General features: G+C 61.3%; 50 protein-coding genes, 1 tRNA gene and 3 pseudogenes (1 of these 54 cut by a window edge). 32 read left to right on the top strand and 22 right to left on the bottom strand.

The annotated features are described in order from the left end of the window. Positions 1 to 197 precede the first annotated feature (197 nt). On the top strand, positions 198 to 1,709 hold the full coding sequence (gene glpK / locus QZ613_RS06150) for a glycerol kinase GlpK (protein ID WP_291864591.1): 1,512 nt from the start codon (positions 198 to 200) through the stop codon (positions 1,707 to 1,709). On the opposite strand, the gene QZ613_RS06145 is transcribed toward glpK, so the two are convergent. Next, positions 1,688 to 2,986, bottom strand: coding sequence for an HD domain-containing phosphohydrolase (locus tag QZ613_RS06145; protein WP_291864594.1), 1,299 nt, complete (start codon positions 2,984 to 2,986; stop codon positions 1,688 to 1,690). The genes glpK and QZ613_RS06145 overlap by 22 nt on opposite strands. Before the next feature lie 266 nt (positions 2,987 to 3,252). Here QZ613_RS06145 and QZ613_RS06140 point away from each other — a divergent pair, with 266 nt between their 5' ends. After that, a complete protein-coding gene (locus QZ613_RS06140; RefSeq protein ID WP_043564311.1) occupies positions 3,253 to 3,585 on the top strand; it encodes a thioredoxin family protein in 333 nt (110 codons plus the stop codon). A gap of 51 nt (positions 3,586 to 3,636) precedes the next feature. Here the strand turns inward: QZ613_RS06140 and QZ613_RS06135 are convergent, their stop codons facing one another. Further along, positions 3,637 to 4,344, bottom strand: a complete 708-nt coding sequence (locus tag QZ613_RS06135) for a hypothetical protein (RefSeq protein ID WP_291864599.1) — start codon at positions 4,342 to 4,344, stop codon at positions 3,637 to 3,639. Between the two features lie 645 nt (positions 4,345 to 4,989). Between QZ613_RS06135 and QZ613_RS21100 the strand changes: the two genes are divergently transcribed. Both QZ613_RS21100 and QZ613_RS21095 read left to right on the top strand, forming a co-directional pair. Further along, positions 4,990 to 5,496, top strand: coding sequence for a hypothetical protein (locus QZ613_RS21100; RefSeq protein WP_363319501.1), 507 nt, complete (start codon positions 4,990 to 4,992; stop codon positions 5,494 to 5,496). Beyond that, positions 5,493 to 5,771 carry a hypothetical protein gene (locus QZ613_RS21095; RefSeq protein ID WP_363319502.1) on the top strand — a complete coding sequence of 93 codons (279 nt, stop codon included), beginning with the start codon at positions 5,493 to 5,495 and terminating at the stop codon, positions 5,769 to 5,771. The genes QZ613_RS21100 and QZ613_RS21095 overlap by 4 nt, the downstream gene beginning before the upstream one ends. 144 nt (positions 5,772 to 5,915) lie before the next feature. Here the strand turns inward: QZ613_RS21095 and QZ613_RS06125 are convergent. Next, a pseudogene (locus QZ613_RS06125) lies at positions 5,916 to 6,179 on the bottom strand (recombinase family protein); the annotation flags it as partial. 204 nt (positions 6,180 to 6,383) lie between these two features. On the opposite strand from QZ613_RS06125, the gene QZ613_RS06120 reads away from it, so the two are divergent. The 3 genes and pseudogenes from QZ613_RS06120 to QZ613_RS06110 form a co-directional block, all read left to right on the top strand. Further along, positions 6,384 to 6,623, top strand: coding sequence for a ribbon-helix-helix domain-containing protein (locus QZ613_RS06120; RefSeq protein ID WP_043564303.1), 240 nt, complete (start codon positions 6,384 to 6,386; stop codon positions 6,621 to 6,623). Further along, positions 6,623 to 7,018 carry a putative toxin-antitoxin system toxin component, PIN family gene (locus tag QZ613_RS06115; protein WP_043564301.1) on the top strand — a complete coding sequence of 132 codons (396 nt, stop codon included), beginning with the start codon at positions 6,623 to 6,625 and terminating at the stop codon, positions 7,016 to 7,018. Before QZ613_RS06120 ends, QZ613_RS06115 begins: the two co-directional genes overlap by 1 nt. Before the next feature lie 4 nt (positions 7,019 to 7,022). Continuing rightward, a pseudogene (locus QZ613_RS06110) lies at positions 7,023 to 7,217 on the top strand (DUF4158 domain-containing protein); the annotation flags it as partial. Positions 7,218 to 7,396: 179 nt separating this feature from the next. Here QZ613_RS06110 and QZ613_RS06105 read toward each other — a convergent pair. Together QZ613_RS06105 and QZ613_RS06100 are read right to left on the bottom strand one after the other, a co-directional pair. Continuing rightward, positions 7,397 to 10,389, bottom strand: a pseudogene (locus tag QZ613_RS06105) (Tn3 family transposase). A gap of 30 nt (positions 10,390 to 10,419) precedes the next feature. Beyond that, positions 10,420 to 11,037: a recombinase family protein gene (locus tag QZ613_RS06100; RefSeq protein ID WP_043564299.1), complete on the bottom strand. Its 618-nt coding sequence runs from the start codon at positions 11,035 to 11,037 to the stop codon at positions 10,420 to 10,422. A 171-nt stretch (positions 11,038 to 11,208) separates the two neighbouring features. On the opposite strand from QZ613_RS06100, the gene QZ613_RS06095 reads away from it, so the two are divergent. The 12 genes from QZ613_RS06095 (at position 11,209) to QZ613_RS06040 (ending at position 21,801) form a co-directional block, all read left to right on the top strand. Continuing rightward, positions 11,209 to 11,589: a type II toxin-antitoxin system RelE/ParE family toxin gene (locus QZ613_RS06095; RefSeq protein ID WP_043564298.1), complete on the top strand. Its 381-nt coding sequence runs from the start codon at positions 11,209 to 11,211 to the stop codon at positions 11,587 to 11,589. Then, entirely contained in the window at positions 11,573 to 11,872 is a 300-nt protein-coding gene (locus QZ613_RS06090) for a DNA-binding transcriptional regulator (protein ID WP_043564296.1), read from the top strand. Before QZ613_RS06095 ends, QZ613_RS06090 begins: the two co-directional genes overlap by 17 nt. Positions 11,873 to 12,136: 264 nt before the next feature. Continuing rightward, entirely contained in the window at positions 12,137 to 12,550 is a 414-nt protein-coding gene (locus tag QZ613_RS06085) for a hypothetical protein (RefSeq protein ID WP_291903916.1), read from the top strand. A 778-nt stretch (positions 12,551 to 13,328) separates the two neighbouring features. After that, positions 13,329 to 14,696 carry a site-specific integrase gene (locus tag QZ613_RS06080; protein WP_291981816.1) on the top strand — a complete coding sequence of 456 codons (1,368 nt, stop codon included), beginning with the start codon at positions 13,329 to 13,331 and terminating at the stop codon, positions 14,694 to 14,696. A gap of 18 nt (positions 14,697 to 14,714) precedes the next feature. Continuing rightward, on the top strand, positions 14,715 to 14,993 hold the full coding sequence (locus QZ613_RS06075) for a type II toxin-antitoxin system RelE/ParE family toxin (protein ID WP_291981814.1): 279 nt from the start codon (positions 14,715 to 14,717) through the stop codon (positions 14,991 to 14,993). Beyond that, a complete protein-coding gene (locus QZ613_RS06070; RefSeq protein WP_366144429.1) occupies positions 14,980 to 15,288 on the top strand; it encodes a HigA family addiction module antitoxin in 309 nt (102 codons plus the stop codon). Before QZ613_RS06075 ends, QZ613_RS06070 begins: the two co-directional genes overlap by 14 nt. A gap of 97 nt (positions 15,289 to 15,385) precedes the next feature. Continuing rightward, on the top strand, positions 15,386 to 17,224 hold the full coding sequence (locus QZ613_RS06065) for a hypothetical protein (protein ID WP_291981812.1): 1,839 nt from the start codon (positions 15,386 to 15,388) through the stop codon (positions 17,222 to 17,224). Between the two features lie 118 nt (positions 17,225 to 17,342). Further along, positions 17,343 to 17,729: a hypothetical protein gene (locus QZ613_RS06060; protein WP_291981810.1), complete on the top strand. Its 387-nt coding sequence runs from the start codon at positions 17,343 to 17,345 to the stop codon at positions 17,727 to 17,729. A 142-nt stretch (positions 17,730 to 17,871) separates the two neighbouring features. Then, the gene (locus QZ613_RS06055; protein ID WP_291981808.1) at positions 17,872 to 20,400 is read left to right on the top strand and encodes a DUF3987 domain-containing protein; all 2,529 of its coding nucleotides are present in this window, start codon (positions 17,872 to 17,874) and stop codon (positions 20,398 to 20,400) included. Then, positions 20,397 to 21,008, top strand: a complete 612-nt coding sequence (locus QZ613_RS06050) for a hypothetical protein (protein WP_291981806.1) — start codon at positions 20,397 to 20,399, stop codon at positions 21,006 to 21,008. The genes QZ613_RS06055 and QZ613_RS06050 overlap by 4 nt, the downstream gene beginning before the upstream one ends. A gap of 23 nt (positions 21,009 to 21,031) precedes the next feature. Next, positions 21,032 to 21,595, top strand: coding sequence for a hypothetical protein (locus QZ613_RS06045; protein ID WP_291981804.1), 564 nt, complete (start codon positions 21,032 to 21,034; stop codon positions 21,593 to 21,595). Continuing rightward, positions 21,592 to 21,801, top strand: coding sequence for a hypothetical protein (locus QZ613_RS06040; RefSeq protein WP_291981802.1), 210 nt, complete (start codon positions 21,592 to 21,594; stop codon positions 21,799 to 21,801). Before QZ613_RS06045 ends, QZ613_RS06040 begins: the two co-directional genes overlap by 4 nt. A gap of 825 nt (positions 21,802 to 22,626) precedes the next feature. Here QZ613_RS06040 and QZ613_RS06035 read toward each other — a convergent pair. From QZ613_RS06035 to QZ613_RS06010, 6 genes are read right to left on the bottom strand one after another with little or no spacing between them, the layout of a single operon-like run. Next, complete coding sequence (locus QZ613_RS06035) at positions 22,627 to 25,440, bottom strand: DUF499 domain-containing protein (RefSeq protein WP_291981800.1); 2,814 nt, start codon at positions 25,438 to 25,440, stop codon at positions 22,627 to 22,629. A 19-nt stretch (positions 25,441 to 25,459) separates the two neighbouring features. Beyond that, positions 25,460 to 26,470 (bottom strand): DUF932 domain-containing protein, encoded by a 1,011-nt coding sequence (locus QZ613_RS06030; protein ID WP_291981798.1) that lies wholly within the window; start codon positions 26,468 to 26,470, stop codon positions 25,460 to 25,462. A gap of 12 nt (positions 26,471 to 26,482) precedes the next feature. Then, a complete protein-coding gene (locus QZ613_RS06025; protein WP_291981796.1) occupies positions 26,483 to 29,392 on the bottom strand; it encodes a DUF1156 domain-containing protein in 2,910 nt (969 codons plus the stop codon). Between the two features lie 12 nt (positions 29,393 to 29,404). Continuing rightward, the gene (locus tag QZ613_RS06020; RefSeq protein ID WP_291981794.1) at positions 29,405 to 30,256 is read right to left on the bottom strand and encodes a hypothetical protein; all 852 of its coding nucleotides are present in this window, start codon (positions 30,254 to 30,256) and stop codon (positions 29,405 to 29,407) included. Then, the gene (locus tag QZ613_RS06015; RefSeq protein WP_291981792.1) at positions 30,253 to 31,638 is read right to left on the bottom strand and encodes an AAA family ATPase; all 1,386 of its coding nucleotides are present in this window, start codon (positions 31,636 to 31,638) and stop codon (positions 30,253 to 30,255) included. The genes QZ613_RS06020 and QZ613_RS06015 overlap by 4 nt, the downstream gene beginning before the upstream one ends. Further along, positions 31,635 to 35,132 carry a helicase-related protein gene (locus tag QZ613_RS06010; protein ID WP_291981790.1) on the bottom strand — a complete coding sequence of 1,166 codons (3,498 nt, stop codon included), beginning with the start codon at positions 35,130 to 35,132 and terminating at the stop codon, positions 31,635 to 31,637. Before QZ613_RS06010 ends, QZ613_RS06015 begins: the two co-directional genes overlap by 4 nt. A gap of 89 nt (positions 35,133 to 35,221) precedes the next feature. On the opposite strand from QZ613_RS06010, the gene QZ613_RS06005 reads away from it, so the two are divergent. Beyond that, positions 35,222 to 35,710, top strand: coding sequence for a hypothetical protein (locus QZ613_RS06005; RefSeq protein ID WP_291981788.1), 489 nt, complete (start codon positions 35,222 to 35,224; stop codon positions 35,708 to 35,710). 69 nt (positions 35,711 to 35,779) lie between these two features. Here the strand turns inward: QZ613_RS06005 and QZ613_RS06000 are convergent, their stop codons facing one another. Then, positions 35,780 to 36,286: a helix-turn-helix transcriptional regulator gene (locus tag QZ613_RS06000; protein ID WP_291981786.1), complete on the bottom strand. Its 507-nt coding sequence runs from the start codon at positions 36,284 to 36,286 to the stop codon at positions 35,780 to 35,782. An 80-nt stretch (positions 36,287 to 36,366) separates the two neighbouring features. Here QZ613_RS06000 and QZ613_RS05995 point away from each other — a divergent pair, with 80 nt between their 5' ends. After that, positions 36,367 to 36,579, top strand: a complete 213-nt coding sequence (locus QZ613_RS05995; protein ID WP_291981784.1) for a hypothetical protein — start codon at positions 36,367 to 36,369, stop codon at positions 36,577 to 36,579. Positions 36,580 to 36,583: 4 nt separating this feature from the next. Here the strand turns inward: QZ613_RS05995 and QZ613_RS05990 are convergent, their stop codons facing one another. The 3 genes from QZ613_RS05990 to QZ613_RS05980 all read right to left on the bottom strand — a co-directional run bounded on the left by QZ613_RS05990 (position 36,584) and on the right by QZ613_RS05980 (position 38,585). After that, entirely contained in the window at positions 36,584 to 37,168 is a 585-nt protein-coding gene (locus QZ613_RS05990; RefSeq protein ID WP_291981782.1) for a thermonuclease family protein, read from the bottom strand. 206 nt (positions 37,169 to 37,374) lie between these two features. Beyond that, positions 37,375 to 37,779 carry a hypothetical protein gene (locus tag QZ613_RS05985; RefSeq protein WP_291981780.1) on the bottom strand — a complete coding sequence of 135 codons (405 nt, stop codon included), beginning with the start codon at positions 37,777 to 37,779 and terminating at the stop codon, positions 37,375 to 37,377. Then, entirely contained in the window at positions 37,776 to 38,585 is an 810-nt protein-coding gene (locus QZ613_RS05980) for an AbiJ-NTD4 domain-containing protein (protein WP_291981778.1), read from the bottom strand. Before QZ613_RS05980 ends, QZ613_RS05985 begins: the two co-directional genes overlap by 4 nt. Before the next feature lie 779 nt (positions 38,586 to 39,364). Between QZ613_RS05980 and QZ613_RS05975 the strand changes: the two genes are divergently transcribed. The 5 genes from QZ613_RS05975 to QZ613_RS05955 are packed head-to-tail and all read left to right on the top strand — an operon-like array spanning position 39,365 to position 40,964. Further along, positions 39,365 to 39,799: a DUF5681 domain-containing protein gene (locus QZ613_RS05975; protein ID WP_291981776.1), complete on the top strand. Its 435-nt coding sequence runs from the start codon at positions 39,365 to 39,367 to the stop codon at positions 39,797 to 39,799. Beyond that, positions 39,796 to 40,002 carry a hypothetical protein gene (locus QZ613_RS05970; protein ID WP_291981774.1) on the top strand — a complete coding sequence of 69 codons (207 nt, stop codon included), beginning with the start codon at positions 39,796 to 39,798 and terminating at the stop codon, positions 40,000 to 40,002. Before QZ613_RS05975 ends, QZ613_RS05970 begins: the two co-directional genes overlap by 4 nt. Continuing rightward, on the top strand, positions 39,999 to 40,265 hold the full coding sequence (locus QZ613_RS05965) for a hypothetical protein (RefSeq protein ID WP_042334844.1): 267 nt from the start codon (positions 39,999 to 40,001) through the stop codon (positions 40,263 to 40,265). Before QZ613_RS05970 ends, QZ613_RS05965 begins: the two co-directional genes overlap by 4 nt. Positions 40,266 to 40,282: 17 nt before the next feature. Next, the gene (locus tag QZ613_RS05960; RefSeq protein WP_042334842.1) at positions 40,283 to 40,471 is read left to right on the top strand and encodes a hypothetical protein; all 189 of its coding nucleotides are present in this window, start codon (positions 40,283 to 40,285) and stop codon (positions 40,469 to 40,471) included. A gap of 13 nt (positions 40,472 to 40,484) precedes the next feature. Further along, positions 40,485 to 40,964, top strand: a complete 480-nt coding sequence (locus tag QZ613_RS05955; RefSeq protein ID WP_291981770.1) for a terminase small subunit — start codon at positions 40,485 to 40,487, stop codon at positions 40,962 to 40,964. A 43-nt stretch (positions 40,965 to 41,007) separates the two neighbouring features. On the opposite strand, the gene QZ613_RS05950 is transcribed toward QZ613_RS05955, so the two are convergent. Both QZ613_RS05950 and QZ613_RS05945 read right to left on the bottom strand, forming a co-directional pair. Then, positions 41,008 to 41,262: a hypothetical protein gene (locus QZ613_RS05950; RefSeq protein WP_291981768.1), complete on the bottom strand. Its 255-nt coding sequence runs from the start codon at positions 41,260 to 41,262 to the stop codon at positions 41,008 to 41,010. Positions 41,263 to 41,500: 238 nt separating this feature from the next. Then, positions 41,501 to 41,576 (bottom strand) — tRNA-Asn (locus QZ613_RS05945). Positions 41,577 to 41,886: 310 nt separating this feature from the next. Here QZ613_RS05945 and QZ613_RS05940 point away from each other — a divergent pair. Beyond that, complete coding sequence (locus tag QZ613_RS05940) at positions 41,887 to 43,818, top strand: hypothetical protein (RefSeq protein ID WP_043568868.1); 1,932 nt, start codon at positions 41,887 to 41,889, stop codon at positions 43,816 to 43,818. A 794-nt stretch (positions 43,819 to 44,612) separates the two neighbouring features. Next, entirely contained in the window at positions 44,613 to 44,777 is a 165-nt protein-coding gene (locus QZ613_RS05935; protein WP_291902461.1) for a hypothetical protein, read from the top strand. Here QZ613_RS05935 and QZ613_RS05930 read toward each other — a convergent pair. Next, the gene (locus QZ613_RS05930; RefSeq protein WP_043568866.1) at positions 44,744 to 45,946 is read right to left on the bottom strand and encodes an amino acid aminotransferase; all 1,203 of its coding nucleotides are present in this window, start codon (positions 45,944 to 45,946) and stop codon (positions 44,744 to 44,746) included. The two genes, QZ613_RS05935 and QZ613_RS05930, sit on opposite strands and share 34 nt — an antisense overlap. A gap of 184 nt (positions 45,947 to 46,130) precedes the next feature. Here QZ613_RS05930 and uvrB point away from each other — a divergent pair, with 184 nt between their 5' ends. After that, a complete protein-coding gene (gene uvrB / locus QZ613_RS05925; protein ID WP_043568864.1) occupies positions 46,131 to 48,212 on the top strand; it encodes an excinuclease ABC subunit UvrB in 2,082 nt (693 codons plus the stop codon). Positions 48,213 to 48,342: 130 nt separating this feature from the next. After that, positions 48,343 to 49,389, top strand: a complete 1,047-nt coding sequence (locus QZ613_RS05920; protein ID WP_043568861.1) for an NADP-dependent oxidoreductase — start codon at positions 48,343 to 48,345, stop codon at positions 49,387 to 49,389. Here the strand turns inward: QZ613_RS05920 and msrA are convergent. Both msrA and msrB read right to left on the bottom strand, forming a co-directional pair. Further along, positions 49,363 to 49,908 carry a peptide-methionine (S)-S-oxide reductase MsrA gene (gene msrA / locus QZ613_RS05915; RefSeq protein ID WP_043568860.1) on the bottom strand — a complete coding sequence of 182 codons (546 nt, stop codon included), beginning with the start codon at positions 49,906 to 49,908 and terminating at the stop codon, positions 49,363 to 49,365. The two genes, QZ613_RS05920 and msrA, sit on opposite strands and share 27 nt — an antisense overlap. Beyond that, positions 49,908 to 50,354 (bottom strand): peptide-methionine (R)-S-oxide reductase MsrB, encoded by a 447-nt coding sequence (msrB, locus tag QZ613_RS05910; RefSeq protein ID WP_043568859.1) that lies wholly within the window; start codon positions 50,352 to 50,354, stop codon positions 49,908 to 49,910. The genes msrA and msrB overlap by 1 nt, the downstream gene beginning before the upstream one ends. 444 nt (positions 50,355 to 50,798) lie before the next feature. On the opposite strand from msrB, the gene QZ613_RS05905 reads away from it, so the two are divergent. Continuing rightward, a complete protein-coding gene (locus QZ613_RS05905) occupies positions 50,799 to 52,538 on the top strand; it encodes a PAS domain-containing protein (protein ID WP_291902469.1) in 1,740 nt (579 codons plus the stop codon). Between the two features lie 69 nt (positions 52,539 to 52,607). Next, positions 52,608 to 53,408: a sulfite exporter TauE/SafE family protein gene (locus QZ613_RS05900; protein WP_043568857.1), complete on the top strand. Its 801-nt coding sequence runs from the start codon at positions 52,608 to 52,610 to the stop codon at positions 53,406 to 53,408. Positions 53,409 to 53,522: 114 nt separating this feature from the next. Here the strand turns inward: QZ613_RS05900 and QZ613_RS05895 are convergent, their stop codons facing one another. Further along, a complete protein-coding gene (locus QZ613_RS05895) occupies positions 53,523 to 55,739 on the bottom strand; it encodes an HlyD family efflux transporter periplasmic adaptor subunit (protein ID WP_291902473.1) in 2,217 nt (738 codons plus the stop codon). Between the two features lie 4 nt (positions 55,740 to 55,743). Then, a protein-coding gene (locus tag QZ613_RS05890) for an HlyD family efflux transporter periplasmic adaptor subunit (protein ID WP_291902475.1) crosses the window boundary here: on the bottom strand, positions 55,744 to 56,581 show its 3' portion. 575 nt of this gene lie beyond the right edge of the window; only the last 838 of its 1,413 coding nucleotides appear in the window; the start codon falls outside the window, past its right edge — the gene reads right to left on this strand; its stop codon occupies positions 55,744 to 55,746.

Genomic DNA, 56,581 nt, shown 5'->3' with positions numbered 1-56,581 from the left:
ACCAAACCTCTGGATCGCCACGTCGGCTACGCCTCTTCGCAATGACGTGCAGCTTGTTGTGGCGCGGCGGTGCCAAGATCGGCGGAGGCACGTTCAGGCCCCTACGGCCTATGCAAACGGATTAACGTGTTTTATTGTCCGTCTTCTGAAGCGACTCCGGCGTGACTCCGCCGCCCTGATCGACGAGGGATTACCCGATGAAACCGACCGCCCGCCAACAATACATTCTCGCACTCGACCAGGGGACAACCAGTTCCCGCGCCATCGTCTTCGCCCGCGATGGCGGCATCGTCGCCGCCGCGCAGCAGGAATTCACCCAGCACTACCCGCAAGCGGGCTGGGTCGAACACGACGCCAGGGAGATCTGGCAGACGCAGCTCGCCGTCGCCCAGGCGGTACTGCGCGACAACGCCATCGGCGCCAGCCAGATTGCCGCCATCGGCATCACCAACCAGCGCGAGACGACGCTGCTCTGGGACCGTCTCAGCGGCGAACCGCTGCAGCGGGCGATCGTCTGGCAGGATCGGCGCACGGCAGGAACCTGCGACGCCCTCCTGCGCGCCGGCCATGCCGAACTGTTTCGGCAACGAACCGGACTGGTCATCGACGCCTACTTCTCGGGCACCAAGTTGAAATGGCTGCTCGACCACACCCCTGGCGCGCGTCAGCGCGCCGAACGCGGCGAGCTGGCTTTCGGCACCATCGACAGCTGGCTGTCCTGGCAGCTGTCGGGCGGTCGAGTCCATGTCACCGACGCGTCGAACGCCTCGCGCACCCTCCTCTTCGATATCCGGCGACAGTGCTGGGACGAGCAACTGCTGGCCCTGCTCGACATTCCGCCCGCCGTGCTTCCCCAGGTCGTCGACAGTAGTGGCGTCATCACGCAGATAGACAGCGCACTGCTCGGCGCGCCGATTGCGCTCGCCGGCATCGCCGGCGACCAGCAGGCGGCGACCTTCGGCCAGGCGTGCCTGGCCCCCGGGATGGCCAAGAACACCTACGGAACAGGCTGTTTCGTGTTGCTGAACACCGGCCAGCAGGCGATGGACTCGGGCCAGCGCATGCTGGCGACGATCGGCTGGCGGCAACTCGGGCAGACCACCTACCTGCTCGAAGGCAGCATCTTCATGGCCGGCGCCACCGTGCAGTGGTTGCGCGATGGCCTCGGGCTGATTTCAAGCTCCGACGAAATCGAGGCCCTGGCCGCTTCGGTTCCCGACAGCGGCGGCGTCTACCTGGTCCCCGCCCATGCCGGCCTCGGCGCGCCGTACTGGGACCCTTATGCCCGCGCCGCCCTGCTCGGCATGACCCGCGGCAGCACGCGCGCACATGTCGCCCGCGCGGCGCTCGAGGCGATCGCCTTCCAGAGCGCCGACGTGCTGCAGGCCATGGAGACGGACGCCGGCAATCGCCTGCGCGAATTGCGCGTCGACGGCGGCGCTGCACGCAACAATCTCCTGCTCCAGTTCCAGGCCGACCTGCTCGGAGTACCGGTCGTCCGTCCGCAGATCACCGAGACCACGGCGCTGGGCGCCGCTTACCTGGCAGGGCTGGCGGTGGATTTCTGGCACGACGAAGACGAGCTGACTTCGCTCTGGCGTGCCGAACGCTGCTTTGAACCGGGCATGTCCGACGACCAGCGCGCGACGCTGCTCCATGGCTGGCGCCGGGCGGTCGGACGCTGTCGTCACTGGGTCGAGGCGGACTGAGAGCGCTGCAGCGCGGCCAGCCCTTCGCCGCCGTCGGGGGCTGCACAGGGACTCGCCATTGGCGACGGCGTCGCCGCCCGCCAGCTGCTGTCCAGATCGTCGCAGGCCAGCGCCACGAGGTCGCCGTCGAGAACCCCTTTGGCGACGAAATCGCCCAGCAAGCGCGAAATCTCGGCGGCTGGTTGGGCGCCGCGGTAAGGACGCTCCTGCGCGAGCGCCTGAAAGACATCGGCGACGGCCACGATACGCGCCTCGATCGACAATTGGTCAGCGCCGCGGCGGAACGGATAACCCTGACCGTTAAGCGCCTCGTGATGAAAAGCCGCCCACTCGGCGACCTCTTCGAGGCCGGGAATGTGGCGCAGGATCTGGTAGGTTTCGAAGCTGTGCCGCTCCATCACCGAAAACTCCAGCGGCGTCAGCTGGGCGGGCTTTTCGACGATCTCGTCGGGAACGCAGAGCTTGCCGACGTCGTGCATCAGCCCGGCCACCTCGACCTCGGCCAGGGAATCGCCCGCCAGGCCGACGCGCTCGCCGAGATAGCGGGCAAGCTGGGCAACGCCCAGCGAATGCGCCGCCGTAAAGTGGCTCTTGGCGTCAACAATGCTCGAAATCAGGCGCGCCACGTGACCAAACTGGGGGAAGTCGATGGTCAGCCGCCAGTCGCTCAGCGGCACATCGAGCAGATAACGCTGCACATGACGCGGCACCAGTGCGATCCAGAACGCCTCGCGGCCAGCCGCGGCGAGAAACGCCTCGACCACCGCCGGCGACAGTTCGCGGCCGGCGAGCGCGGCAATTTCCTCGCTGATCCCCGCACGCCTGAAGAGCGGATTGTCCAGCCCGCGGCTGAGGACCATCGCGTCGACCCGATCGGCGAGCAGGATCAGATTGGCGTCCAGCGCGTCGGCCTCGTCGAGGTCGCCGGGCAGATCGACCCAGCGCGTATGGTGGTAGCGGATGGCTGGCGCCAGCTGCGCCAGATGCGCAAACGGCTGCAACAGGCGATAGCCGGTTTCGCAGTGCGCATGCCGGTGGTCCCAGTCGGCTTCACGCAGCAGGCGCCGGTGTTCGGCGGTCGACGAGACGCCGATATCGTGCAGCAGGCAGGCACAGACCAGCCGGTCCAGGCGTCGTTCCGGAAGGCCGAGCAGCAGCGCCGTCTCGCGAGCGATCATCGCCACCCGTTTCCCGTGCTGGAAGTCGTTGACGCCGACCAGATCGAGGGCGTCGGAGAGCGCCAGAATCGCGCTTCTTAGGTCGATTCTCAGAGTCATCTCTTGTCGAGCTGCCTTCCTGATAAGACTTCCGGCGACGCCTCCTCGCAACGACGTGCGGGCTGCTGCGGCGCCGCGTTTCCAGCGCGATTTTCAGCAAACCGGACAGCCGCTTGAAACCACGTCGTCGGTGGAATTCTTCGGTTCCCTGCGACGTGCAACACTACACCACCTGCGACCGCCACCGCCAGCGTCTTGCCGCGACCAGGGCGCCCGGCAATGCTAAGCTTGCGGGCAGATTTGCAACCGCTGGCCCAGGAGAGTCCATGAACGCTTCAGCATTCCCGTCGGGGGGCGAACCCTCACGCATCGAGATCGACGCCCTCGAAGAACCCACGATCATCGAGTTCGGCGCCGCGTGGTGCGGCTACTGCCGTGCCGCCCAGCCCCTGATCGCCCAGGTCCTGGCCGGTCATCCACAGCTCGGCCACATCAGGATCGAAGACGGCCCCGGCCTTCCCCTGGGACGTTCGTTCCGCGTCAAGCTCTGGCCTACTCTTGTCTTCCTGCACCGTGGCAGGGAAGTCGCGCGTCTCGTCCGGCCTGCCGACGTCGGCGAGATCGAACACGCGCTCGCCCGGTTTTCCGAGACTGCGTGAAGGATTGCCGCACGCGCCCTTGTGCGGAGCAGCCCTGTCGAGTTCCCTGATCTAGAGTGGTCCGGAGCGGACGCGGCGACGCCTCGCGAGAGCGGCCAGGCCGATGGCAAGCAAGCCCAGGGTGCTGCCTTCGGCGACCGTCGCGACTGCCGGCGTGCCGACTCGCACGTCCGCAAAACAGACCGGGCTGCTCGTCACTTCGCCAAACTCAAGCGTATTGCTGGTGCCGTCGACGATGCGTCCGACGCTGACCTGGCGGAAACAGACATCGAAGCGCGAGTTCTCGCCGAATTCGATCGTGTTGCTGGTCCCGTCGACGACGGCGTTACCGACGTCGATGATCGCGGTTTCGCCCGAAAAACATCTCCTGCCAGGCTCGTTCTCGCCGATGAAGATCGTGTTCGACGTGCCGTCCTGGATGTTGCCGATCGGCTGATAGGCGAGCGACTGCCCGACCTGCAGGCTCAGGAACATCGAAGGTCCAAAGATGATCGTGTTGCTGCTGCCGTCGACAATCGAGCCGAGCGGCGCATCCCTGCCGATGACGCCGTCCAGGCAGGTGGCGACGCGCGTCTGTTCGCCAAAGCGGATGGTGTTGGAAGTACCATCCGTGACGAAGGTGGCGGTACCACTGCCGAACCCAGTCAAGTAGGTAGTGCCCGACGGAATAACGTCCGCGTGAACCACCGGCAGCGCTAGAACCAGCAGACCGCAGGCCAGCATGAGCCGGCGACTTGCCCGATCGACGATGGATTTCAAGGTGCTTCTCCTGCGAGTTCGAAATGAAGAAATGACTCCAGACTGGAGAGATTCGGCCCATCAAATCCGGGCCAGGTCTTGCGGAAAGGACGCGGCTTTGACCCTCGCAGCGGTGGCCACTTGTCAATCGCAAGGCGCATTCGCATGGACGGCGCCTTCTTCCGTCTGGCGAGCAATAAGCAAAACTTGGGCCATGTCGCTGGCGGAGTCAAAGTATTCAATTGAAACAGAAGCATGACGCGCGTCACGTTGACGCGCGCCGGACCGAGTTCAGCGCCGTGTAAGATATTCCGACACCACGATACCGAAGGGATGATCGCGTTGGTTTGGACCGCACACCCGGCTTGCCCAGTGGCGCCCTGCAGCTTACGGTCGGCTGACCGATTTCTCGTGCGCTGCTGATTTTGCGGGATTTTTCTCCAGAACGGATGGCGCCCGCTGGGCTCGTACGCCACGAACTGAGCGCAGGCGGGTGCTTGCTGCGGCGACGCTGTCGCTGCCTTGGAACACACCAATTCGTGACCGACGCCTCTCCCCAGTCCTTCGACGAAGAAGTTGTCGCCACAGCAGCCACCGATTGCGCTATAAGGGGTTGCCGATTGTCGACGACAATGGCGAGGAATCGCCGGCCAGAAGGAGAACTCCGTGAGCTACACCGCCTTCGCTTCGCTGATCAGCCTTGTCCTGTTCTTCGGCATGGTCGCGCTGCTCGAAATTGGTCGACGGATTGGCGTTCGCCGCCGCTCCATCGATCCGGACGGCGCACAAGCCGGTACCGGCGCGGTCGATGGCGCGGTGTTCGCCCTCCTCGGCTTGCTCATCGCCTTCACTTTCTCGGGCGCGGCGACGCGCTTTGACGAGCGTCGGAACCTGGTCGTCCAGGAGGCCAACGACATTGGCACCGCCTACCTGCGGCTCGACCTTCTGCCTCCCGGCGCGCAACCGGCGTTGCGCGCTCTCTTCCGGCGCTACGTCGGTTCCCGGTTGGAGGCCTATCGGAAACTGCCCGACATCGCAGCGGCCAAGGCCGAACTGGCGCATTCAATCAAGCTGCAGGGAGAAATCTGGAACCAGGCGCTTGCCGCCAGCCAGATGAACGACGCGCCACCCGCCGCCACGATGCTGCTATTGCCGGCGCTGAACCAGATATGATCGACATCACCACCACCCGTACCACGGCGACGGCGATGCACCCCCCCGTGGTCATCTTCGTGCTGCTCTACGGACTGGCGCTGATTGCCGCACTGCTCGCCGGCTACGGCATGTCCGCCGCCAAGGCGCGCAGCTGGCTCCACATGATCGGCTTTGCCGCGAGCATGGCCCTGGCGGTGCACGTCGTCATCGACATCGAGTACCCACGCCTGGGACTCATCCGCGTCGACACCTTCGACCAGGTGCTGGTCGACGTGCTCGAAAGCATGAAGTAATTCCGGCGCAGTAACGGCGATTGCCGTTGGCTGAGCGGATCGCCGCACGGCTGATCCTGGCGAACTGGACGTGGCTGACCCGCGTCTCGCGCGGTATGGGTAATCATTGCGACCTTGAATATCCACAAGTAGCCGGAACAGACCGAGCAGCCCGACCTTGCGCGCCATCAGGTTGCCGAGCAGTTCGACCAGATGCTTGAGCGAGCGGCCCATACGATCGAGTTTCCAGATCACCAGCACGTCGCCGGCTCGTAGCTGATCCAACAATTTGTCGAGCGCCGGGCGTACGGTCTTCGCGCCACTCGCCACCTCCTGGTAGATGCGTTTGCACGCGGCGTGCTTGAGTGAATCCGCCTGCAAGTCCAGGTGCTGGTCGCGCGTGCTCACCCGCGCATAGCCAATTATCATGGGAATGTTCCGTTTAACTCCTTGTGTTGCCTACTATTTCACTTTGATAAAACGTACCGCTAGTTCGGACCGCTTATCCGTCCATTCCTGGCGTGCCATGGAAGATCCATTAAAGCGCTGAAAAACGATCGTTTTACTGCACCGACTTGCATGGCCTATCGACAAGCGTACAAACATCTATACACACAAACACCGGAGAGCATCATGAATTCAGTCCGCTGGAACATCGCCGTGTCGCCGGACACGGATCAGTCCGTGCGTATGTTCATCGCGGCACAAGGCGGTGGCCGCAAGGGAGACCTGTCGCGCTTCATCGAGGAAGCCGTGCGTGCCTACCTCCTGGAGAGGGCCGTCGAACAAGCCAAGACAGCGACCGGCAAGATGAGCGAAGCTGAGTTGGCCGACCTCGTCGATGAGGCGGTGCAATGGGCGCGTGAGCACTGATGCGCGTCATCCTGGACACCAATGTCCTACTCGGTGCACTGATTTCGCCGCACGGCCCGCCTGACACGATCTATCGCGCCTGGCGCGCGGCCAGGTTCGATCTGGTGACATCGACGGCGCAGCTTGACGAACTGCGACGCGTAAGCCGTTACCCAAAACTCAAGACCATACTGCCTGCCCACCGCATCGGCACAATGGTGAACAACATGCAGCGCGCGGTCGTGCTGGGAGTCCTGCCACCTCTCCCGGAGGGTGTCGATGTGAGCGATCCGAATGACGCGTTCCTGCTCGCGATGGCTTTGACCGGCGATCGCCGCGCCGGGCTGCTGCAACTGGGCAACCTTGGTCGCGCGCGCATCGTCACCCCCACCGTCTTCTGCGCCGAAACACTTTGATGCAATGCCGGTCAGCTTCCTGTCCGCCACACAACGGGAACGCTACGGCCGGTATCCAGCAACCCCCTCCGCCGAGCAACTGGCGCGCTACTTCTACCTGGACGACGATGACCGGGCGGGGATCGCCCGCAAGCGGCGCGACAGGAGTCGCCTGGGTTACGCGCTTCAACTGGCGACGGCGCGCTTTCTGGGTACCTTCCAGGGGTTGTAAGCCGGAACCGCCGAAAATTCCGTCATCCCGGGGTTTGAGGTGCAGTGGAACGGAAAACCGAGTTAGGTGTTTGTCATCGTCAGACCAGCCATGGCTACAGCAGCCGCACGCTTCCGCTACTTCTTCCCCAAGGTATCCGTGGTCCCAGTTCCGGGCAAGCGCGCCGCCTATTCGTCGTCTGCGGGATTGCGCAAAGGTCGCAATTCGCCTTTGGTCACAGCTTCCGGAACCGAGAACGAATAGCGCCCCAGCATGTTGATGTGTTCGTACAGCAGCGGAGACAGGCGCACCACGTCTTCGTCTGCCACCGGGTAGCCCTCCGAGCGCAGTTGCTTCACGGTTGCCGCGATGTAGATGGTGTTCCACAACACGATCATGTTCAGCACCAAGCCGAGCGCGCCCAACTGGTCTTCCTGTCCTTCGCGTAACGTTGGTGCAGCTCGCCGCGCTTGCCATGGAACACGGCTCGAGCAACGCTGTGTCGGCCCTCGCCTCTGTTGAGCTGCGTCAACGTAGCGCGCCGCTTGGCTTCGTCATCGATGTAGGTCAGCGTGTGGATGGCCTTGTCGATCCGGCCGAATTCAGCGATAGCCAGTGCCAGCCTTGCTGGCCGGTCGCCAACCTGGAGTGTGCGCATGATTCCGGCGGCCGGCACGCGACCGAGTTTGAGTGAACCGGCCAGGCGCAACGTGTCGTCCCAATACGGTACGATCTTCTGCAGACTGAGATGGTGGGCCGAAACGGTGTTGAGCAGGCCGTAGTCAGCCTGCGGGTCGATTCGCCAGAAGCGTGTGCCGCCGACATCCGCCAATCGCGGGCTGAAGCGATAGCCAAGCAGCCAGAAAAGACCGAACACCACGTCGCTATAAGCGCCGGTGTCGGTCATGATCTGCGTCGGCTGAAGGTCGGTCTGTTGTTCGAGCACCACGGCCAGGAGGATCAGGCTGTCACGCAAGGTACCGGGCACGGTGATGTCGTTCAAGCCTGAGAACTGGTCAGAGATCAGCTTGTACCAGGTGACACCGCGACCAACCCCGAAATATTTGGGATTGGGGCCGGCATGCACCGTGCGCACCGGCACCACGAAACGTATGCCGTCGGCCGATGCGACCTCGCCGCCACCCCAAAAGGTTGCCAGAACCAGACACGATTGCGCATTGACCAGCATCGCGTTGGCCGCTGTCAGCGTGTCATCGCCGACATAACTCTGGTCTACCCAGGATAAGCGCTCGCGCTTGAGTGCCGGGACGTCGCCGCGAATCAACGGCTCCGGTCCGGTATTGCACGCTTCGGCCATAAGTACCGCGCACAGGCTGATCGGGAGATCGGCGGCGCGGGCCGTTCGCTCCGAGATATGGGTGAAGGCGTCGGTGAAACCCGTCCGTGCGGCAATTTCCAGAATCAGTTCGGGCAGGTCGACACGAGGCAGCAACCCGGCGACCTTTTCGCGCAACGCGACCAACGAGGCTGGCTCATCCAGCTTGTCGAAGGGACTGAGCACCAGGTCGTGCTTGTCGCCAGTCGTTTCGAATCGCACCGCCGGGTTGTCGGGCAACCGGTCGACCACCGCACGATAGGTGCGATCCAGCTCGCTAGCCAAGGCGGTCAGCGTCGGCTCGGGATCGGCCGATAGTCCCAAGGTCCGGCAGATGATCGGCCGGGTGGCTTCCCACTCGGCGCCATCGAGTAGGCCGGTGCGCGGATCGGCATAACGCCAGCTTGGCGCCACAAACACGTCACGTCGGCGCAGGGCCGTGTGCAATTCATCCAGCACGCAAAAGATATAGGCGTGGAAATCGACGCTGTCATCACCTCGCAGAACATGCCGCTGCCAGGATTTGCCGACTACTTCGCGCGGTGCATCGTTGCCTGGCCTCTTCCGCCTCATGTTGGCCCGCAGCCAATCGAAGGCAGCGACGACCGGCTCGCCGGCGGCGTTCGCGCCGAAGCGAATGTTCTCGACCAGAGCCGGCAGAAAGCAACGCACCGTTCGATACTTGGCATCCAACTCCCGGTAGTACACGTTGTCGGCGGGTCGGATCAGGGATTGGACGCCTTCCAGCGCCTGCGTGAGCGTGGTGCGTGGAATCTTCTCCAACAATCTGGTGCGCAGCTCGCCATCTGGCAAACCGGTATCCAGCAGTATCTGGCAGGCGCCGGCCAGGGTCGCGGCCGCTTGATCCAGATCCCTCAGCGAGCGCAGGCGCGCTTTCCTGTCGGCCTTGATGGCGTCGCCGAATAATTCGCGCAGGATCGTCTCCAGCACTTTCAGTACGTCATGCTGCGCGCTAGCTTCCAGGCAATGCGCGAAGGCGACCAGCGTCGCCAAGCGGCGCGGATGCGGCAAGCGCAGGATGGCACCGACCTTGGCAGTGCCCGCATACCGCGCCAAGGCCGCCACACGGGTGGCCGGGATGCGAGCCGCGGCTGGCAGCCTGATGCCCAGTTCGCGTACCGAGCTCAGCCGCACCAGGGCCAAGACCAGTGATCGGCTGTTGACCATCACCGGTCCGGCGCGCAGGCGATCCAGTGGTGAGGTTCGGCTGCCGGTTGGGACGAGCAGCAGGTTTTCCAGCTTTTTCTGCTGTTCGCCGCTGATACCGCGGCCGAGAGAGCGCCACAGCCGCTCCTCGACCCGACTGGGCAGGCGGGCGATATAGCGTTCGAGGGTGCTGCAGCCGGGCAGCAACACCTTGTGCGTCACCAGCCAGGTGACGGCTCGCTCGAACAGGACACTTGGGCGATCGGTGCCGGTCCAGCACAGCGCGTATAGCCAGCGGGTCAGGCGAAAGCCGACCTGGCGCTCGGTGATCTCGACATAGCCATAGGAGCGGCGGATTTCCGTCCTGTGCTGCCAACGCTGCTCGCCCGCACGATAAGCCAACACACGGCTGCCCACCTCGATGCGCAATTGCCTGGCCAGCGACTGCAGCACCGGCACCGGCACAGCCAGATGGTCTTCAAGGAACGTGCCGAGATAACGCACCGTACCGAGCTGAACGGCGAAACCGAGCCGGTTGTGCTTGCCGCGCTTCTGCGCGATCAGCGCGTGGTCGGGATCGTCGAGATGGAAGTAACGGGCGAGGTCGTGGGGTGACGGTGCCCCTGTGTAGTGACCATAGTTCTCGCACTGTTTGTTGGACAGAAAGCTGACCGGCATGCGTGCTTCCGTAGAACGGCGGCTACACCCTTACGGCTTGCCTTGGTGCATGGCCCAAATTCGTTTGACCTGGCTTTCGCTACACCCGGCCAGCTTGGCGGTTTTCTGGATCGTATGGCCCGCCTGGCGCAGGGCAACAATGCGCTGGTGTGTGGTGGCATCCGGCTTCCGACCGGTGTATTTGCCGGACGCCTTGGCCAGTTGCACACCTTGGCGCTGCCGCTCGCGGCGTGTCTCGTAGTCGTCGCGAGCCATTTGCAGGGCCAGCCTGAGCAGAAGTTCCTGCACCGACTCCAGCACGATCTTGGCGACGCCGTCGGCGTCAGCCGCCAAGTCGGAGAGATCGACCAAACCCGGTACGGCCAGCCGCGCCCCTTTGGCCCGGATCGAGCCAACCAGTTGCTCGGCCTCGGCCAATGGGAGTCGGCTGATGCGGTCGATCTTCTCGGCGACCACCACTTCGCCCGGTTGCAGATCGGCGATCATCCGCAGTAGTTCAGGCCGGTCGGCGCGGGCACCGGATGCTTTCTCACGGTAGACACCGGCGACGTAGTAATCGGCCGCCCGGGTACTGTGCTCGATCTCGGCTTGGCGGGTGAGGTCCTGTTCATCGGTGCTGACGCGGAGATAGATGCGGGCGACTTTCATGGAGCCTGGCCAAGATGGGTATACGGAACTTGGCCAACTATAGATGATATGGCCAATAAAGCGAAACACGATGTAAATTGTCCACTAACCATTTGGCTATTCAAGTTGGCCAGATTCGCCCCGGAGTTGCGCCGGTCATTGACCGTGTTGCACTAAGTGATACAATGAGCCATGAGAGTTTTCAAGACACGGGTATTTGATCGTTGGGCTGGGAAAGCTGGCGTCACCAACACCGCCTTGTTTAAGGCCATCGCCGATATGGAACGTGGGCTGATCGATGCGGATCTGGGGAGCAACCTGTTCAAGCAGAGAGTAGGGCTCCCTGGGCGAGGCAAAAGCGGTAGCACACGCACTCTGCTGGCCACCCGGTTCGCTGGCACGCTGTACTTTCTTTTTGGGTTTGAGAAGAAGGACCGCGACAACATTACCCAGCGCGAGCTGGGGATTTACCAGAGCCTCGCGAGCAATTTAGTCATGCTCAGTAACGAGCAGATTGAAGCTGCGTTGAAAGCTAACGAATTGATGGAGGTGCAACATGAGCCGAATGATTAACGAAGCACTGGAAACGATGCGTGGTTTGCATGACGTTGGCGCTGTGAACAAGCAAACATTGCGTGACTTTGAAACGCAATGCCTGCCACCTCCGGCCTACACGGCGGAAATGATCCGGCGCTTGCGAGAGAACCTGCACATCAGCCAGGCTGTATTCGCCGCCTACCTCAACGCCAGCATTTCTACCGTTCAGAAGTGGGAAAACGGCGATAAGAAGCCCAGTGGTGCTGCGGCACGATTGCTTTCTGTGATTGAGCGCAAGGGGCTGGAAGTGCTGGTCTGAACAAGTTTCTTGCTGTAGCGATAGACACAACAACCGATCAACCGATGGAACAGGCATTTGTCATTTTATTGCGGTGGGCAGCTGACGGCCAATTGCGGCCGGTCGCCTATCCCCCCTATGCACAGTTTGAAACTATGTGCAGTTGGTGCGACGAGAATCACTGAGGCGCCGTAGCGGCAGTGGATTTGGCGACGCGGGGTGATGTAGGTCTCGACATAGTTTTCGCTGCAAGGTGCAGTGATGGTCCCACACAAGGAGACCATCATGGCAAACGAACGAACATCTCGACCCGACCGAATCGACTGGCTCGCCAAGGGGCCGTTGGCGCCCTACGTTGATGCCTACAAGCAGTACCTGACTGACCGCGGCTACGCTGCCTCCACGTTCAAAAACTGCCTACGCGGCATTGCCCATTTCGCGCAATGGATGCACCGTCGGCGTCGATGCTTGCGACGCATCGACGAATCCGTTGTTTACGAATTCCTTGATAGCCATCTTCCGCGATGCCGCTGCACCGGCCCAACCCATCGTGATCGTCGCAACCTGAGCGCCGCACTCGGCCATCTTCTGATGGTCCTTCGTGCTCCCGGTATCGTTGCGCCGCCAAAGGCAAAGACGACGCCGGTGGATGAGCGGAGCGTGTCAATGACTTTGAGACACCGATGCACATTAATTTAGTGAGCAATGATCGTCTATTTTCGTCGGCGCGTTCTCCTGCTTGGGTGGGTTGATCCAGGCGGCGATGGGCAGCTTGGGAGGTTGCGGGCAGTGGCCCTTGAAACGCCGCGTGCTTCGATCTCGAACGGTTCATCCATCGGGGGCCTCGGGTGCTAAAGAATCGTGTTTATCAGCCGCCGCAGTGGCCCCGGTCGAAACGCTAACGACTCGTGGCAGATAAACGTTGTTGGAATGAATCGTCACAATGACGGTCACCATGCCGACTGTAGGGCCGGCCGGCCGGAAGTAAATCGCTTGGCATGAGGCCGGCAGCAGATCGATGGTCGCCGACCGGCAACGGTGCCGCCAGAACGCCGACCAGCCGAGAGGCGCCACCACGGACCCACCCGGCCGCACACTCACATGCCTCCACCGCGCCGTCGCCCTTCCCTTGCACAAACCCCCTGCCCCGCACCGACAGACCCACCCCCAGGTCGGTATAGGCCCGGAAGCCCGCCCAGAACGCAAAAAGCCCAGCCTTGTGGGCTGAGCTAAGCGCTTGTACTACTAGGAATTTTCTGTGGCTCCCCGACCTGGGCTCGAACCAGGGACCTACGGATTAACAGTTCGCAAAAAATAGTGTTTTTCCACGTTGAACCGAATGCGCGAATACTGATAAATACACATTGTTTCAACACTTTGCCGAAATTAGACGTTGCACGACGTTGAAGCGCATGCCTATAATCTGCTTACTGTGTGCTTACCAGAATCAACTGGCAGGCTGAAAACGGGGGCAGACATGAGCGACAACAAGGTGAACTTCACGGCTGGCAGAGTCGCGGCTTTCTGCTGCGAGGAAGGCAAGCAGGCCGAGTTTCTGTGGGACACCAGCGCAAGCGGGCTTGGCCTGAAGGCATCTGCCGGAGGCTCGAAACGCTACGTTCTGCAAAGCCGTCTTGAGTCTGGTGCCACCATACGGCTGACGATTGGCGACCCGAGGACGTGGACGCTATCCGCCGCCCGCGACGAAGCCCGCCGCCTGCAAACGCTGATTGACCAGGGCATTGACCCGCGCCAAGAGAAGCTCGACCGGATAGCCGCCGCCGAGGCCAAGCGCGCCGAGGACGAAGTCAAACGAGTTGAGGCCCAGCGTATCGAGGCGCCGGCCCTCGAAGCCTGGCAAAGCTACATTGACGCGAAGCGACCGAGGGCCGGCGTCGGTGGCAAGCGGTGGGGCGAACGCACATTGCTTGACCATCAGCGACTTGTCGATCCTGGCGGGAAACCCAAGACCCGAGGCCGCCGGCCTGGCGAGGGCGACACGACGATGCCCGGCGCGCTGCTCGCCCTGCTGAATCGCCCCCTGGAACGGATAACCGCCGACTGCGTGCGAGCCTGGCTGAAAGACGAGGCCGCCAAACGGCCAACACAAGCAGCGCTTGCTTTCCGTCTGCTGCGCGCCTTCCTGAACTGGTGCAGCGATCGCCCCGAGTACCGCGATCAGGCGCACGTCGACGCCTGTGGCAGTCGTATGGCTAAAAACGAGCTGCCAAAGAAGATTGCCAAGGATGATTGCTTGCAGCGCGAGCAGTTGTCGGCGTGGTTCGCTGCCGTTCGCCAGATACAAAACCCCGTCATTGCTGCCTATCTGCAAACGACGCTGCTAGCTGGCGCGCGTCGGGAAGAAGTAGCGGGCATCCGGTGGGAAGATGTCGACTTCCAGTGGAAATCCCTGACCATCGGTGACAAGGTCGACGGCAAGCGCACCATACCCTTGACGCCCTTTGTCGCCTCGCTGCTGACCGCCTTGCCCCGCCGCAATGAGTGGGTATTCAGTAGCCCCACCGCCGCGTCTGGTAGGCTTCAGGAGCCGCGCATTCAGCACAACAAGGCCCTGACCGCCGCCGGTCTGCCGGACCTTACTATTCACGGCCTGCGCCGTTCGTTCGCCACCCTGTCGGAATGGGTGGAGTGCCCCGCCGGCATAAGCGCGCAAATCATGGGTCATAAGCCGACCGCCATTGCAGAGAAGCATTACCTGAAGCGCCCGCTCGACCTGCTGCGCAAGTGGCACACGACCATAGAGGCCTGGATTCTCACCGAAGCGGGTATCGAGCAGCCCGGCGAATCCGACGTGGGATTGCGTGTCGTGCGGAACAGCTTGTAAAGCGGCGATATACATACTATGATTACTTCGTTCCGCCACAAAGGGCTGGAAGCGTTCTTCCGCGCTGGCACGCAAGCCGGCATTCAGCCGATTCACGCCAAGCGCCTACGGGAAATGCTGGCCGCCCTGCACGCCGCCGCCGCGCCTGAAGACTTGGCCCGCCCTTCCTGGCGCCTGCATGGCCTGTCCGGCAAGCTCGCCGGCTTTCATGCGATGACGGTTCAGGCGAATTGGCGGCTGGTTTTCCGGTTCGACGGAACGGACGTGGAGCTACTCGACTACATTGACTATCACTGAGGCCCGACACATGGACATGCACAACCCCGCGCCCCCCGGCGACCTGCTCGCCGGCTGGCTGGACGACCTCGACATGAGCGTGACTGCGTTCGCTGCACACGTGGGCATCAGCCGCGTCATGCTGTCTCGTATCCTGCACGGCCACGCGGCCATCACTGCCGACATGGACCTGCGCTTGCACGAAGCCTTGGGCACGTCGCCCGGTTACTGGCTGCGCCTGCAGGCGCAACGCGACTTGTGGACCGCAGGTGAACGTGCCAAGGAACGCGCCCCGGTCGCACGACTCGCCGCCTGACCGAGTTTGCCGCGCCTATCCCGACGGGGAGAAAACCGGGCACCTTCCCCGGCTGGCGCGGCACCCTATTTGAAGGAGCGCAAAGAAGGAACGCGAAATGCAGTACGAGCTGAGACTGGCCGCCCCGAGTCTTGACGTGTTGCCGCTCGTCGCCATCGCCGAGGCCGTAGCTCGGGCGGCCGCGACTGCTGGAGATACCCCGTTTCACAAGCCCACCTATCAAGGGAAATTCCGCAAGCTACTGGAGTGGGTTGTAAGCGACGCGCGAGAGGGACAACTAGTAGTCACGGACCAAGACGGTAAGCCAGGGACATTCAACGAGGTTATCCAAAGAGCCAACGACGACGGCACATATAGCGAGGTCTTGAGCGGCCCTAGTTCAACCGACGTCGACCTGAGCATGACGCACGCACTGTGCATCTATACGACGCTCAGCAGTCTGAACGAATGGGCTCGTGAGCGAGGTGACGAGTTTTCAATATCTCGCGTTGGCTGGATTGATGAGCGCGGATGGATTGAACCCAATGATGTGGCGACAGAAAACCGATCGACTACCGACTCCATACTGACAGTATCGGGTCGAGGAAAAGCTCGGTCCGAGCCCCGCTATTCGGGACCGGGAAACACGAGCGTCGTCGTTTTCATTCGTGGCCGTGAAGCTATTCCGGTGCGCGCTATTCCGCTCGTGACCGGTAGGTGGATGTCGCCCGATGTGGTTGCAAAATCGCTCGCACACGCGGATTCAATGAATCGCTTTGAGGGAGTATATGCCTATCAACTGCTGGCGGATGGGGGATATTCTCAGGTCTTGCCTAGCGAGTGGGATGTTGTTGACGATCACTTGCAAGGGCTCGACAGTAGACTCAATGCTATGAGCGATGACAGTAAGCTAACTCGCCCGATTTGGCTGACCGAGTCGACAAAGCTGCTCCCAGTAGGAGTGTTCCTCTGGCGAGATGAGTTCGAGCGGGAATTCCGCAGAGGCTATTCACCTCCGCGCTTCACCTTGCTTCACGCGCGCCCCGGCGACCTGACACTGAAATTTTCGCCTCTGATTTCCTCGCCAGAAACGCGAGAGATAATTATGGAGGGCTTCGAGGGACTCCCACTGGCCGCTATTACTCCCCCCGTCCTTGGCGAAAAACCAGAGACGAGGATGTACGACGAAAGCGATGAGTCTGCGTGGGATGAATTGGAGCCCTCCAGCTATCACGAGCACATGGGACTGGCAGTTCTTGCTTCCTTGTACCCGACAGGGAAGCGTACCGTCAATGTGTCGGACGAAAGGTGCATCGAACTGGCGCGCGCTCCTTGTCTCCAAGCAGGGGATTGGATCGAGCTTAGCGGCGTTGGATTAGGAAAGTACGCGCACTATTACGTAGAGGAATCCGGTATCCGTTTTGTGAAATGGGATGAGCAAGCACTCATTTCTGCGCCCAGAGGGTGGCAACCTCCCATGCTTCGTGACAACGATACGTCTCCCCTTCTTTTCCCTTGTACACCCTGTCAGCTCCTACTGTTCGTCGATACCTTGTGCGCAGGAGTCCACCCATTCTGCGTGCCGAACGCTTTTCGACAGGCCGTAGCCGGGAGCGCGAAGCCCGCTGACAAGGAGCAGCGAGGGTTGGATGAGAAACAGTCGATCCACGCCGAACCTTCCAACGGTCGCGAAAACAATTATCGTCCGCACGTAGGTTGGCAGATTGCCTTGTACGATGCGTGGCCTGAGATTTGCAGAACTTACGGCAGGCAGCCGACAGCTATCGAGGCTATTCGATGGCTCAAGAGAAATGATAGCAACGGAACCATTCTGAACGAAGGCAACAGCACGGAACTATGTTGGAAGACTCAACGCGATGAAAAAAAGTCTGTGCATCTTGATGTTGTAAAAAACGTGATTTCTGCTTGGCGAACCAAAAATCGGCTCGTGAGCTAGTCATACATAAATCCTCCATAGATCATAGCTAGAGTCATAGCTATGATTATTCTTCACATCTATGCATTGACATTTATTCAGCAGGGTAGAAAGACGTTTTTCGAATGAGGAAAACGCCATGCAATCAAACTACCCCGCAACTTATATCCGACCCGGCGCAAAAGGGAGTACTGAGACAGTAGCCGCGCTGTTCAACGCAAAGGCACAAACTCCCCGCCGATCGTATTGCCTTTTTGGGCAATGGATGGGCATGGTGCCGACCAAACTACCAAACGGCCGGCTTCTCTGGGATCTTGACGAAGCCTGTCGAATACTACACGGCGAGCCAGTCAAGCCTGACGCGGCGGCGATAAGAGCGCATCACGAACGCAAGGCAGCCGCAGACCCTGCAAAGCTCCCCAAACACATCGCGCGCAAAGTCGCCGCCAAAGCAAAGCGACTGGCTACAGCCAATTCCACCGCCGACGCTGATAAGGCTCTGTCTTCCGGCGAGGTGGCGAATTGAAAACGCCCCCGAACCAAACAGCATTCGAGAGCGCCCCAAGCAAGCGCAATTATACACCGCAAGTCCCTTGCCCCGAATCGCTGCACACGATGTGCACGCCTGAATGGTCGGCGCCTGGATTCCTTGATAGCGAGGTGCCGGCATGATGATGGACAATCCTATCGAGCAATTCCGCGATGCGATCCAGGCATCGGGCCTGACGCCGCCGGACCGCATTGAGGCAGACGGCAAACTGCGGCGCTTCGCCAGCAACGGCCGGCGCAATGATGATGCCGGCTGGTATTTATTACACGGCGACGGCGTACCATGCGGCAGCTTCGGCGACTGGCGCACAGGCCTGACGCAATCCTGGCGGGCCGACATTGGCCGCTCACTGACGCCCGTAGAAGAAACCACGCACCGGGCAAAGGTCGAAGCCACGCGACGCGAACGCGAAACCGACGAAGCGCGGCGACAGGCCGAAGCCACCAAAAATTCAGCCGCGATCTGGAGGGCAGCGACGACGGCAACCGCCGCCAATCCATATTTGAAACGCAAGGGTGTTTCGCCGGTAGCGACCCTGCGCGAAATCGATGTCGCTGAGGCCGCCGCGATCCTGGACTACTCGCCGAAATCGAAGGGCGCACCGCTGACCGGGCGTTTGCTGGTGGCGCCTGTCAAAGTCGGAGCGACCCTGTCGACGCTAGAGCTGATCGACAGCGACGGGCACAAGTCGGCCCTTTATGGTGGCGCGAAGATAGGTGGATATTGGGCGGCACAGTCACTGCCAGATACCGACGGGCCGGAGCCGCTGCAAATATTCGAGGGGGTAGCGACGACGCTGTCCGGGAAGGAGGCGAATGGCTACCTGAGTATCGCGGCACTCTCCTCCGGCAACCTAATCGCGATGGCGACAATCATGCGCGAACGCTACCCGACGAGGCCGTTGGTCATTGGTGCTGATCTCCTCAAGGCGACCGGCGAGCCTGATCCTCACGCGATAGAGGCGGCGCGATCCGTCGGCGGCACGCTGGCAATCCCCGACTTCGGCACTGACCGACCAGACGGCGCGAAAGACTTCAACGACATGGCGCTGCTATGCGGATTGGAAGCCGTAAAGCGCTCCATATCCGGCGCAGCGACGCTGGCAAGGGCAGAGGATCAGGTGGGAGGGAAAAGCAGGCCAGCGGCTGATTCTGCCAGCCCTGCATGGCCTGAACCGCAACCGCTGCCAAGACTTCCGAAGGTGCCAGACTTCCCGCTGGATTTGCTGCCCGATGATCTGGTGGATTACGTTCGAGATGCCTCGGAACGAGCACGATTTCGGCCGGACTTCGCCGCGGTGGCGATCATGGCCGCTCTTGGCAGCGTCATCGGCAGAAAGATCGGTATTCGCCTGAAGCGCTGCGACGACTGGACGGAGTACGCTAACGTCTGGGCTGCAATGATTGGCCCGCCGTCTGCGCTAAAGTCGCCTGCGGAACGTGCAGCCATGCGACCGTTCAAGAAGCTGCAAGTCGCGGCCGACGATCTGCACCGGCAACAACGGGCCGAACACGACCTTAAGGCGGAAGCATTCAAGTTGCGCAAGGATGCAAAGCGGAAGAAAGTCGTCGAAGCACTGGCGAAGGACTCCAGCACCGCAGTCGATCTGGGTGATGAGGAACTGCCTGCAGCGCCTGTTGCGCGGGCCTACTGGACAAGCGAGCCGACGGCCGAAAAGCTTGGCGTGATGCTGGCCGAGAATCCGCATGGACTACTGGTTGAGCGCGACGAGCTGTCGTCGCTGCTGGTCAAGTTGGAAGACGATCGTAACGCGACGTTGCGGGGCCTGTACCTGTCGGGGTGGTCCGGCAACGAGGGATACCGATTCGACTCAATCAGCAGGGGCACGACGGCGCTGCCAAAGTTCGCGCTTTCCGTTGCCGGCGGAATGCAGCCTGGGCCGCTATCGCGCTACGTGCGCAGCGCATATTCAGGCGAACGGGCGGATGGCCTGCTGCAACGATTCCAACTGATCGTCTGGCCGGATTCTGAACCGTTTGCGCTTGTCGATCGATTCCCGAATCGCGACGCACGCACCGCGGTGGACGCCCTGTTTGAGCGGGCAGATAGCTTTGACCCGATCGCCATGGGCCAGACCGACGGCTTCGGCAACGACCCGCCATTTGTTCGTCTCTCCGGCGAAGCGCAAGGCCATTTCAACGAGTGGTACGTCAACTTCATGCAGAATCGCCGATCTGTCGAGGCATCGGCCGACGAGAGCGGACCAGTATCGGCGCACTTCGGGAAATACCCTGGGCTTGTCGGGAAACTGGCGCTGATCATACACGTTGCCGATGACCCTGCTGGTACGGAGGTATCCGAGCGAACCATTCTCAAGGCGTTGGCGTGGATTGACTACCTGACGCCTCACGCGCAGCGCGTCTATCACGCGGCGGAGCACCCCGAAACGGGAGCGGCCGACCTGCTGCTCGCACGGATGCGGCGCGGCGAATTGCCCGACACCTTCAAGGCTTGGGAAATCTCGCGCAAGGGATGGCATGGGCTGGCCGACCGCGAAGCCGTCAAGAAAGCGTGCCGTCTGCTGTTCGAGTTTGGCTGGCTGATCGAAATACAGGAAGGTGGCGTGTCGAACGGTGGCAGGCCTGGCGATCCGGTCTACGCCGCGTCTCCGGCGGCGAAGCCATGACCGACTACCTCGCACTTCTCAGGCAGAAAACGCCAACGGAGGCAACTGCACAAACTGCAAAAAGTACTTTACGCAGTTTATGCAGTTCGCCCACAGCGCTTAAATGCCCCATTTCCTCAGAGATCACCTCGTGGCGCTGGCTGGTCCACTTCGCGGACCGCGACTCGTTGGAAGTGTCTGTATCGCCCGCTGCGAGTCATGCCGAAGTTCTCGCCAGCTATCCAGACGCACTGGCGGCTGAAACGTTCGTGGCAGAACTTGAGGAAGGTGCGGCGCCGATCACTTGCCACCAAGAAAGCGCCGTTGTCGGGTGGCTGGCCGACATCGGCGAAACCGACCATGCGATCGCTACCGACGTGCTGATCAGATGCAAGCAAGACAGCGAGGCGCGTGCGTACTACCTTGGCCGTGCGCGTCGCGCTGTAGGAGACGGCCTTGACGACCGGCGATTCTGTACGCAGTGCGAAAACCTTCGGTCTGGCGTGTGCAGCGTCGCCAAGCCCGGTGGCGTGGTATCTGCGCCCCGAGGCTACCGACCAGTACCTGACATACTGCATCGCTGCGCCGGCTATTCGCCGACCACCAATTGTCTGACGAGGGCGACGTGAACATGACAGCGGAAAGCACGACGATGAACAAGACGAAGATACGGGCGACATCCAAGGCAGACGAAGCACCTCGCGAGAACACGCCTTGCGAAGCCCGTTCAAGCGGTGACGAAAGCAAGTGCAATATGGCGCGCTTGACTACCTCGCCCGAGTTGGCGGCGTACAGGGTAATTGGTGCCGCTGAAGCAACTACATCAGTTGGCGACCATATCGACGTGCCAACGATACTGGAGCAATTGCGAAACGAGGCGGCAGCTGTGCATTGCGGCGATCTGTCACGAACGGAATCGATGCTGATGAATCAGGCCACGGCGCTGCAAACGTTGTTTGCACGGCTGGTCGAGTCGAGCATGAAAGCCGGAATGCTGCCACAACAAGAAACAGCGATGCGCCTGGCACTAAAAGCGCAGAGTCAGTGTCGGGCGACGCTGGAAACGCTGGTTGCGATCAAGAACCCGCCGATTGTCTACGCCAAGCAGGCCAACGTGACGACCGGGCCGCAGCAGATCAACAACGCCGCGGCGGCACCCTCGCGGGCGCGCGGAAAGAAAACCAAGCCAACCCAACTATCAGGAGAAAACCCATGAGCTACTTTCGGACGCCCGAACATCGGGCGCTGCGCGCGGAGTTGATCCGGCGCTGGAAACCTTGGGAAAAATCGACCGGGCCAAAGTCCGAAGAAGGTAAGGCACGATCCGCGACGCGCGGTTTCAAGGGCGGCCACCGGGCCATGCTGCGTGACGTGGCGCACGTGCTGCGCGAACAAGCCGAAACGTTGAAGCGCACCCCGTAAGGCGCGTGTCAGCCACCGACCGACGCAGATCGCCGAGCAGACAACGGACATTGCCTCGTTGTGGGATTGAAAAAAACCGGGTTCAAGTTTCCGCACGAGCTGGACCCGGATACAAGAGCTCCGTTGCTTCGTTCGAGATCGACCAGAACAAAGTCATCAAGTATCGCTTCTGGAGCAAGACTGACGGGCTGGAAAAGGCCATGAAGCACCTTGGACTGTACGAGCGCGACAACGATCAGAAGACCAATCCGCTACGTGGACTGCTCGATTCGTTGAGTTGTGTGGCGGTCAAAGTATCAAATGGAAAGTCGAGGCGGAAGCAATGAAGTCGGCGGAGAGTCAGAAGGTCGATGTCGGCATTTCCGCAGTAGCGCTTGGCGGCAAAAACGCTGCGCCAGGCGTTTGTCCAGCACGCTCCTTCCCTAGTTATCGATGCTGGAGTGACAGCTCGCCAGCCATAGAAGGACTTCTGCGTGTAGGTCATTGCTGACGGTCACGCAAATCGCTTGGTAGGTTTTGGATGGACGGCCATGCGGATGCGAACGCAAACCGGGCTTTCGATCGTTTGCCGACATAGGACCGTACCCGCCGGTGACGGAAAATGGAAGCGGACCTTCGCCAGAAATGCCGAACATGCGGAAGCTGCCTTTCGTCTATCCGCAATAAGTATTCCAGATTGACCGGTTCCTACGCAGCGTCTGGAACCATTCGGTTTGAAAATCATTGGTAAGTACCGTTGAAAATGAGCGTGAAGGTCTTCCAATCCGCAAATTCAACATTGCCAACCGGGCTTCAAGCATCAAGGCGTGACCACTCGTCACGCCGTCACTCCCAATCCGCATTGTTGAAGCCCAGCATGTTGGCGTTCTCCGTGACAGCCCGCTTTGTTTGATCTGACGCACCGGATGGGAAGGCCACTTCAATTTCCAGTGTGACCTTGATCTCCGCATTGGGGTCCGCAGCCAGTACCGCGATAATTTCCTCTGCCACTTGAACCAAACGCATTCTTGCGGTCGCCGAATTGATAGTGACGTTGCCGTGAAATGCGCGGGGCTTGGGCGTCGGCGCAGGTCCGGGGGGCGTCTGTGCTGACTGCGAATCTCCGAGCGGTGTCGGGCCGGGAGATTGCGGGCCAGGCCCTGGCGGCGTTGGGTCGGGCGGGATGACCGGTGGAATCGCCGCCTCATACGCCTTGGCGACATCGGGCTCAATCAACAGCAGAGTATCGTCCAGTTGCACGTTGGCATCGCCGAATTTAAAGCCGTCGAACTTGCCTTCATGCTGGCTGTAGGCGGTACCAAAGAAATCTCGGCTGCCTGTGCCTTTGACAATGGCTTGCTCCAGCACTTGGCGATCCTTCAAGCGTGGCAAATAGAGGTAACGCAGGGTGTCTTCCCAGAAGGCCATTCCGCTAATGGCCGACTTATCTGCCTTCCAGTAGAGTTTCTTCAACTCCGCCCGCAGATGAATCGGCGACCAGGTCGTAATCACCAGCACGTTGTCGATGCACACGCGCTCAATCTCTGGCCCCAGCGCCGCGCCGCCGGTATTGAGCGGGAAAACTTCCACCGACGGTTTTGCGGTCGGCGTGTCCTGCCCCGGGCATAGCAACCACTTGTAGCACTCCCGCGCCACACGCGGCTGCACATCCTCCGCCGTGACCAGTTCCTTCTTTGCCTGTTGCGTTTGAAGATTGTCCAGCGTCAGTCGCAGTGCCGCGACATCTTCTACTATGGAGTTCCAGGCTAGGGCCACGCGGATGCAATCCCGCAGTCGTGTCAGCGCGCCGTGATCCGGCGCGAGGAAGAGCAATCGGTTACCGCGATACCGGAGCGTGGTGCCGTGGTTCCTGACATGAGCAAGCACACCAACGAACGCGGCGCGAGACTCTTCACGCGAGAAGAACTGCTCGGGCGGCAACACAATGAGGCGCAAGGCACTGTCATCCGGCACATCGCTGTGCGGGGTAAAGATATGTGTGCCATCACAAAACGAGTTGTTGCTGGTGAGGCGCTTGAGGATTTCGGCCATGCGTCCCCGCACTACGCCGTCTTCAAACCGCTTCTTGCGCTCTTCCATTTCGCGCCGCAGGTTGGCGCGGGTGTCGAACCAATAGCGAGTCGCCTCCTGCGACTTGTCGCCCGACGAGTTCAGGTAGTGCAGTCGATCCGCAAGCCGGTTCAACGCATCGGAATACAGAGAAGACGTTTGTCCCGGCTGAAGGCAGCCCAGCAGCACCCGCGCCCGGTCGGGGCCGCGTATGCCGGGCCTGGTGGTCACGGACGAGGGGGCGCTGCCCAAGAACACGGTACGCGCCACACGGCGGGCCGCCTGTACCGAACCAAAGCGTGCCTCCTTCGTTTCCAGTACGGTGGTCTCGGCCCGCTCGCCATCAATGTCGCGGTCGATCACCGGGTCCCAACCCGGCCCAAGATAGTAGACAAGTTCGCTGCGCGCACTGCCATCGTAGAGCGGCAGACTGCCGGGCAGAATCATCAGATCCTTGTTGTTGTCCTGCCATAGCCGGTAGATAACCTTGGCCATCAGCTTCAACACGCCGCGCGTGCGCTGGAAACCCTCAATGGTCGTCCACTCTTCGTAGAGTTGAGTGAACACTTCCGGGTGGATGGGATAACTCTGCAGCATCCGGTCGAAGTAACGGGCTTCCTGTGTTTCCTGCGGCACCTTGGCACCCTCATCCACATAGGCATCAGCAAACGCCCGACAGACCAGATCACGCTCCTTAGCGTCGCGAATCGGCTCGAACAAGCGTCGCCGGACGATCTCGAATGCCTCCTCGGGTGCCACCGTTTTCCACAGCGCCTGCACTCGATTGAAGACCGCTTCCAGCGACTGCAACGCCGCTACGCCACGCGGCCCGCCAGCCTGGCTGTTAGAGTCCGGTAAGGAGGCCAGCACCACTACATTCGGCACCAGCTTGGCCGCCTCGGTCAGCGATTGAATGAAGGACAGATTGCTATCGTAGGTACCGCCGCTGAGTGCCTGGCTCTCCACGAATTGGCGGATGTACACGACCAGTTCATCCATCAGCACCACGCAGGGCGCACACTTGGTAAGCAGCGTGCACAGCACATCCTTGCCCGGCGAAGTGCCGTTGGCATCGGCATCGTTCACCAGCGCAAACCCTTCCGCCCCCCTCAGTTGCCAGGCCATTTCGCCCCACAGCGTCCGAATGGCCTGCTTGCCTCGCTGCCACGCTTGGCCAGGGGCATGGGCGGAGCCATCCAGCACCGCCACCTTGGACATCGGTACATCCATTACCCCCGCATGATCCAGCAGCGCCGGAATACCGAACAGGTCGCCCAGCGCACACTGGCGACTCGCCAAGTGATACACCGCCAGCATGGTGTGAGTCTTGCCGCCGCCGAAGGACGTCTGCAACTGGATGACCGGCTCGCCGCCCTTGCCATTGAGCCGCTGCGCCACCTGGGTGAGCAGCTTACCCATACCTTCAGTGATGAAGGTGCGCTCGTAAAAAGACTTTGCGTCGCCGTATTCCGAAGTCGCTCTGCCGGTTCGCACGGCGGTCAGGTCGGCAGCAAACTGGGATTGCTGGAACGTGCCGTTCAGCACGTCGGGATGGGGCACGATAACTTCGCGCCAGGGTTTCAGGCTCATGGTTGAAATTCCATTGCGGTTACGCAGCTTCTAAGTGAGACCACAGATTCTCAATGAGTCCCGGAATATGCCCCTGCCACTCCAAGCGTTCGTCTGCGCTATTTCGCTGCATAGCGATCCATGAAAGCGCTTGACAAACGTCATAAAGGTTCTTGGCGGGCTTGGCCGCACCGGGGACGGTGTTGAGCAGCTTGACTGGCTTTTCACTCGGCTTGCCACCAGCGAACAGGTCTAGCAACTCCACATCCGCGCCAATGCGGCAGACGTGCAGGGTGCGGCAGGCAGCCTTCTTTCCCCACCGCTCGGCCAAGTGTTCATCGACCCAGCCTTCAAATTTTGCCAATTCGATCGGCGATCGCTCCCATTGCACCAAACGGTCCAGATCGGCTTTGACCTTCTCCAATCCTTCCGAAATGATTTTTGGAATCACGTCTAGGTTCAAGTTCTCGTCGTGAATATCTCGTAGCGCGGCTTTGGTCTCGCCGATGACCAGGCCATTGGCGCACACAAAGCGGAACCACCCGAACAAGATCAACAAGCGACTTGAGCCATCCACGGAATTGAAACACTCCAGTCGAAGGGCCAACTTATTCCCGTCGCCCGGCTTATGTGAAAAACTGTCAGGAAAATAGGCGCGAAAATTCATCCATTCGCCGAGCGGCGTAAGACCCACTTCGCACCGCAACATGCTCGGGTCGATGTCATGCGCTCGAATGCCTTTCAGACACATTTCCACCACGTCAGCATGCTGCGTCAGGCCGTAGGTGTTTGACACCACACCCACGGGTATCCGCTGCTCGGTCACCGACACCGGCACTCTGACCACTGCTCGGATGTGCGGGTTGGCAGGGCCATCAGCGGTAGCCTTGAAATCCTCGAGGACGAAGCGTGGTATGCGCTTCGACAAGGCGTCCCATTTCCCGGCCAGGAACGTGGCGTCGCGTGCACGCCAGCGCACCGTTTCATTGGTGAGCTCTAGTGGATCTTCTGAAACCGGTTCGAGCACTTCTTGGGTAAGCAACAGATTCACGTGTTGGGCCTTCTATCTTTCAAAGAGTATCCCTTGCCGGTCAGCAGGTTTAGGCACGCTGTTGGCCGCAAATTCGATGCTGCTCCAACTGGTGATGAGCTCGTTGTAGGCGCGGGCGTCTTCGGCTTGGCCGAGGCGCTCGCACAGGGTGTAGAGCCGGTAGGCGAGTTGACGCACCGCTTCGGCTTTGCCACCGAGAGCGGCGAGGAGCACACCGGAGGCGGACTCGCCGCCTAGTTTCAGCGCACGGATGAGCTGGTGCAGGGCTTCCCAGACTGGCGTGCGGGTATCGGTGCGCGGGTCCCAGTCGGCAGGGTATTCGGCCCACTTTAGCAGGCGCACTTTGCCGCTGCCGCTTTGCAGCACCCCGGCTTGCTTCATGGCGTCCACACTGGTGGATTTGGATCGGGCCAGCACGTCGGCTTCGCCAAAGACGCTTCCCGTCCAGCCGTGTTGCTCGAACCAGTGCAAGCAGAACTGAGTGTCGGCATCGAAGTCGTCTTCGGCAAGGAAGCGGTTAATGAGTTGGAGGGCGGTACGGACGCTCATGGGCGAGCCGTCGGCTTCCAGCACAGCGGCGTATTTGGAGAAGACTGCCATGCCTGGCCCAATAATGGCCTGAGAAAGGTCCACCGGAGCCACGGGCGAACGCTCGTCGCCCGAACCTTTGGTCATCTCGTCGAGCGCCTCGGGCAGCACACCGTTCAGCTCGCGAATGAACTCACGCCGGGAAACGGAGGGTGTGTCCGCGGGGCGTTTGCGACAGACGAGTACTATGCTGGATGCTAGGGCGTTTGAACCCATTCCACGCATTCGGAACTCTTGCTCGCTGCGTAACGGCCAGGTTCCAACAATAGCAAAACCGCTTTTTAACACTGCGCTTAGAAATGTCTCCCATCCTGTAGATGAGGTCTCCGCCGAATCGTTCGTTTCTGATTGCTTGAAAGCGTAATAGATTGTGATGGGACCCTCCGGATGGGCTTGGTCCGACAGATTGCTAATGACTTTGGTCATCCCGTCCAAGAAAAACAGTTTGGCTTCATCTTTGGAGCCGTGACGGATCGGTGTCGCCACCAGCTCTTCGGCTTTTGGCACCGTCATAGTAGCTAGTGTCGAGGGAAAGACTGAACGCAATGAGCGACGCAGCCAAATGTAGAAAAAATCGGACAAATCAGCGTAGCCGATGTTGTCATAATAAGGGGGGTCGGTAGAAACCACCTTCTGCCGTGACACCACTTGAGTCTGCGCGTCTGCCTGTGTCGAAAAACCACAGGCAGATGGTGACAGTTTCTCAATGCAATCTGCGATGTATTCCGATGCGGGAGCGAACCCACCAACTGTATCTGCAAGTATGGCAGCCTCGGGGTAATCCCACGTCATCGAAACAGTTTGTTTACCAAATAAGTTCATTACCTTTTGATTCCCTGGCACCCAGCGCGTCAGCGTATTGGAGAAGTCCGCGCAGCGATCAACAGCAAAAGCGAGATATACGCTCACCGCTTCTGCGTAGGCGATCGCCCCTACGCCACCAGCGTCGAGTTTCTTCCCGTCGTCAGGGAGTCCATTTGCGATAGCATCTTGACGAATATGCTCGCGCGCCTCGACAACAAGATCAGTAAGTGTTGTTAATGCCACCAATTGTCGCGGTGTGAAAAGCTCAGACCACTTTGACATGCCATAATTGCCAACCCGGAATCCTAGGGCCTGCTGAAAGAACTCTATTTCCGGTTTCCAATCCGGCATTGCTGAACGGGCTACACTTTCGCTTTCTTGATCGGGGGGAAGGTAAATCCGACCGCGCCTTCCTTCGGCAACAATACTCATCAAACGCTGCCCCATACGCCCATTTGTGGCTTCTTTCCTGATGTATTCCGCAGCGATTGGCGTACCTGAAATAAGACACCTGAAATTTGCACCTTTTGCCTTTGTGCCTGCTGCCGCATCATGAGGTGGTGTGCCTACTTCTACCGTGAAGATAAATTTATCGCCATCGACAACGGGTTTCACGTAGGCTTCCTTGCCTTTTTTATTCGAAAGAATAAAGGTTGAGGCGAGCGGGACATCTGTGTGAGAGAAAGCGGGGTTTGGACTTTTGACCGTTCGCGCCCAAAGCCATGCGATCACGGCGGCTTTCTTGCCGACCAGCGCTTTTAGGTCCGGTCGTTCCTTTGCCATCGCGACGGTTATTTCTACGTCCGGATAATGGTGACCAATGCGTTTGTGGGCTTCTGCTCGAATCCACGCTCCGTAGCGACGCACATCATCCGCAAGTCCCGTGGCGCCCGGCCAAGATCGCGTGAGGCCAAGTTTCCCGCCTTTTTTTGCATCCACCTCTCGCCCGACGGGGGCGCGCCCGGAGAACTTAGGCGGGATTTCGATCATCGCCTTGTTGACTAGCACCGCCACAGGGTTCAGGTCAGTAGCATAAGATTCCAGCCCGAGCCGTTGCGCTTCGAGCGGGATAGCCCCGCCGCCCGCAAATGGATCGTGAAAGGCTCGGAGTTTATCTGGATTGAACAGGTCAGTGGCCTGCGGGTGGTCCTTGTTGAGTCCACAAACCTCGCGCCATGAACGGCGAATCTCGGCGCGAGCGCGCTCCAGCACATCCTCATTGGTGCTGTTCTCCCAAAGCACGAGGTCTTCGATGATTTTGAACAGGCGCTTCCGCTCGATGGCAGCTTCCTTCTTGTTCGTCCCATATTTGAAACCTCTGCCAATGTTCGAGCCGGGATCGTTGACTAGCTGCGCAAATAGAATAGCCCTCGCTGCTGCCAGCGGTCGCCGCGCCCACCAAAGATGAATCCCACGAGGATGCGCTCCGATACCTGGCATTTTCTCGTAGGCGCACGCCGCATTGATTGCATCTAGCGGGAGGGTGACTTCGATAAGCTTGCGGGGGGATTTAATGGGAAAGTCGGACATGGAAATGAGAGCCTAGCCGGTAAACTGAATTTCTTGGAGGTGTCGTTCTGCCGCCGCCCCGAGCTTCCAACGAAGCAGTGAAAAGAACTGTGGCCACGGGGACTCCACATTGGAGGAGAGAAGTCGGCGGGCTAAGGAGAGTAGAACATCATCCGGCGATGCGCCCGGCGAACGTTCTCGTGCGGTTTTTATTTGCTTTTCAAGTTGAGCACGGACAATACGCCGAGCCTGGTTCAGGCGAAAACATCCTAAGTTTAGGTGCTCGATTGTTTTCGCCACGAACTCTGCGCTATCGGCGTAACGATGATTCGGAATGATAGTGGCGGCACAATTTTCGAGATGGGGTTCCGGCGTACCATCAGGTGCAAATTTGAAAAGCAGGGGAAACGTAGGTAACTCGTTTGGGGCGAGAACCCAACCCTCGGGCGACTCAGGGATGATTCCTTTTTCAATCAAATAGCCTTTGAACGCGTCACAACTCAGGTTTTCAGGAAGCGGAAAGAGGACTTCCTCCTGCTCTTCTTTATCCTGTTTGCTACCACCAAGGCATACCGCCCATAGATTAGGCCAGTGAAGATTCCAGTTTAGCGGGCTAACCGTGTCTGATTTCGGATGGAAATGCTCGACTCGCTGCTCAGATTTTCGACTCTCAATGGCAGAGGGGGAGCAGTCACTTGCGATCTGTACCTCACAAAACGCGCAAAGGCACCGCTGCCCACGCACGAGAGTTGCCTTGGTGTCCCGCGCTGCTTGTTGACCACCATGGAACGGGTCGTCCCGCATTTCATCCCACGTACCCTCAGGTTTCGCCCCTCTGTAGGTGGTTAGGGAAGGTGGTTCTTCGAACTTCGCGCAACGCTTCACTTGCCCTCCTCCCACTTGATATTTTCGATTTGCAGGTCCGCGTCTAACAAGCGCGGTTCCTGCCCCTGGCTCCACTTGTCTAGCCTGGCACGAAGCGCCAATGCCTCCGGAGTCTCCCATTTGCGAAGGTCGATCATGCGGAGATACTTATCCAGCATTCGCGCCATCTCGGTATCTGGACGCGTCGATACTTGAAAAACACTCTCCAGAATCCTCTGTGCCTCTGCACCGTCCGTTCCAGCTGGGGCAGCGAAGATGTTGCCGTCTTTCAGGATGCGCAGACACTCGCTCCGAACTGTAGTGACAACCTGAGGGCTGTGCGTGGTCCCGACGAACTGAACGTGGGGGAAGGCCGTCTGAAGCGTCGCAAGGATGAGTTGTTGCCAAAGCGGGTGTAGGTGCATTTCCAATTCGTCGATAAGGACAATTCCCGGCGTTTTTTTCGCTGCATGCTCGCCAAAAAATGGATTCAGCCGAACACATCGATGAGCGAGATCTCCGACGAGGGCTACCATGTTTCGCACGCCGTCGCTGAGGCGCGTCAACGGAAGGCGTCCTTTCTGAGGATGTTCCAGCGCGATATAGCCCGGCCGAGGAGTTCGACCGTCGTGATATGGCCTCGCAGGTTCCCACACTATAGTTGTCCAGCCGGTGGGTTCGAGCACAGTGCTGACGGCATCACGAACAGCCGTGACGTGGTTTTCTGGCCGTGCATCAAATCCAACGGCACGAAAGCGAGGGTCACTGACCTGATCCCACTTCTGACCGAACCAAGCGGAGAACGATTTGTAAGAAGACGGGGGCGAGAGACAATCCAGATAGGCTGACGCACGGGCAGGACTGGCCTCAGCCAGCCAACGCTTGCCTTCGGTAAGGCGCTGCTCGTCGTAGAGCCGCCCTGTTCCGTAGTAGGCGACAACAGGCAAGACCGTGGGCTGGTCGTCGGACGGATCGCCGTTGTTTGCGTCCGATCGGTCAGCTAGACGCGTGGCAACCCGTCGGACGTGCTTGGTACCCTTGGTCGATGTTCTGGCGTGAAAACTATCCTTACCGAGAACACGACTCCAGGAAACAGGCTCTCCATCGACCTGACCATCAACTTGGAACTCGGTTGGAAGCTGTGACTCCATCTCATCCTGAACTCCGCGCTTCAGATGAACATCGCTCCGCTCAAACCCGCGAGGTTGCTTGCCTCGGTCGACCGTGGTCACAAATTCTTGGAGAGCCAGACGCAGCGCATCAAGCAGCGCCGTTTTCCCCTGTGCGTTCTCGGCGACAAGAATCGTAAGCGTGGGGTGCAGGTTGACCTCGCAGGCAGCAAAGCAGCGGAAGTTCTTGAGCCGCAGACGATCGATTCGCAGGAGGTGGGTTGGCTCGCTCATGGTGTCTGTGCCTTCTGCAAAAGTGCCTTAAGGTCGTAGTTGACGGATGACACGCCCCAGCCGGGTTCTTCCTTGAAGGGATGCTGCACGTAGTGCGGGCCGTCGACGGAGTCGTCATCGCCGACAAAGACGATGGCGAGGTGATACTTGTTGCCCTGATTCCAGCTTTCAAAAATTTCGTTCTTGGTCACCGTGACCGTAATTGCGCCTTTGACGCGGCCTTTGACTTCGATGTGGCGAGCTTCGGGCAAGCGGCCATTCGGCGCTGGCGCATAGGAAGTAATGTCCCAGCCACATTTCTGGGCGGAGACATCGACCACACGGCAGCCACGTTCCTCTTCGGCGCGACGCACTGCGTTCATGGCCAGTTGCTCGATACGCGAGCGTGCCTCGGGGTCCGCGGAGAATATTGCGCCAACCGGGACAACGTCGCCGCGCAACCGCCGCAGTAAGCCCGCCGGTATGACCAGCGCCCCGCTGAGTACAACCGGCGTGGCCGAAGTGACATGGCGCATGGACTGTAGTTCTTTCTTGCGAATCTCCAACCGGGCTTCGAGGTCACTGAGGATGCGGCGGACGTTTTCCAGATTGAGCCGCACGTCTTTGCCTGCGGCTTTGTCGTCGGATAGCTTGATGAAACGGTCGGACCAGTAATCGATCTCTTTGGTCAGCCGCTCATGGACGGCAGCGAGGGTCTTGTCCACGTGAGCGATGCGGCGCCCGGCGATTTCGCTGAAGTGCTCAGGAACGAGGGTCTGAGCAGCAAGCGCGAGGGCACGATTTTCCAGCCCAGCGCTCAACCAGGGCGCAGCGAGCGTTCCGGCCAATAGCGGGCGGTCGACAACCGCGAGCGGTTCGAGATCGAGGTGCGGCGCCCAACCGGCAAACGTGGCGCTGGCGTCGGGCAGCACGCGGATGAATTGCAGGCGCTTGGAAATGACCTGGCCATCGCCCGATTTCACTTCGTGGGTGAGGAGGAAGAGTAAGGAAGGCTGATCGCCTTCATCCGCCGGATCAACCAACAACGTGCCCTGGCGAAGCAGATTGGCGTGCTGCTCGAGCAGGACGTCGCTGAGGGCGAGCATCAGCGGGTGTCCGGGGTGAATCATGTTGGCGAAGGCGAGACCGGCGCGGTCGGTCGGGCGCACGGCAGCCTTGGTGAAGCACACCCGCTCGTAGCGGCGCAGGACGGGCGCGAGTTCGCGTCGGTTGCGCCCGGTGATGAGGCGATCACGCTCGCGCAACTCGGCGGGTACATGAGTGATCTCGAAACGCTCGGACTCACGCGGGTAAATAGAACCGCCGAGCGACTCAAAGCCTTTCATGAAGAAGGAACGAACAAAATAAGGCTGAAGGCGGCGGGCCTCCGCCTTTTCCATTTCTTCCTTTACCGTAAACAGGCGCTCGGGGCTGAGACTTTCCTGAGCCAGCGCGTCTCGGTTGAGGATGGTCATTAGGTATTCGCGGTCAAGGACGTTGTCGATGGTCTGATTAAGGCGAGCACGTACATCTGGTTGGTCACCGTAGCGGATGGCCTCCAGTAGCATGTCCTTGAGACTGTTGCCTTCGAACACTTCACCAAGGACATTAAAAACTTGGCCATGTAGCGCCTCGCTGACAACCTGAAGCTTTTCAAGCAGGCGGAAATAGACATCGCCCTCTCGGGTTTCCTTGGCGACAAGGTTCCAGAGGTGGCAAACCTCTTGTTGCCCGATGCGGTGGATACGCCCGAAGCGTTGTTCGAGGCGGTTGGGGTTCCACGGCAAATCGTAGTTCACCATCAGATTGGCGTTTTGCAGGTTGATGCCTTCACCGGCGGCATCGGTGGCCACCAGCACGCGGATGTCGGGGTCGGATCGAAACAGAGCCTGCGTCTTTCGCCGGTCATCGCGGTGCACTCCACCATGAATGACGACGATGGCGTCATGGCTGCCCAATACACCGGCGATCTTTTCTTGCAGGTAGTTCAGGGTGTCGCGGTGCTCGCTGAAGACAATGATCTTGCGCATCCGCCCTCCCGCATCACGCATCTGTGTTTCGTTTTGCAGGATGCGTGAGAGTTCGTCCCACTTGCGATCTTTGCCGGACGCGACCAGCGCGCTAGCCTGTTGTTCGAGAGATTGCAGGATGATGATCTCGCCTTCGAGTTCGGCGATACTGCGCGACGCTGTGGTCTGATCCACCAACGTTTCTTCCAGGCTCTCCTGCTCCTCGGCGTTGAGGTCGTCGTCGTCGTCGGGAACCTCGGCGAGAATGGGCTGATCACACACGCCCACGCGCTCATTACGCAGGCGACGTTCGAGACGTTCGCGGCGGCGCTTGAGGGACTGGAAGATGGCTTCTGGGCTGGAGGCGAGACGGCGCTGGAGGGCGGCAAGCGCAAAGCCAACCGCGCCTTTGCGCTTGCCGTCGAGCTGGTCGGCCTTGCCCATTTCGGTCTTCACATAGTCGGTGACAGCTTCGTAAAGCGCGGACTCAAGATCGGAAAGCTGGTAATTGACCGTGTAGGCGCGGCGCTCGGGGAACAGCGGAGTCCCGTCGAACTTGACCAGTTTTTCCTTCACCATGCGGCGGATGAGATCGGAGCAATCCACCTTGTGGACGCCGTCGCGAAACTTTCCATAGAAACGGTCGGAGTCGAGCAGGGAGAGGAACAGCTGGAAGTCCTGCTCCTTGCCGTTGTGCGGCGTGGCCGTCATCAGTAGCAGGTGACGCGTCTGTGCCCCGAGCTTTTCGGCCAATCGGAAGCGGCCGGTCTTCTCCAACTTGTTGCCGTAGAAGTGGGCGGCGAGCTTGTGTGCTTCGTCAAATACCACGAGATCCCAACCCGCCGCGCAGAGCTTCTCTCGTAGTTCTTCGTTACGCGCCATCTGGTCAAGGCGAACGATGAGGTGGTCAATGTCTTCAAACGGATTACCACTTGGCGTGGCAGCTTCCAGGTCTCGGGTGAAGACACGGAATTCCAGGCCAAACTTCTCGAACATCTCCTCGCGCCACTGATCGACCAAACTACCGGGGGCAACGATGACGATACGCCTGGCGTCGGCGCGCATGATGAGTTCGCGGATATACAGCCCGGCCATGATGGTCTTACCCGCGCCGGGGTCGTCCGCAAGCACAAAGCGCAAGGGCTGGCGTGGCAGCATGGCCTCGTAAACCGCAGTGATTTGATGTGGTAGCGGCTCCACATTCGAGGTGTGGACGGCCATCATCGGGTCGAATAGAAACGCGAGGTCGATGCGCTTGGCCTCCACGGTGAGCTTGAACGCTTCGCCATCGCCATCGAATGACCAGGGGCCCTCAACGGTGGCAATCGACAGAGTGGCTTCATCGGCTCGATTGAGCAGGCGCTCTTTGACGCCACCATCGGACGTGCGATAGATGACTTGCACCGCGCCGTCAGCAATCGGCACCACGGCAATGACCGTCCTGATGCCATTGGGGTCAAGACCAGTGAGCGCAAGACCAGGGGTGATGGTATCGAGGGTAATCATTTCTTCTTTTTGGTCTTGGTGGAGGGCTTGCTATCGACAATCCATACGTACAGCTAAGAAATCTCGATACCCACCCGCCCACGATGGTCATGGAACATCACCGCAATCATATTCGCGATGGAGCCGTGCCCACTGACAGCCGCGGTACGCTGAAGTTGTTCGAGATTTATCGGCAATGCACTTTTTTCGTGGTCTTCTTACTTCCAAGCAAGCTTAGCATTTTCCTTCGGCGACAGAGTCTGTGCAATGCGACTATGCTATCCGTGATCTTTGGTTTACGGAAAGTCTTGGTTCATCAAACGACGGCTGACGAAGATAAATCTCGCATCGCACGAGCTGATCAGCTGTGGGGGCAGATGGTGCACCAGATGGGTCAGCAACACGGGATGGGTCCCCCCGCGCCCAACGCTTTTCTTCGTGACCGCGCATCCAATGGCGGCTTCCGAGTGATCGAGCCGAACGAACGTCGGCTTTGGGGCCAACTCCCGAGCAGCGCGTGTTTGCCGGGAGCTGGCCAATGTCGATCGGACGAGAGGGCACTGCTGCCGCTGTTCTATCAGCTCAAGATTGCGTCTTGATCGAAACAGAACGATGTGTTGTTGATGACACGCGGGTGCAGACAACAACGGGCCAGAGGCCAGGAGAGTCTATTCAGACTGGCCCGTACGCACAGCGCGCTGATAGAGGTCGACGGACAAGGCAGCAAGGTGTTCCGGTGTCGCGCGATCGCCCTGGGCTTCGAGGACGGCCTTCAGGATACCTTCGAGGACGACCGTGTCGAGTGCCGGTGGCTGTGGCCCTTCGGCATCGTCGGTGTTGCCAGAGGCAGTGGCAGAAGCTCCTACTTCGTGAGCCGCGATAGGTCGGCCGCGCCCTGTCGCGAGCCAGTCAATGGTAACGCCCCCGGCGGCGGCGATGGCCAAGGCCTTGTCAAGCGCGGGCATTCGTCCGTGGTTAAGGTACATCCGGAGCACGGACTCCGCGAGGCCGCACTTTCTGGCAAAGAACGCCACGGAGCGGTCGCCGATGAGCCGCTTCAAACGGGCCGCAAGCGCACCTGTTTCGACTTCAGGAATTGGAGGGTGGTCGTCCACCTGATCTGACGTCGCTCCACCTGGTAGTGAGCCCCCATCGGCCAACTTCTTGACCATCATTCTTCCTTCAAAGTCGGCGGTCCTCAGGCCGAAAAGCGAGAGCAGACAGCATCAACGATCGCCATTGACGCGTCGTCGGGATGAATCGACTGGTCGCGTTCACGAATGGCCTGCATCGGCCGATCGTTGCCCATTCAAAAGCCGAGATTGTTCCGAATCCACGTCCCCAAGCCGAAGCGCAGCCGATGACATCAGAATTCGGCATAGTCGTAATCTTCGCATTGTCATCGTCCGAGAGTGTGGCGATCACCACGCCAACGGCCTCGTCGATCGTCGCTGGCTACTGTTTCTGAGTCATCAACGTTTGCTCTTTCGCCAGGCCCAAGGCGGTGTCGGCTGACGATCAGCCCACAACCCTGCGCTCTTCGCGCGGGCCTCATGCTCTGCAAATTCGTAGCGTCCAGCATCCTCTGCCGCTTGATCCTTCGCGTATTTTTTATACCACCATGCGAGCCCCATCGTGATCTGCGCGAGGCCAGCGTCCAGCGTCTTCGGGCAGGTCCGACAATCGGCAGGTTGCACCATGACCTTGCCCACGATGCGCCGGTAGCGGTCGCGCTTCACCCATCTCACGTCGACCTGTTTGCCGAACAAGAGCGCTGACATGGTTTGCTTCGATCGTTGCCCGAACGGCTGGGCCTTCTCCGGAGCGTCGATGCCTGCCAGCCTGATCTTGTGCTGTTGGTGATTGGCATCCAGTACGGTAACCGTATCGCCATCTGCCACGGCCACGACGGTTCCTGTCAGGGTTTCGGCGCCAGCTACCGCGCTGGCCAAAAGAATCAGAGGGAGCAGGAGATATCGAAGGCGCACCACCACTCCCACACGATTCGCGAGGAGGCCACTGCCATCGCATATCCCTTTGGCCAGCGCTTCGGTCATCCGGCCCTAGATCATCTTCACGGGCGGCGCCGCAACGTTGGCTGGGAGTGGGCGGTTACGTGCAGCAAAGCGAGCTATCAGTTCTGAGCGTGTCATGCCACCATTCTACTCGGCTCGTTTCTCTAAGTGACTGCTTCGGCCTATCGGCCGGGGCATCGTCCGACCAACGATTCAGATCGCGGCTGCGCACGATCCAACCGTCCTCGTTATGCATTGGCGATCTTTGCCCACTTGTCTTCATGGGGTAGGAGGACGTCTTTGACCTGAAAACTTCTATTTTTTTGTTGCGTCGTACCGAGTTGTTTATTACCGCCTCTTGCGTCTTCGGCTTCGGTTTTTGACATAACAAAGAAACGAGAGGTCTTGTCTTCTGCAACGATGACAACAACTAAGAAGTCGTATTTCTTGTCGATACGGTCAATGGCGTTATTTGTGCTCTTATTCCTAAGCTCGGTTGCTTTCACTTGAATGCGCAATACTTTGTCATTCGCTAAGATTGCGGTTAGATCAAAATCAGGTTGATTTTTATTAATGACTGGGTAAGCCTCTATGTCTTGCTCCAGGAGGCACGCAAGAACACGATATTCGCCATACTTCCCGACATACTTCATTGATTGGCCTCATGCTTTCTTGCCAAATAGGTAGAGAGTGCGGAAACGATACCGACAACCAACTCAGCTTCAACGAATGTTGGCTCTCTTCCTTCGCGGATATGACGTGCGTTTTCAGATGCGTATCCCCATACTTTTGCAATAGCCTCGTCTAGAGGGCGAGGAACAATCTCTGGATAACGTTTAATGATGTCGCCGAGAGTGGCTTTCTTATCCCCGCACGCCTCACGAGCTACGCATTCAAGAGTCGCCATCGAATGTTGAATAGCGCCCGTCACATCGGGCGACGGGCGGCGAGACAAGTCGCGTAGCGCCTCGCGTAGTTCATTGCGAGCCGTAGGGAATCTTCGCATTTCAAGTTGGCGTTCAGCGGTGATAACAACTTCCTCGAACACCTCTGGGCCACGCATTTCGATGAGACCCGCTGACAACTTCCAGCCTATGCCAGCGTCCATAAAGTAATCGTTCAACTCGCTTTCGAACTTATCGGCATCGTAGGGAAATTGCATCTCACGCATGACGGTGACAAGCCCTTCGATGATTTCGTACACGCGGTACCACTCACAGTCATCGACAAGTTTGTGCACTTCGTTATCGATGTTTGGGAACTCAGTCCAATTGTTTGCGTTTGGGCGTTTCCGGAGCAATCGACAAACCACAGTGCGAAGGCTCTCTGGGCGAAAGCCGCACTCGTAAGCGAGTTCCACGACAACGCCGCGCAATTCGTGCGGAGCGTCTTGGCGCACCAAGATGTCCATCTCGTGCGATTGGTGGAATCCGTATCTCTGGGAGAATCGCTCAGTCATATCAGCCGGTTGTCATGAGACACAAACCTAGTTATCGGGCGACGCTTTCGCACCATAGCTCGGGCGCCTGTTTCTTGGTGTGGCGTCGGCTAACACGCTGAAAGCATCTTTTAAGCATCCATTGCGGCGTACGTTCGCCGATTCTACGTGGAACTCGGAAATTGCCTAAAGCGGGCGGAACCTACGAAGCTAGGTCGATAGCATACGCCAAGATCGCTGGAATGGCTGTTTCGGGCAAACTTCTTAACCGTCCGTCTGTCCGTGCGGGAGCGAGGCCTGCCCTATGTCTCTCGTCATGAATGTGCTCGGGTCGCTGCTCGATCAATCCGCCACCTGTGCCATCGCGAAACAGCGACATCACCGCGTGTTGCCTTTCTCGCTATCGATAAACGCGAAACGCTCCTTTCGCAAAAAATGCCGAAGGTCCGTCTATCTGATATTATTGTGACTGTCACGTAAAAGAAGAGGAAAGCGATGCCGGACAGTTCTGTGACAGTCACCAAACGAGGCAGGCCGCCCAAGGGTGAGCGACCGATGAGCGACAACGAGCGTAAACGTGCTCAGCGGACGCGCGACAGGCGGGCGGCCATAGACGCCATAGGCGATGAGCAGAATGCTTCGCTACGGGCGCTGCTGGCGATCCTGACGCGTGTCGAAAAGTCGGAACCAGCGCGGCGCTCTGCACAACGAGCTTGGGCCGAGATTGGGCGGCGATATGGTTTCGTGAGTGTCACGAAAGACCAGCGGAGCACTGAATAAACACCGTGGAGGTACAGAGAATGAGCGAAAAGACGAAAGCAGAAAACCTGCGGCCTGGTTGGAAACCCGGTCAAAGCGGAAATCCCAAAGGCCGACCCGCGGGCAGCAGGAACCGCGTCACCCTCGTGGCATTGGCAGCGATGGAGGAAGGTGCCGCCGCTATCGCCAAGAAGATCGTGGAAATGGCCAGGCAGGGCGACATAAGCGCGGCCAGACTGGTACTCGAACGGCTGGTGCCACCGGCAAAGGAGCGCCCGATCTTCGTGACCCTGCCGGATACAAGCTCTGCTGATGGCGTCGCGCAAGCTCAGGCGGCCATCCTGCAAGCGGTGGCGGCCGGCGACATCCTACCCGGAGAGGCTGCGACCTTGGCAGGTATCGTAGAGGCACGCCGCAAGGCGGTGGAGACTCAAGAGCTTGAAGCCCGTATCAGCGCACTCGAAGTGAAAAAATGAACGCCTTGCAGAAACGGGTGAGCAAGCTGGAACGTCCAGTCGGCGCTGGCGAACAGCTCAACTGCATCGTCCACATGATCGAGCCGGGCACCGGGCGGGCAACGTCGCACCTTCGGCTGATTGCTGGCGGTGGTGTTGTGGAAATCGACGAGGAAGGAAACGCGACCGAAGCACGCAGCACTGAACTGGAAACAGCGAAATGAGCACCGCGCTGGAGCGTCGCATGACCAAGCTTGAAGCAGCGGCACACCCCGAGGCAAACCGCGTCGCCCTCATAGTCAGGCGAATTATCCGAGCAGGTTCCGGCGAGGTTGTTCGAGCGATCATCGGCGAGAAGGTTGTGGACCGCCAGACCGACGAATCGGAAGACGATTTCATGGCACGGTCGAAGGTCGAAGCCTTGACCGGCACTCACCGGCGACCAAGCCGCGTGATTCTGCTGTCCGAACAGGATGTCGGACTGTGAGCCCCTTGCAACGTCGCTTGACGAAGCTGGAGCAATTCCGGCAGCACAACGGCGTGGGGTGGGAACTTGACCAGCTGTTGGAGAAAGCGGGAACCAATCGCGCGGCCGTGATGGCAGAGTTTGGCAGTTTGCGGGCGTGCCGTGACTGGCTGGAGGCGCAAGGCCAAGCGAGCAACGCTTGTGTCGGTATTGAGTGGCAACCGTGAGAAGGAAGATGCAATGACGCCAAGGCAAAGTCGTTTCGTTGACGAATACCTCGTTGATCTGGTGGCGAGCAAAGCAGCCATTCGCGCAGGGTACAGCTCCCGGCGAGCGTCAGAGATCGGCTATCAGCTACTGCAGAAAACTACAGTTCAGAACGCAATCACCGAACGCATGAACGCCCGGGCGCAACGTACCGGAATCACGCAAGACAAGGTGCTGGCCGACCTCGAAGCCGTCAAGCAGGACGCCATGAGCAAGACGATTGGCACGGACGGCAATGCCGTGATGGCCAGTCATGCGGCAGCGCTACGGGCTCTGGAACTGCAAGGGCGGCATCTTGAGATGTGGAAGGATCGGCTGGCCGCCACAGGCGAAGTCAGCATCGCCGACGCCACCCGACAGCGCGTTGCAGGCAGGTCCGTGCAACAAACGTCCTTGGTCGTGTCTCTGGTCCGCGCCAAGGAAGCACCGATCGGCGAGCAGGCGACGGGATAGGCAGCCGAGCCGTTAGCACCTCTTCATAGAGACGAGCGCCAGATCAGCCCGGTCCACGATTGCTGTCAATATTGACACGAACGACAGAGAGGAAGACCGCCAGCACGAGCAGAACATCGTCAACGCTGACAGAACAGAGCCGGAATCCACCCGTCTTGATGCAGATCGCCCGCAACTCGATACAATCCCGGGATACGAAAAAGAGCAGGAGCAACTGTATGGACAAGCCATCAACGAAGAACCAGGCTGGCTCGACGACGGCGACGGCGACGGCGACGGCGACGGACGAGGAAATCAAGCAACTGGTGGCGGAAACGCTGCTAGCGAGAGCAATCAGGCGGCATCAAGCGAAGACTTCAGCCTCGACCAGCAAACCCTCTCCAACATCGACAGGCAAGAAGCCGAGCGAGTAGCGCACTCACTGGCTGCTCGTGCGGAACTGGTTCGGATTGCTCGAATCTGCTTACCAGATGCTTACCGGAAGGCCAGACAGCAAAAAGCCCACTCCGAAGAATGGGCTAAGTGCTTGAATTTTCTGGCTCCCCGACCTGGGCTCGAACCAGGGACCTACGGATTAACAGTCCGACGCTCTACCAACTGAGCTATCGAGGAACACGAGAGGGCGGATTCTAGCCACTCGCATGCGGTTCGTCAACTCTTCCGAACGGCAAACGGGCATTTTCCGAGACGCCGACCAGGGCCGCGCCGGCAACTCCGCGGCAGGCCGCTGGCATCGGCGCCAGCCACCGCCAGGCCGTCGACACGGGGCGCCGCCTGGTGCCCGACCACTGTCCAGCCGCAGGCTTGAAACCGGCACGCTAGCCATCTCCGACTTTCCGCGCACGGCAACAAGGTGCACAATGCGTTTGTGCGGAAAAGTCGAAAACCTTCAGTCGTTAGCCAGCACGACGCCACTGAGAACATGGAACCTGAACTGCCTGACTCCGAGCTGATTTACGCCAAGACGACGTCCGGCGAGGAAGCCATGTTGCAGCGGACGCGAGTCGTCCAGCGAAACCTCCGCATGGTGCTGATTCTGGTGGACGGCAACGCCACGGTGGCCGAATTGTGCGACAAGACGGGCAACGCGCAGCTGACGCAGAGCGCGCTGGTTGAGCTTGAGGCCGATGGTTTCATCGAGCGGCGGGTCGACGAGGACACGGTATGGAAGAATGGCCGCCGGCTGGCACAACAGATTCGCAGCAAGGCTGGCCAACCGGCTTCCGAATTCTCCCTATTTGGCAAGAAAGCCGCGGCGCCATCCGCTCCTCCCTCCCTGCCCGACGCCAACGCCGATACCGACGACGCGACACGGCTGGTTCCCGGCTCGGAAAACAACAGCGAGCGGTTCTCGAACGGCGCACGCTCATTTCTGCCGATCTCGCAACCATCGCCATCGATCTCGCCACCATCATCGCCGCCGACCGATTCGGTGACCGGTCCCGAGTCGCGCACCGTTTTCCTGTCCAAGGAAGAAGCGACGCCGGAGGTGCCAGCAGTCTGGCCGGCGAGCAGCGTCGCGCCGGCGCCGACTTTCCTCGCCCGGGTGAAGGCCTTGCTGGGCGGCACGGCCGATGACAGCAGTGCGGGCGACGGGCCCGACCTCAAGCCACTCCGCCGCCGCCGCATACACCTGACCTGGCCGCTCGTCGCCCTGCTCGGCGTCTTGACGATGAGCGTTCTGCTGGTCCTGATCACCCTCCTCTTTCCCTATTCGCGCTACCTTCCCGAGGTGGAAGACGCTCTCGCGCAAAGCACTGGCCAGAAAACCAGCGTCGAGAACATGAGCGTCACCTTCTATCCGCTGCCGGGCCTGCTGCTGGCCAACGTGCGCGTCGGCGACGCCACGGCCGGGGAGCAGATCCACATCGCCGAACTGCGTCTCCGGCCAGAGCTCGACACGCTCTTTTCAACAAAGATCGTTTTCCGGGAAATGGAGTTGCGCGACGTCGAGCTGACCGCAAAAGCAGTTGCCAGCCTTTCACGGATGTTCGAAACGGCCGCTCGGGAGTCTGCCGGAGCCCGCGTGCAGCGCGTGACCATCAGCAGGGCGAAGGTCAGCTTTGCAGGGCTTGGCTTTGCCGAGCTGAACGGCGAACTGGCATTGTCTGCGGATGGCCTGTTGCAGTCCGTGGCGCTGAGATCGGCGGACCGCAGCATGAAGGTCGAGGCCAAACCGGTCGCCGATCAGCTGGCGGTTACCGCCGAGGGAGTCGCCTGGCGGCCGTCGCCGAAGTCCCTGTATCGCTTCGACTCCTTCGCTTTCAAGGGCAAGGTGGACGGGCCGGTGTTCGTCATCGAGGAGATGGACTTGCGCATCTTCTCGGGCCGGGTAAGCGGCGCGGTGATCCTGCGTTCCGACGGGCCACCGGCGATGGCCGGCGAGATCGCCTTCGAGCGGATCCGGGCACAGGGCTTCGGCGCGGCGCTGGGCGTCGGCGATCAGTTCGAGGGCGATCTTGCGGGCGACCTGCGCTTCTCGGCAATGGCCAGGACCTGGCCCGCGATCCTTCAGGCGGTGCATGCCGAGGGCAACTTCACGATAGCCAGGGGAAGCCTCGGCGGGATCGACCTTCCCGAGGCGATTCGCCGTGCATCCGGAACGCCGGCAACGCTCGGCGGCGCCACCCGCTTTGAGCAGCTGTCCGGCGCGATCCGCCTGACCCCCGAGCGCTATCGCTTCTCGCGCCTGGTCCTCCAGGCGGGAACGATGCAGTCCACCGGTCAGCTCGAAGTGAGCAGCGACCTGCAATTGCGTGGCCGGATGGACGTCCAGATGCGCGGGCGGGCCGATGCGACCGTTCCGGTGGCGATCAGCGGTACGCTGAAGACGCCGCAACTGGAAAGCAGATAGGCCACCAGCAGGGGTGACGCGTGCAGTCACCGCGGAGAAACGCCGGCGAGGGGGTTTCAAGCAAGCGCTCCAGCTTGCTGCAAGTCGCGTCGGAAAGGCGTCGCCACAGCAGCCTGCACGTCATTGCGAGGAGGCGAAGCCGACGCGGCAATCCAGAGGTTTTGTTTTCCTCCTGGGGAATGCGGCACACCAGCAGTCAGAGAATGGAACTGGATTGCCGCGTCGGCTGCGCCTCCTCGCAATGACGGTGGCCGGGGAATGCTGGCCCGGATTTTGGCGACGAGGGTAGCGCTATGGAGCGGGCGAAATCCAGCCACCACACGGGGTTCGCGCTGCTATCCGGGTTGCGCAAAGTCGCGTCGGGAAGGCGGCGCCACGCCACCCGCACGTCATTGCGAGGAGGCGCAGCCGACGCGGCATTCCAGCGGTTTGTTTTTCTCCTGGGGAATGCGGCGCACCAGCCGTCAAAGAATGGAACTGGATTGCCGCGTCGGCTGCGCCTCCTCGCAATGACGGTGGCCGGGGAATGCTGGCCCGGATTTTGGCGACGAGGGTAGTAGTATGGAGCGGGCGAAATCCAGCCACCACACGGGGTTCGCGCTGCGATCCGGGTTGCGCAAAGTCGCGCCGGGAAGGCGGCAACACGCTACCCGCACGTCATTGCGAGGAGGCGAAGCCGACGCGGCAATCCAGAGGTTTGTTTTTCTCCTGGGGAATGCGGCGCACCAGCCGTCAGAGGATGGAACTGGATTGCCGCGTCGGCTGCGCCTCCTCGCAATGACGGTGCACGGGGCATGAGCGCCGGCAGTGGCCACGAGCACTATGAGGGCCACCGCGGCGGCGAACATGCGGATTTCAGCCAGCACAGGGTTTTCGTGCTGCTTTCAGCCGGCGCCGAAAACCTCGTCAAGATTGCAGCATTACATCAGAGCACCGCAGCGATGGCGTCGGCGACGTAGTCGATGTTCCTGGTGTTCAGCGCGGCCAGGCAGATGCGCCCGGTGCTGACCGCGTAGATGCCGAACTCGTCGCGCATGCGGTCCACCTGTGCGACTTCGAGCCCGGTGTAGGAGAACATGCCCCGCTGCCGGGTGACGAAGGAAAAGTCGGTGCTCACTCCCCTGCCCTGCAGTTTTTCGACCAGGCTGACGCGCATGGCCAGGATGCGCTGGCGCATCTCGGCGAGTTCGACTTTCCACATCTGGCGCAGTTCGGCGCTGGCCAGAACGGCGGCGACAATGGCGCCGCCATGGGTCGGCGGGTTCGAGTAGTTGGCCCGCACGACGCGCTTGATCTGCGACAAGACACGTGCCGTTTCGTCGCGACTGGCGGTGACCACCGACAGCGCACCGACCCGCTCGCCGTAGAGCGAAAAGGACTTGGAGAACGAGCTGGCGACGAGGAACTGCAGGCCCGATGCGGCAAACATCTGCAGCGCCTGCGCATCTTCCCGGATGCCGTCGGCGAAGCCCTGGTAGGCCATGTCGATGAAGGCCACCAGGCCGCGGGCAGCGATCGTCTCGATCACTTCGCGCCACTGCGCGTGACTGAGGTCGGCACCGGTCGGGTTGTGGCAGCAGGCGTGCAGGACGACGATCGAACCGGCCGGCAGGGCGTTCAGGCCGCTCTTCATGGCGGCGAAATCGACGCCACGGCTGACTGCGTCGTAGTAGGGATACGAATCGACCTCGAAACCGGCGTATTCGAAAATCGCGCGGTGGTTCTCCCAGCTCGGATCGCTGATGAAAACCTTGGCCGTGGGCAGCAGTCGGCGCAGGTAATCGGCACCGACCTTCAGCGCGCCGGTGCCGCCGAGTGCTTCGATGGTCGCGACCTGACCCGCTTCGAGCAATGCCGAATCGGCGCCGAAGAGCAGCTTCTGGACGATCTGGTTATAGGCGGCAAGGCCGTCGATCGGCTGGTAGCCGCGCGGCGGCATGGCTTCCAGGCGGGTTTTCTCGGCCGCCTTGACAGCCGCCAGCAGCGGGATCTTGCCGTTGTCGTCGAAATACACGCCAACACCGAGGTTGACCTTGGTCGACCGGGTATCGGCGTTGAAGGATTCGGTGAGTCCGAGAATCGGGTCGCGGGGAGCCATTTCAACGGCGGCGAAAAGCGAGGCGGTCATGTCTTGTTCCTAAGTTGGCCGGTAGCTGGGCGGTGCCATTTCCGGTCGGGCCTGCCAGGCAGGCCGCGGGTGGCACAAGCCGTCGCGGGAAAAACGAAGCGTCGAAAAAAGCATTGTTTCCGGACAGGTCGGGCAAACGCCGCGCACGGCGCCGAGCGTTCCTGAAACAACGTAAAATTCTAGCATGTCAGCCGCCATCCAATCGCCCGAAAAGCAGCACCCGGTGGTCACCTTCCCGGGCAGCCCCTTCCGCCTCCATCAGCCCTTCCTGCCTGCCGGCGACCAGCCGGCGGCGATCGAGCAACTGCTCGCCGGACTCGCCGACGGCCTCTCGTTCCAGACCCTGCTTGGCGTCACCGGCTCGGGCAAGACCTACACCATGGCCAATGTCATCGCCCGCAGCGGCCGTCCGGCGCTGGTGCTGGCGCCGAACAAGACCCTGGCCGCGCAACTGTACGCAGAGTTCCGCGAGTTCTTTCCCGACAACGCCGTCGAGTATTTCGTCTCCTACTACGATTACTACCAGCCGGAAGCCTACGTTCCGGCGCGCGATCTGTTCATCGAGAAAGACTCGTCGATCAACGAGCACATCGAGCAGATGCGTTTGTCGGCGACCAAGAGCCTGCTCGAACGTCGCGATTGCGTGATCGTCGCCACCGTCTCCTGCATCTACGGCATCGGCGACCGCGACGAGTACCACAAGATGATCCTGACCATGCGCGTCGGCGACCGCATCGATCAGCGCGAGGTGATCCAGCGCCTGGTCGCCATGCAGTACGAGCGCAACGAGACCGACTTCCGCCGCGGCGTCTTTCGCGTCCGCGGCGACGTCATCGACGTCTTTCCCGCCGAGCACGCCGAGCAGGCGATCCGCATCTCTCTGTTCGACGACGAGATCGAAGGCCTGCAGCTTTTCGACCCGCTGACCGGGCATCTGCAGGGCCGCCTGAAGCGCTTTACCGTCTTCCCGTCGTCGCACTACGTGACGCCACGGGCGACCGTCCTGCGTGCCATCGAGGCGATCAAGCGCGAGCTCAGCGAGCGTACCGCCTTCTTCCACGCCGAAGGTCGCCTCGTCGAGGCGCAGCGCATCGAGCAACGCACGCGTTTCGACCTCGAAATGCTCGACCAGCTCGGCTTCTGCAAGGGCATCGAGAACTACTCGCGGCATCTCTCCGGGCGCCAGCCCGGCGAGCCGCCGCCGACGCTGATCGACTACCTGGCGGCCGACGCGCTGATGTTCATCGACGAGTCGCACGTCGCCATCCCGCAGGTCGGCGGCATGTACAAGGGTGACCGCTCGCGCAAGGAGAACCTGGTCAACTACGGCTTCCGCCTGGCCTCGGCACTCGACAACCGGCCGCTCAAGTTCGCCGAGTACGAAGCGCTGCTGCGGCAGACGATTTTCGTTTCGGCGACGCCGGCCGACTACGAACAGACGCATCAGGGTCAGGTCGTCGAGCAGGTCGTTCGCCCGACCGGGCTGATCGACCCGGTGCTCATCGTTCGCCCGGCATCGACACAGATCGACGACCTGCTCTCCGAGATCGGCCTGCGCGTCGGACGCGGCGAGCGCGTGCTGGTGACCACGCTGACCAAGCGCATGTCCGAGGATCTCACCGAGTACCTGAACGAACACGAGGTGCGCGTCCGCTACCTGCACTCGGACATCGACACCGTCGAACGCGTCGAGATCATCCGCGACCTGCGCCTCGGCAAGTTCGACGTCCTGGTCGGCATCAACCTGCTGCGCGAAGGTCTCGACATCCCGGAGGTCTCGCTGGTGGCCATTCTCGACGCCGACAAGGAAGGCTTCCTGCGCTCCGAGCGCTCGCTGATCCAGACCATCGGACGCGCCGCCCGGCACATCAACGGCACCGCCATTCTCTACGCCGACCGGGTCACCGGCTCGATGAGTCGCGCCATCGCCGAGACCGAACGCCGGCGGCTCAAGCAGATCGCTTTCAACGCAGCGCACGGCATCGTCCCGATCGGCGTCAACAAGCGCATCACCGACATCATCGACGGCGTCTACGACATCGACGACGCACGCCGCGAACGCAAGGCCGCACAGCTGCAGGCCAACTACGAGGCGATGAGCGAGAAGCAACTGGCGCGCGAACTCAAGCGACTCGAGAAAGCGATGCTCGACTACGCGAAGGACCTCGAGTTCGAGAAAGCCGCCGCCGCCCGCGACGAGATCTTCCGTCTTCGCCAGCAGGTCTTCGGCGTCAGCGGCGAGCAGCCGAATATAGAAACGTCCTGAAGCCGCGCTGCCGGCCAGGGAACGCCGACGCGAAATCGCCCGATGAATCGGGCGCTCACCGAGAACCGCGGAAAGCCCCCGGCAAGGCAGGAAAAACCCTTGCCGGAACATCCTTGAAGGAGCCCTGTGAATGAAAAAGCAACTCAAGCAGAACGACGCCCGCAATCGGCGCATCGTACTCAACTCGCGCCCCGTCGGCGCGCCGCGTGACGACGACTTCCGTCTCGAGGAAGCGGAAATACCGCAACCCGCGAAAGGCCAGTTGCTGCTGCGCACGCTCTACCTGTCGCTCGATCCCTACATGCGCGGCCGGATGAGCGACGCGCCGTCGTACGCCGCGCCGGTCGGCATCGGCGAACCCATGCCCGGCGGTACGGTCGCCCGCGTCGAAGCGTCGCAGCATGGCGACTACAACGCCGGCGACCTGGTCCTTGCCTACTCCGGCTGGCAGGACTACGCGCTCTCCGACGGCCAGGGGCTGGTCAAGCTCGATCCGGCCATGCCACAGCCCTCGCTGGCGCTCGGCGTTCTCGGCATGCCCGGCTTCACCGCCTACATGGGCTTGCTCGACATCGGCCGGCCGCAAGCCGGCGAGACGGTCGTCGTTGCCGCGGCGAGCGGCGCCGTCGGCTCGGTGGTCGGTCAGATCGCCAGACTCAAGGGCTGCCGCGTCGTCGGCATCGCCGGCGGCAGCGAGAAATGTCGTTACGTCGTCGACGAGCTCGGCTTCGACGCGTGCCTCGATCACCACAGCGCGACGCTGCCGCAAGCGCTTGCCGACGCCTGCCCGCAAGGCATCGACGTCTATTTCGAGAACGTCGGCGGCGCGGTATTCGACGCCGTGCTGCCACTGCTCAACGTTCGCGCGCGCATCCCCGTGTGCGGCCTGATCGCCCACTATAACGACCAGTCGCTGCCGCCCGGCCCGAACCGCCTTGGCCTGCTCACCCGTACCCTGCTGGTCAAGCGCATCAAGATGCAGGGCTTCATCATCTTCGACGACTACGGCGATCGCTACGGCGAATTCTTCGCCGCGATGTTCGGCTGGCTGACGGCCGGAAAAGTCAAGTTCCGCGAAGACATCGTCGACGGTCTGGAGAACGCGCCCCAGGCTTTCATCGGCCTTCTCGAAGGGCGCAACTTCGGCAAACTACTGGTCCGCGTCGCGCCCGCGTGAGCAGGACCTTGCCGTGCCATCGGCCCGCCGCGGCAGTACCCACTCCGGACGCGGGTAATGGCAGGTGTAGCCGTTTGGCAAGCGCTCGAGATAATCCTGATGCTCGGGTTCGGCCGCCCAGAAATCGCCGACGGCTTCGACTTCCGTGACGACCTTGCCCGGCCACAGGCCCGAGGCATTGACGTCGGCGATGGTGTCGAGCGCGACTTGCTTCTGCGCGTCGTCAACGTAGTAAATGGCCGAGCGATACGACGCACCGCGGTCATTCCCTTGCCGGTTGCGGGTCGTCGGATCGTGTATCTGGAAAAAGAATTCCAGAATGCGGCGATACGAGATCGTCTCCGGAGCAAAGAGAATTTCGATGCCCTCGGCATGCGTGCCGTGGTTGCGGTAGGTGGCGTTGGGGACATCGCCGCCGGTGTAACCGACACGGGTCGCCTCGACGCCCGGCAGCTTACGAATCAGATCCTGCATGCCCCAAAAGCAGCCACCCGCCAGAACTGCGCGTTCCTTTGCCATTACCTGTCCTCCACTTGATCAAGGTACTCGCCATAGCCGGCCGCTTCCATGTCGTGGCGATGGATGAAGCGCAGCGAAGCCGAGTTTATGCAATAGCGCAGACCGCCACGATCCCGCGGTCCGTCGGGAAACACGTGCCCCAGATGGCTGTCGCCATGGACCGAGCGGACTTCGGTGCGCAGCATGCCGTGGCCGGCATCGACCCGCTCGTTGATATACGCGCGCTCTATGGGTCGGGAAAAGCTCGGCCAGCCACAACCCGATTCAAACATCTCCGACGAGGCGAACAGTGGTTCGCCGGACACCACATCGACATAGATGCCGGGCGCGCTGTTATGCAGATACTCGCCCGTTCCCGGTCTTTCGGTGCCGCTTTCCTGAGTGACGTGAAACTGTTCCGGAGTCAGGGCGGCAATCGCGGCATCGGTTTTCCTGTAAGACGTCATTCGCTTCTCCTCGATAGATTTCTCTCGGCCAGGCTCGTCCAGGCCTGCTTGCCCTACCCTTCCCGTTTGCGGGCGCGGCGGCAACGGATTCCCCGGAAAGCGACTTTCTCGGCAACGCGAACGGCATCACCGAGTGGGGTTGGACAGCTGCGCGGAGCAGAGTTCGGCGCGGCCGTCTCGCGGCTCGTCGATGGGCGCCGGCGCCGGCGCTGGCGTTCTGGCGCGATCGGGTGAGGACGCTCTTGCGCTGATTGAATCGCATCGCCGCGGTCCCTTCGCTCGCGGAAGGATAGAATAGATAGCTTCCCGGTGGTAAAAGGTCGTTTCGCGGAGGCTGGCGTCGCCATGCCCAAGCCGCGAGGTGCCGCCAAGACAGGGGAAGCTGATGGTCAGCCAGCCACTCCGCTCAAGCCTTGGCCGCCTGCATTTTCGGAGCAAGACGGCATGAAAACAGACGAGATCGCCCAGTTGCAGGGACAGATCGAGCGTGAGCGCGCTGCGCGCAAGCAGGCCGAGGCGTTGCTCGAGGAAAAGATCCGCGAGCTGACGCTGGCCAATCGACTCCTGCAACGCTACCTCGACTCCGTGCCTTGCATGGTGGTCGCCCTCGATACTCGCGGTTGCATCGTGATGATCAATCGTGCCGGATGCAGCCTCCTCGGCCAGCCGGAGAGCGCGCTGCTCGGGCAGCCCTGGTTTGAGCGTTGCCTGCCGCAGCCCGCCGGCCGCTCCCTCTTTCCCTCGTATCTGCAGCTCGTCGCTGGTGATGTTCATGCCCGCGAACGACTGACCGAGTATCCCGTCCTCGACGGCGAAGGGCGGCAGCGCGAGATGGCCTGGCACACCGGAATGCTCACCGACGCCACCGGGCAGGTCGTCGGCACGCTGAGTTCCGGCGAGGATGTGACCGAGCGAGAACTGGCGGCAACCGCGACCGCCGAGTCGCGCGAACTGCTCCTGAAAATCATCGATACCGTGCCCGCCCGCGTCTTCTGGAAGGACACCGACTTGCGCTTTCTCGGTTGCAACACGGCGTTTGCCAGGGACGCCGGGATGGCCAGTCGTGACGACATGGTCGGCAAGGACGACTATCAGATGGCCTGGGCGGCGCAGGCCGATCTTTACCGCGCCGACGACAAGGCGGTCATGGCGTCGCGGATCCCACGGCTGTTCTTCGAGGAGCAGCAGACCACCGCGAGTGGCGAGACGGTCTGGCTGCGAACGTCCAAGGTCCCGCTGATCAACGACGACGGTGAGACCTTTGGCGTGCTCGGGGTTTACGAGGACATCACTGAATACCGCCGTATCGAAGCCGATAACCGGGTACATGTCGCCGAGTTGACGGCCCTCAATACGATGCTCATCGAGGCACAGAACCAGATGCTGCGCTCGGTGAAGATGGCTTCCGTCGGCCGCCTGGCCGCCGGCGTGGCGCAGGAAATCGACAATCCGTTTGCTTTCATCCACTCCAACCTGGTCGCGCTCAAGGAAAACGTGGCGGATCTGTTGAGCGTGGTCGCCGCCTACGAGAAGCTTGAACCGCTGCTGGCCAAGGATCCCGATTCCCTGGCCAGCGTGGTGCAGGCGAAATCGACGGCCAATCTTGAATTTCTGCAGCACGACATCCTGAACCTGATCGGCGAATCGCTCGACGGGGTGCAGCGGGCGAGAAAGATCGTAGACACGCTCAAGGATTTCTCGCGCGTGGACACCGCCGAGTGGCGGCTGGCGAACCTCGAAACCGGCCTCGAGAGTACGCTCAGCATCATCTGGAACGAAATCAAGTACAAGGCCAAGATCAAGAAGGACTACGCCGGCATCCCGGAAATAGAATGCCTTGCCCCGCAGCTCAACCAGGTCTTCCTCAACCTTCTCATCAACGCCGTGCAGTCGATTGACGAGCGCGGCGTCATCATCCTGCGCACCGACTTCGACGAGCATGAGGTGTGGGTGGAAGTCGGCGATACTGGCAGGGGCATCGATCCGGAACACCTGGAGAGGATCTTCGAGCCATTCTTCACCACCAAGCCGGCTGGCAAGGGAACCGGCCTCGGCCTGTCGCTGGCCGACAACATCGTGCGTCGGCATGGCGGACGGCTCGAGGCGCGCAGCAAACCGGACAAGGGAAGCGTCTTTCGCGTCACCTTGCCGCGCGACAGATCAGCCATCAAGAGCGATTCCTGAATCCGCGGCGGCGAACGTCGCCGCGCTTTGGCGTTAGACTCGCGCTCTTCTCCCTCTGCCCCCGCCACCATGGACGCCAGTCTGATTGCCACCTACGCCTTGCTCGCCAGCGCAGCTTTCGGCGCCGGGGCGATGAACTCGGTTGCCGGCGGCGGCACCTTCCTGTCGTTTCCGGCGCTGCTCGCTGCCGGCGTACCGCCGGTGATGGCCAACGCCAGCAACTCGGTTGCCCTGTGGCCCGGCAGTCTGGCCGCCGCCTGGGCCTTTCGCGCGGAACTGAAGCGCTTTCGCAAGTCGCTGCCACTGCTGACGCTGGTGGCCTTCCTCGGCGGCATCGCCGGTGGCCTCCTGCTCCTCGCCACATCGAACGCCGCCTTCGCCAGCCTGATTCCCTGGCTGCTGCTCGTCGCTACGGTCCTGTTCGCCTTCAGCACGCAGTTGTCGGCCTTTGTCGCCCGCCTGCGCCAGGGCGCGAACAGGCCCGATGACGCCTCCGCCAGCCGGCAGGTTGGCGCCGCAGGCTTCGCCTTTCAACTGCTGGTGTCGATCTACGGCGGCTTCTTTGGCGCTGGCATGGGTATCCTGATGCTCGCCGCGCTGGCCATCCAGGGCTTCGACGACGTGCACGAGATCAATGCCCTGAAGAACTGGCTGTCGGCGGTCATCTACTCGGTCGCCGTGGTCACCTTCGTCGTCGCCGACGCCGTCTCCTGGCCCCACACCACCGTCATGCTGGTGACCGGAACGCTTGGCGGCTACGCGGGCGGGCGCGTCGCGCGGCGAATTCCCGGAGTCTGGTTGCGCCGCTTCATCGTCGTTCTCGGCAGCTTGCTGACCCTCGCCTATTTCTACAAGGCGCAGGCGAATTAGGGTCATGCTGCGTTCCTGATGCGACTTTCAGCGACCCGGACAGGCGCGTGCAACCCTGTCGTCGCTGGCCAGACGCACACGATGCCCGGCCGGCCAGCCTTCCCGGCTTGGCTATCAGAAACCGCTCTCACGAACCAGCACCGCGAACAGCGGGCGCAGCCATTGCTGCCACAGGCTCTGCGGCTCGGCCTCGATGCGCCCGTGGCGGAGCGCGCCGCCCACCGGCCGGGCGCCCGGGTCGAGGGCAATACTGACCCGATAGAGCGCGCTGACCGCGACGTCGCGCTCGCCGTCGCGATGGGTGACGATCGGTCCGCCACTGTTGGCGTCGAGCATCGGGTGTGGCAGCCGGGTCACGCGTAGCGGATCGATGGCCGCCACCTTCCCGGTCAACGGGGCGCTGGCCAGGTCGGTCTGATAGAGCTGCGCCGGCTGGCCAGGCGCGATGCGCGCCAGCGCCTGTTCGTCCACCAGCAGCTCGCCTCGCCAGGCGCTGGCGTCGACGACCCGGCCGAGAGGCAAGCGGCTGTTCACCCACGTGCCCGGGTGCAGGCCCTCGGCGAGATCGCGCACGCTGCCGCTGAACGGGGCGGTCAGCAGCAGGCGTTCGGCGGCCTGCGCTTGCGCCGTCGCCTGTTGGCGCAGCTCGCGCGCCTGTTGCATCGCCTTGGCCGACTGCGCCTCGCCGCGCTGGTTGAGTACCGGCAGGCTGGCCGCCTGGCGGGCATAGGCCCTGGCCATGATGGTTGCGCGCAGCGCTTCGTCGTCGAGCTCCGGCGCCTCGAGTTCGAACAGCAACTGTCCGCGGCTGACCGTCTCGCCGTCGCGAACATGCACCGCCACCAGCCGTGCCGGCTGCGGGCTGTAGATGACGCGCTGGGCGTCCGGAAAGACCCACCCCGGCGCATGCACCGCACTCTGCCACGGCCAGAAAAGCAGGCCGAGCAGGAACAGACCGAGCAGCGCATAGAAGCCCTTGCGCCACGAGGACATCTGCTTGCGCAAGGCGGGCCATTCGCGCAGCTCGCGCCAGATCGGCAGAACGATGAACCAGGCAATCTCGACGGCGAAAAGGAAAATCCCGAGCGCCTTGAAGAAGAAATGGTAAACCGCCAGGGCGATGCCGAAGAAGATGAGCAGCCGATAGACCCAGGCGAGGACGGCGAACGCGCTCAACAGGCGTGCCTTTGCGGCCGGGAAGTGTTCCGGGTCGGGCGAGGCGCTGGCGAAGAGCAGGCGGCGCAGCCGCTGCCTGGCCAGCGCCGAACTGCGCTCGTGCAGGTTCGGCAGATCGAGGGCGTCGGCGAGAATGAAATAGCCGTCGAAGCGCATGAACGGGCTGACGTTGATGAACAGTGTCAGCACCCAGCTGGTGGTGGCGAGAAAGAACATCGCCGCGCGTAGCTGACTGTCCGGCAGGATCGCCCAGGCCAGCGTCGCCCATACCGCGAGAATCACTTCGGCGGCCATGCCGGCGGCGGCAATTCGCAGGCGGGCGTGGTGGTCGGTGACCTTCCAGCTTTCGCCGGTATCGGTGTACAGCATCGGCGCCAGGACGACCATGGCCACGCCCATGTGCGCGACGCGTACGCCGTAGCGGGTCGCGGTGATGGCGTGTGCCAGTTCGTGCAGCGACTTGGCGAAGAGCAGGGCCACGACGAAAGCGAAGAAGCCGTGCACGCTGAACGACTCGCCGAGGCGAACGAGAACGCTATCCCACTGGCGGGCAGCGAGCAGGCCGCCAACGACACCGGCAAGCGCAGTCAGGACGAGGAAGGCCGGGCTGAACAGCCAGCGCGTCATGGCTTCCGCCCTGACCAGGAACTGCCGCGGATGGATCAGTGGCAGGCGAAAGAACAGGTAGTTGTGCAGCACACGCTTGAGCCAGGCGCCACGCCTGGCCGTGCTGCGCCGGGTCAGCTCCGGCGCGACGGTGCCGACCGCGCCGCAAGCACCGGACGTGCCGCATGCTCCCGATTGCGGCTGCAGCAATTCGTTGTGCTGCAGGAAGCGCGCCAGCGCGTCGACGTCTTCGCTGCCCGCCGGCAGGGTGGTTTCGGCAGCGACGGCGGCGGCAATGGCCGCGGCATCGCCCAGCGACCAGCGCAAGAGGAGCTCGAACTCGAGCCAGCCGATGCGGAAGAAGCGGTTGCGAACCGGATCGAGGATGTTCCACGCCGGCGATCCGTCGGGCTGCGCGCTGGCCGGAAGCAGGCGCAGCTCCTCGCGCAGCGGCGCTACCCGGGCGGGCGGTGCCGGCGCAGCAGGCGAATCCGGCAGCGTGCGCGAGGGGATCAGCGCCGCCACCGCCGCAGCTCCGGCACTGGCCACCCGATCAACACCCGCACCAGGTGCGCAGGCTGGCCAGCGGCCGGCGCAGCAGCAGGTAGATCACCGGCATCCGCTGGCCGTAGATCTTGGCGGTCCCCTTGAGGCCGATGCGGGCGCCTTCGCGCTCGTCGAGTCGCGCCTTGATGCGGTAGCTGACCACCCCGTCGGGCCCGGGCTGGGCAGCGAAGCTGGTTTCACTGAGCGTGGCGGCGAGCGAGTGCAGCGGCGCGACGTGCAGATAGACGCGCACTTCGGCCCCCGCCTGCAGGTTGATGGCGTCGGCGACCGGTACCCAGACGGTGGCGTTCATCGCCTCGGGGTCGGCGAGCAGGCCGATGCGCTCGCCGGTCTGCAGGGGTTTGCCGGCCCAGTCGAGCTGGTCGCCATAAATGAACACACCGTCGCCGGGCGCGCGAATCTGCAGGCGTTCGCTCTGGCGGGCAATGCTTTCGAGCTCGGCCTGCTTTTCGCCGAGCTTGCCGCGCAGGACGGCGAGCGCCGTGCGACTCTCGTGCTGGTCGTCGAAAGCCTGTTGCTCGGCCTGCAGCAGGTCGGCACGGCTGGTTCGTGTCGCTTCTTCGAGCACCTGCCGGCGGTTGACCAGCAGCGTGTCGTCGAACTCGACCAGCACCTCGTCGCTGCTCACGCGCGCCCCCGGAGCGACCGGGATGCGCTTGACGACGCCGTCCATCGGTGCGGCGACGATCTGCGGATCGATCGGCGTGATTTCCGCCGGCGCGAGAACCGACAGGCGTACCGGCAAGGCGCCGAGCAGGAGCAACAGACCGACGCCGATCAGCAGCTTGCGCCGCGACAGCTTGAGCGCCAGCCACGGTCGGCGC

The sequence above is a fragment of the Candidatus Accumulibacter sp. ACC005 genome (assembly GCF_907163215.1).
Taxonomy (GTDB): Bacteria; Pseudomonadota; Gammaproteobacteria; order Burkholderiales; family Rhodocyclaceae; genus Accumulibacter; species Accumulibacter regalis.
The sequence above is the reverse complement of the archived record's forward strand: the minus strand, read 5'-3'. Positions and strand labels throughout refer to the sequence as shown.

Bases quoted from the DNA above. Each gene is read 5' to 3' on its own strand.
- QZ613_RS06035 (WP_291981800.1), bottom strand. From the start codon at position 25,440: ATGAGCCTGAAACCCTGGCGCGAAGTTATCGTGCCCCATCCCGACGTG.
- QZ613_RS06045 (WP_291981804.1), top strand. From the start codon at position 21,032: ATGAACAAGACGAAGATACGGGCGACATCCAAGGCAGACGAAGCACCT.
- QZ613_RS05985 (WP_291981780.1), bottom strand. From the start codon at position 37,779: ATGAAGTATGTCGGGAAGTATGGCGAATATCGTGTTCTTGCGTGCCTC.
- QZ613_RS06055 (WP_291981808.1), top strand. From the start codon at position 17,872: ATGATGATGGACAATCCTATCGAGCAATTCCGCGATGCGATCCAGGCA.
- QZ613_RS06115 (WP_043564301.1), top strand. From the start codon at position 6,623: ATGCGCGTCATCCTGGACACCAATGTCCTACTCGGTGCACTGATTTCG.
- QZ613_RS05965 (WP_042334844.1), top strand. From the start codon at position 39,999: ATGAGCACCGCGCTGGAGCGTCGCATGACCAAGCTTGAAGCAGCGGCA.
- QZ613_RS05990 (WP_291981782.1), bottom strand. From the start codon at position 37,168: ATGACCGAAGCGCTGGCCAAAGGGATATGCGATGGCAGTGGCCTCCTC.
- QZ613_RS05900 (WP_043568857.1), top strand. From the start codon at position 52,608: ATGGACGCCAGTCTGATTGCCACCTACGCCTTGCTCGCCAGCGCAGCT.
- QZ613_RS21095 (WP_363319502.1), top strand. From the start codon at position 5,493: ATGATCGACATCACCACCACCCGTACCACGGCGACGGCGATGCACCCC.
- glpK (WP_291864591.1), top strand. From the start codon at position 198: ATGAAACCGACCGCCCGCCAACAATACATTCTCGCACTCGACCAGGGG.
- QZ613_RS06000 (WP_291981786.1), bottom strand. From the start codon at position 36,286: ATGATGGTCAAGAAGTTGGCCGATGGGGGCTCACTACCAGGTGGAGCG.
- QZ613_RS05920 (WP_043568861.1), top strand. From the start codon at position 48,343: ATGAAAAAGCAACTCAAGCAGAACGACGCCCGCAATCGGCGCATCGTA.
- QZ613_RS06040 (WP_291981802.1), top strand. From the start codon at position 21,592: ATGAGCTACTTTCGGACGCCCGAACATCGGGCGCTGCGCGCGGAGTTG.
- QZ613_RS05935 (WP_291902461.1), top strand. From the start codon at position 44,613: ATGAGCGCCGGCAGTGGCCACGAGCACTATGAGGGCCACCGCGGCGGC.
- QZ613_RS06100 (WP_043564299.1), bottom strand. From the start codon at position 11,037: ATGAAAGTCGCCCGCATCTATCTCCGCGTCAGCACCGATGAACAGGAC.
- QZ613_RS06090 (WP_043564296.1), top strand. From the start codon at position 11,573: ATGAGCCGAATGATTAACGAAGCACTGGAAACGATGCGTGGTTTGCAT.
- QZ613_RS05940 (WP_043568868.1), top strand. From the start codon at position 41,887: ATGGAACCTGAACTGCCTGACTCCGAGCTGATTTACGCCAAGACGACG.
- QZ613_RS06050 (WP_291981806.1), top strand. From the start codon at position 20,397: ATGACCGACTACCTCGCACTTCTCAGGCAGAAAACGCCAACGGAGGCA.
- QZ613_RS06015 (WP_291981792.1), bottom strand. From the start codon at position 31,638: ATGAGCGAGCCAACCCACCTCCTGCGAATCGATCGTCTGCGGCTCAAG.
- QZ613_RS06095 (WP_043564298.1), top strand. From the start codon at position 11,209: ATGAGAGTTTTCAAGACACGGGTATTTGATCGTTGGGCTGGGAAAGCT.
- QZ613_RS06060 (WP_291981810.1), top strand. From the start codon at position 17,343: ATGCAATCAAACTACCCCGCAACTTATATCCGACCCGGCGCAAAAGGG.
- QZ613_RS05930 (WP_043568866.1), bottom strand. From the start codon at position 45,946: ATGACCGCCTCGCTTTTCGCCGCCGTTGAAATGGCTCCCCGCGACCCG.
- QZ613_RS05905 (WP_291902469.1), top strand. From the start codon at position 50,799: ATGAAAACAGACGAGATCGCCCAGTTGCAGGGACAGATCGAGCGTGAG.
- QZ613_RS06120 (WP_043564303.1), top strand. From the start codon at position 6,384: ATGAATTCAGTCCGCTGGAACATCGCCGTGTCGCCGGACACGGATCAG.
- QZ613_RS05995 (WP_291981784.1), top strand. From the start codon at position 36,367: ATGAATCGACTGGTCGCGTTCACGAATGGCCTGCATCGGCCGATCGTT.
- QZ613_RS06005 (WP_291981788.1), top strand. From the start codon at position 35,222: ATGGAACATCACCGCAATCATATTCGCGATGGAGCCGTGCCCACTGAC.
- QZ613_RS06075 (WP_291981814.1), top strand. From the start codon at position 14,715: ATGATTACTTCGTTCCGCCACAAAGGGCTGGAAGCGTTCTTCCGCGCT.
- QZ613_RS06140 (WP_043564311.1), top strand. From the start codon at position 3,253: ATGAACGCTTCAGCATTCCCGTCGGGGGGCGAACCCTCACGCATCGAG.
- QZ613_RS05980 (WP_291981778.1), bottom strand. From the start codon at position 38,585: ATGACTGAGCGATTCTCCCAGAGATACGGATTCCACCAATCGCACGAG.
- msrA (WP_043568860.1), bottom strand. From the start codon at position 49,908: ATGGCAAAGGAACGCGCAGTTCTGGCGGGTGGCTGCTTTTGGGGCATG.
- QZ613_RS06065 (WP_291981812.1), top strand. From the start codon at position 15,386: ATGCAGTACGAGCTGAGACTGGCCGCCCCGAGTCTTGACGTGTTGCCG.
- QZ613_RS05975 (WP_291981776.1), top strand. From the start codon at position 39,365: ATGAGCGAAAAGACGAAAGCAGAAAACCTGCGGCCTGGTTGGAAACCC.
- QZ613_RS05970 (WP_291981774.1), top strand. From the start codon at position 39,796: ATGAACGCCTTGCAGAAACGGGTGAGCAAGCTGGAACGTCCAGTCGGC.
- msrB (WP_043568859.1), bottom strand. From the start codon at position 50,354: ATGACGTCTTACAGGAAAACCGATGCCGCGATTGCCGCCCTGACTCCG.
- QZ613_RS06085 (WP_291903916.1), top strand. From the start codon at position 12,137: ATGGCAAACGAACGAACATCTCGACCCGACCGAATCGACTGGCTCGCC.
- QZ613_RS06025 (WP_291981796.1), bottom strand. From the start codon at position 29,392: ATGTCCGACTTTCCCATTAAATCCCCCCGCAAGCTTATCGAAGTCACC.
- QZ613_RS05955 (WP_291981770.1), top strand. From the start codon at position 40,485: ATGACGCCAAGGCAAAGTCGTTTCGTTGACGAATACCTCGTTGATCTG.
- uvrB (WP_043568864.1), top strand. From the start codon at position 46,131: ATGTCAGCCGCCATCCAATCGCCCGAAAAGCAGCACCCGGTGGTCACC.
- QZ613_RS06010 (WP_291981790.1), bottom strand. From the start codon at position 35,132: ATGATTACCCTCGATACCATCACCCCTGGTCTTGCGCTCACTGGTCTT.
- QZ613_RS06145 (WP_291864594.1), bottom strand. From the start codon at position 2,986: ATGACTCTGAGAATCGACCTAAGAAGCGCGATTCTGGCGCTCTCCGAC.
- QZ613_RS06080 (WP_291981816.1), top strand. From the start codon at position 13,329: ATGAGCGACAACAAGGTGAACTTCACGGCTGGCAGAGTCGCGGCTTTC.